The organism is Paraburkholderia sp. BR10937 (assembly GCF_040965695.1).
In the GTDB taxonomy this organism is placed as follows: Bacteria; Pseudomonadota; Gammaproteobacteria; order Burkholderiales; family Burkholderiaceae; genus Paraburkholderia.
In genome coordinates this window covers 1-54,191 of sequence record NZ_JBFRCL010000024.1, presented here as the reverse complement: position 1 = coordinate 54,191, position 54,191 = coordinate 1, and the positions used below count along the sequence as shown (strand labels likewise).

The window sequence follows — 54,191 nt, the reverse complement described above, 5'->3', positions numbered from 1 at the left end:
GACATCACCGTGGTGGGCGGCTACAAGGCCGAAGCCATCGACACGGCGGGCATCAAACTCGTGCGCAACGAGCGCTTCGCGCAGACGAACGAACTCGCTTCGCTCGCGTGCGCGGTCGGCGCGCTCGACAACGACACGGTGATCTCGTACGGCGACCTCGTGTTCCGCAGCTACATCCTGCGCGATCTCGTGGAAAGCGAAGCGGACTTCAGCGTGGTGGTGGATTCGTCGCCCGAGTCGGAGAACAGCAGCACGCGCGACTTCGCATGGTGCTCGGCCGCCGACGAGCGCGATCTGTTCGGCAGCAAGGTGTTGCTCGAGCGTGTGGCGAGCGACCCGGCCGCGAACGGCACGCCCCCGCACGGCCGCTGGATCGGCCTCGTGAACGTGCGAGGCGCGGGCCGCGCGAAGCTTGCGAAGAAGCTCGCGCAACTGCAGACGCACGCCGACTTCGACACGCTCGACATGCCGGCTCTGCTCAATGCGCTGATCGCAGACGGCGAGAAAATCGAAGTGCAATACGTGCACGGCCACTGGCGCGGCGTGAACGACCTCGACGACTTCCGCCGCGCGGGAGACTTTGCCCACGCACAAACGCCGCTGGGCGCGGAGGGCCAGGCATGATCGAAGCCGCACAGTTCGTCGAAGCGGCGCGCTCGCGCGGCTTCGAGTGGTACGCCGGCGTGCCGTGCTCGTACCTCACGCCGTTCATCAACTACGTGCTGCAGGACGACTCGCTGCACTACGTGAGCGCGGCCAACGAAGGCGACGCGGTCGCGGTCATCGCGGGCGTGGCGCTCGCGGGCAAGCGCGGCATCACGATGATGCAGAATTCGGGCCTCGGCAACGCCGTGAGCCCGCTCACGTCGCTGACGTGGACGTTCCGCCTGCCGCAACTGCTGATCGTGACGTGGCGCGGCCAGCCGGGCGTGCCCGACGAGCCGCAGCACGCGCTGATGGGCCCGGTCACGCCGCAGATGCTGGAAGCGATGGAAATTCCGTGGGAGACGTTCCCCACGGAAGCCGACCAGATTGCGGCGGCGCTCGATCGTGCCATCAGGCACATGAACGAAACGGGCCGCCCGTACGCGCTCGTCATGCAGAAGGGCAGCGTGGCGCCGTACGAACTCGAGGGCGGCGGCGCGATGCCGGCAAAGCACGCACTGCCGGTCGCGCAGGCCAAATGGACCGGGCGGACGCCTGAGCAACTGCCCACGCGCCAGCAGGCGCTCGAGCGCGTGATCGCCGCGACGCCTGCCGAATCGACGGTGGTCGTCGCCTCGACGGGTTTCTGCGGCCGCGAACTCTACGCGCTCGACGACCGTTCGAACCAGCTCTACATGGTGGGCTCGATGGGCTGTGTCACGCCGTTCGCGCTCGGTCTCGCGCTTGCGCGGCCCGACCTGAACGTGGTCGCGCTCGACGGTGACGGCGCCGCGCTCATGCGCATGGGCGTGTTCGCCACGCTCGGCGCCTATGGCCCCGCGAACCTCACGCACGTGCTGCTCGACAACGGGGCGCACGATTCGACGGGTGGCCAGGCCACCGTGTCGGGGCAAGTGTCGTTCGCGAACGTCGCCGCCGCGTGCGGTTACGCCGATGCCGCGGAAGGCGACGATCTCGCCGTGCTCGACAGCGTGCTCGCCGCCGCGCGCGAACGCGCGAAGGGCGCTTCGGGTGTCGCAGGCACGCGCTTCGTACGTCTGACGATTCGCCGCGGCACACCCGACGGCCTGCCGCGCCCCACGATCACGCCGCCCGATGTCAAGACGCGCCTCATGCGCCACATCGGCGCCGCTGCCGACACGTCCGCCAAATAAGGAACTACCGATGCTGCTGCTCAATCCCGGCCCGGTCACGCTCACGGAACGCGTGCGCCTAAGCCTCCTCCAGGAAGACCTGTGCCATCGCGAAAGCGAGTTCTTCGACGTGCAGGAAGAGGCGCGCACGCGTCTCGTGGGCGTCTACGATCTCGACCCCGCGCAATGGCAGGCCGTGCTCATGACGGGCTCCGGCACGGCCGCGGTCGAAAGCATGATCTCGACGCTCGTGCCTGCGAACGGCAAGCTGCTGATCGTCGAGAACGGCGTGTATGGCGAGCGCATCACTGCGATCGCGAAGCAGTATGGCATCGCGCATGAGGTCGTGAAGCACGACTGGATGCAGGCGCCGGACCTCGCGCGCATCACGGCCGCGCTCGATGCCGACAAGTCGGTCACGCATGTCGCGATCATTCATCACGAAACGACCACGGGTCGCCTGAACGATCTGCGCGCACTGGGCGAAGCGTGCCGCGCGCGCGGCGTGCAAATGCTCGTGGACGGTGTGAGCAGCTTCGGTTCCGAAGCGATCGATTTCGGCGACGCGAGCATCGCGGCGGTGGCGGCGACGGCGAACAAGTGCCTGCACGGCGTACCGGGCGCGGCGTTCGTGGTGGTGCGCCGCGCGGCGCTCGCGCAAGCGCATAGCCGCACGTACTACCTCGACCTCAAGCGTCTTGCCACGCTGCAGGATCAGCGCAATACACCGTTCACGCCTTCCGTGCACGCGTACTACGCGCTCGTCGAGGCGCTGCGCGAACTCGCCGACGAAGGCGGCTGGCAGGCGCGTCACGCGCACTATGCGGCGCTTTCCGAGCAGGTGCGCGCAGGACTCGCCGCGCGCGGCATGGAGAGCGTGCTGCCGAAGGACGAATCGTCGGTGGTGCTGCGCGCGTTCCGCTTGCCCGCGGGCGTCGACTATCCCGCGCTGCATGACGCGCTCAAGGCGCGCGGCTTCGTGATCTATGCGGGGCAGGGCGGGTTGTCGGCGGAACTGTTCCGCATTTCGACGATGGGCGACATTCACGCCGCCGATGTCGAGCGCTTGCTGGCGGCGTTCGATGAAGTGACGCGTTAAGGGAGTATTTCGCAAGCGATTGAGGGGCGGCTTCGGCCGCCCGTTTGCTTTTGTGGCTGCGCTTCAATATCCCGTGAGCACCGCAAGCGCCAGAGTTGCCGAAGACAGCACGAGCAGCACGAGAAAGAGCGGCAGGATGAAGCGTAGCCACTCGCCAAAGCCCACGCGCGCCGTGGCGAGATACGCGAGCAGCATGCCGGAGGTGGGCGTGACCATGTTCGTCAGGCCGCCGCCCAGCACGAATGCGAGCACCGAGGTCTGGCCGCTCACGCCGGAAAGCTGGGCGATAGGCCCGATGATCGGCATGCTCACCGCGGCCTTGCCCGACACCGAAGGAATGAACACGTCGAGCAGCATCTGCACGGCCATGAGTCCGTTGGCGACCCACACGCTCGAGCGGCCGTGCGCGAGGCGCGTGAAAGAGTCGATCAGCGTGTCGAGCACGAAGCTGTTCTGGAGGATCAATTCGACGGATGCCGCAAGCCCGATCAGGAGACCCGCGAGCACCATGCCCTTCATCCCGTCGACGAAGGCCTCCGACGCGCTGCGCGAATCGAGCCGCCCGACGAGCGTTGCCACGATGCTGATCGCCACGTAGAACGCGGAAAGCTCGACGTTCCCCCACTTCAGTTCGCGCGTGCCGAACACGAGTGCGGCGGCCGCAAAGGCGAGGATGACGAGCGTCGCCTTGTGGCGGCGCGAGAGCGGCGTGGGCGCATGCAGCGCCTCGACGGCGGCCTCGCGCCGATAGCCGCTGCGACGCACATAGAGCAGCAGATACGCGACGCCGATTGTCAAAAACACCACGAACACGCCAAGCCGCAACGCCAGGCCGCTGAAGAGCGGCACGCCGACGATGGGCTGCGCCACCGCGAGCGACAGCGGATTCGTGACCGAGGCGATATAGCCGATCTTCGCGGCAATCGCGACGAGCGCCACCGCGAACAGGTTCGAGAGGCCGAGCCGTTTCGCGAGCAGCATCACCATTGGAATGATGACCAGGTACTCCGAAATAAATCCGAGCATGGTGCTGCCAAGCCCGATCAGGATCATGAGCAGCGGCGCGAGCACGTAGACATTGCCGGCGGTGAGCTGGAGCAGGCGGTCGATGCCGGCGTCCACTACGCCGGTGCGCTTCATGACGCCGAACATGCCGCCCACGAACATCACCATGACGATGAGCGGCGCGTTCTTGATGAGCCCGTTCGGTATGGCGACGAACACCGAGACGAGGCTCGCGGGCGCCGCATGGTCCGGCGTACTCTTCGTCACGGCCGGAGCGACGAGCGTGGCGAGATCGCTGCTTTTCGGCACCACGTGATAGGTGCCCGGAATCACGAGCTTGTCGTGGCGCTCGAAGCGGCCCGCGTCGACGAACCAGGTCATCGCCAATGCGGCGGCGAGCACCCAGAGCATCATGACGACAGGGTGCAGCATCTTGCCGTGTGGCCTGGTTTCCTGTTTTGCGCCTTCTGCGGGTGGCCTGTCTTCACGCGGGGAGGAGGGCGGAGCAACGATCATGATCAGGAATCCTCCATGCGTGCTCAGGCGGAAAGCGCCGCGGCGCGTGCACCCGTATAGCCGAGTTCGGCGGAGATCGCGTCGGCGCAGGCCTGCAGGCGTTCGAGATAGTCGGGGATCTCGGCGCGGCCGATGCGCATTTCCGGCCCCGAAATGGCGACGGCCGCCACCGTCGCGCCCGACATATCGCGCACCGGCGCGGAGATCGCCACCGCGCCGGCCGTCACTTCGCCGAGACTCACGGCGTAGCCCTTGCGCGCGATCGCATCGAGTTCCTCGACGAGCGCGATCAGGTCGGGCGCCTCGGGCATCTTCTTCATGCGCGCGAGATAGTCGGTGCGTACTGCGCCGGGTGCGAACGCGAGCAACACCTTGCCCGAAGCGCCGTGATTGATCGACCGGCGGTTGCCCACCGCGCCCACGGCGCGCACCTGATGCGTGGTCTCGCAGCGCGCGACGCAAACCGTCTCGAGACCCTCGCGCACGCGCAGCACGATCGTCTCGTTGATCGCCTGGTTGAGCGCGAGCATGTGGCGTGAGGCCGAGCGCACGAGCGTGTTCTGCTGCGTGGCCGCCACGCCGAGCACAAAGGCTTGCGGACCGAGCGCGTAGGTGGAGGTTTGCGCGTCCTGCACGACATAGCGGTGCAGTTCCAGCGTGCAGAGCATGCGATAGGTGCGCGATTTGTTGATGCCCAGCTGCGTGGACAGCTCCGTTACGCCAAGGCCTGGATGCTCGGCCACATAGCTGAGCAGTTTGAGCGCGTTGTCGACGGCATCGACGATATAGGTCATGGCTATGCTCACTGTGCGTTGAGTTGCGCGCGCACCCAGCTGGCGAGGGCGTCGGCGAAGGCGTCGAGGTCGCGCTTGAGCGTGTCGAAACCCGCGTGCTTCGAACACGCGGCCTCGTCCATGTAGAGCGCGCGGTTCAGTTCGATCTGGATGCTGTGGCGGTTGCGCGCCGGATCGCTCACGGCGCGCAGCAGGTCGCCGCCCTGGTAAGGCTCGTTGATCTGCACGCGATAGCCGGCGCCCACAAAGTGATCGGCGACCCATTGCGTGAAGGCCGGATCCGACGTCGTGCCGCGCCGGTCGCTGATGACGAAATCGGGACGCGCCTCGCCCGAGTCGACGTTCATTTCGTTGCCGCGCGATTTCATGGAGTGACAGTCCACATGCCACAGCGCGCCGTGCTGCGTGTAGGCCGCCTCGGCCGCCTGCGCGAGCGCCGCGCGATAGGGGCGGTAGTACGCGTCGATGCGGTGCCGAACTTCATCGACGGAAAGCTTGCGATCGTAGAGCGGCACGCCGGGCAGCGCGTAGCGGCGGATCAGGCCCATGCCACGACGCGTGTACGGCTCGGGCGCGAGCGGCTCGGGCCAGGGCTCGGCGAGCAGTTCGGCGTCGATGTCGGTCATGGCGCGGTTCGGGTCGATATAGGCGCGCGGAAAGCGTGCGCCGATCAGCACGCCGCCGCGCGCGGGCACGCCGCCCCACAGTTCGTCGACGAACGCGTCCCACGACGTGAGGATCGCCTCGCGCGGCGCGACGGTGCCGAAGTCGTCGGGCAGCGTGATACCGCTGTGCGGGGAGTCGAACACGATCGGCAGCGGCTCGGCCTGTGCCGCAACGGTGAAGCAGGGCGCGTGTTCGTCTGCCTGGGAGGAAAGTGGGCTGGTGTTCGTCATCGCTAATCAGTTACTTGTCGCGTGTTTTAATGATTAAAACAGCGTTTTAATTTCAAGAGATAGCGTAGCGCGTGGTAAAAATTGGGCCGATTGGGGTTTCCCCTGGAATGGCTCGGTAAAAATAGCGAATTGAACCGGCTGTAAAGGATTACAGCGATTTTGGCGGACGCCGCGACGCCCCACTTCGTGTCGCGGGTTTTTGACAGCTTCTTGACGGGATGGAAAGCAGACCCGAATAATAAATAATACGATGTTTTAAACAATAAAACAAGCGGGTGATGAGGCAAGCCACCGCCAACGGGGAGCGCAAGCGGGTAGCCGTTGCTCCGCGCCGCGCAGCGATGCCATTTCATCAGGATTGCAAAAGATAGATCGCACCTCCCGGCGCGCATCTGGAGATCAACACCAATACACGGCACATCGAATGCCAGAAGGAGAAAAACGCATGTTTCAAGCATCCCGGCGCACCCTCGCATTCGTCATCGGCGGTCTCGGTCTCGCGGCCTCGCACGCCAACGCGCAGTCGAGCGTCACGCTTTACGGCATCGCCGACGGCGGCTTCACCTACACGAGCAACCAGGGCGGCAAGTCGAACTTTCAGGCGACGGCCGGCAGCGAGCAGGGCTCGCGCTGGGGCCTGCTCGGCAGCGAGGATCTGGGCGGCGGCAATCGCGCGATCTTCCGCCTCGAGAACGGCTTCAACCTGCAGACCGGCACCGCGAGCGCGAACGGCCGCATCTTCGGCCGCCAGGCGTGGGTGGGGCTCGCGAGCGACCGTTGGGGCTCGCTCACGTTCGGCCGCCAGTACAACGCGGCGCAGGACTCGCTCGAACCGCTGCAGATGGCCGTGGAGACGTCGCAGTACGGTACGCACCCGTTCGACACCGACGACCTGAACAACACGTTCCGCACCGACAACTCCGTCAAGTACGTCACGCCCAAATTCCACGGTCTGACGATCAACTCGATGTACGGCTTCAGCAACAACGCGGGCAACTTCGGGACGAACCGTTCATGGAGCGTCGGCGCGAGCTATGCGGGCGGGCCGCTGCAGTTCGGCGCAGCGTATGTGCAGCTCGATCATCCGGCCACCGACACGACCGGCGCGATTCCTTCGGACAACTACTTCACGTTCCTGAAGGGTATTACGCAGCAGCGCATCTGGGGCGCGGGCGGTGTCTACACCTTCGGCAATCTCGGCGTGGGCGCGATGTACACGAACGTCGCGTTCGAGTTGACGCCGCAGAGCCAGTACCAGCACTATCAGAACGCGGAAGTCAGCCTGCGCTATGCGATCTCGCCGTCCATTCATGCCGCCATCGGCGAAACCTGGACGGGCGTGAATGCGAACGGCCAGAAGGATAGCTGGCACTACTGGCAAACGACCAGCGCGCTGCAGTACTTCCTCTCGAAGCGCACGGACGTCTATCTCGACCTCATCTATCAGCGCGCGACGAACGCCGTGGCGCAGATCGAAGGGACGTCGGGCGCGTCGAGCAACGGTAACCAGTTCCTCGCGGTGACGGGCATCCGCCACAAGTTCTGATCGGCTGACCCGGGCGGTCAGTTCGCGGCCCGTTCGCGCGTGCCGATCATGCTGGCCGCCTTTGCCTGCTTCGCGGGCTTGCGCCGCGCACGCGCTTTCTTGAGCCAGATGAGCACGCCGGTCACGCTGAGCATCGCGACGACAACACCGGTAAAGCTGATGGCGATGCGTCCCGGCAGCCCGGCGATGCGGCCCGAGTGCAGCGGAAACTGCGCCTGCATGAAGATATCGCCTGCGCTGCCGCGGCCCGGAATCTGCCTGCCGAGCACCTGGCCCGTCCGCGCGTTCATGATGAGCCAGGCATTGCCGAGACCCGCGTCGCCGTGATCGTTGCCCGCCTCGAAGTAGCCCACGCCATACACGCCGGAGGTGGGCAGCCCGAACAGTCCGCCCGGCGGCGCCGTGATGCCTTCGCGGCGGCCCATCCCGGCGGCTTCGGTCACGATGCGTTCGCGCGCAGCCGTTGCTTCGGCGGGCGTGAGCGCGGGGCCCGGTGCGACGATGCGGAACGGGTCCGGCGCGAGCGTCGAGAACACCGACACGACGGGGCGCACGACCTGCGCGCCGAGGTTCATCGAAATCGATGTCACGGCCACGACGATCAGGAGTCCCCAGAGCCACACGCCGCCCGAGCGGTGCAGGTCGAACGTGAGCGCATAACCACCGCGCTTCACGCGAAAGGCGAGCGACTTGCGCCAGCCTTTCGGGCTCGGGAAGGCGAGCACGATCGCGATGAAGCCGTCGAGCAGCCATATCATCCCGACCACGCCCATCGTCCAGACACCGAAGTCAATGCCCATCTTCGTCGGCATGAACAGCGTGTAGTGGAGCTGATAGAGGAAGGGGATCAGGTTCTGGCGCGCAAGCGAAGCCTTGCCCCACATGCGGCGGCCTTGCTCCTCGCCCGTGACGGGGTCGAGCGCGATCTGGTTGAAGTCGAGCGCATAGGGCGCCTGACTCGCGGGGTTCAGGCGCGGCGCCACCTGCGCGATCCAGGTATGGCCGGGCTCGACGGTAAGCGGCATGAAGGTCACGACCGCGTGCGGTTCTGCGGCCTCGAGACGCTTCGCGAGTTCGAGCGCGGGCAGCGGCGTGCCCGGCGTCGCGCTACGGAAGAACGACGGGTTGAGCAGTGCGTCGAGTTCGTGATCCCACGCGATCACCGCGCCGGTCACTCCGGCGAGGAACAGGAAGGCCGCGGTGCCAAGACCGAACCAGCGGTGCAGACGGACCAGCAGCGGTCTCATGCGAAACCTCGACGCGCCGGCCGGCGCGCGGGGGCGAACGCGATCACGATTGGGCTCACGGCAACCTTGAAAATACTGCAAATAGGAATCGTTTGCATTCTACGGATCGGCCGTCGAAGGCGCAAGGTTTGCGAAAGGCGGGGATATGGGGGCGGAAGAAGCGCGGAACGCGCAGAAGCGGCCGCGGCACTCGCGAGACGTCGTCGCGAGCACCGCTACGGCCATCAGACGCGATGCCCGGCCGTGGCGACCGGGCATGCGGTCACACCGGGTCCTTGTCCGGCGGCCCCTCGGGCTGCTGCGGTTCGTCCTTGTGATGGCCCGGTGCCGGCGGGGTGAGCGGGTCGCGTTCGGGGTCCCGGGTCGGATCGGCGAGTGGATCGGGAAGCGGATTCGTGTGCGAGCAGATCATCGCGAGGTCCTCTTGCGCTAAAGCGTGCGGCCGTGTGGTGCGCGTCACCCTATAGCGTAGGCGATCGATTGCATGCCTGGCACTCGCAATTGAACAATCGCCGCGGGCGAGTCGCGAGTGCGCGCGAATCAGAGCCCGTTGAGGTCGGCGGGCGTGTCGACGTCGCGCAGAATGCCCGGGTCGTCGACTTCGACGCGCGTCAGCGGGTGGGTGCTGAGCAGGGCGCGGGCGCCCGCGTCGCCGTCGAGCGCGACGAGCGCCGCGCGATGGGCGTAGCCGAAGCCAACCGGATGTCCGCGCTGCCCGCGATAGAACGGCGCGACGAGCGATGCGCCGCCATCCAGCGTGCGCGCCACGGCTTCGATCGATTCGACGGCAATGCAGGGCATGTCGGCCAGCGCGACGATCCAGCTTTCCGCTTCATGGTCGGTTTCCACCCCGGCGGCGAGGCTCGCGCCCATGCCGCGCGCGGCGTCGGGCGCGAACACCACGTCGCAGCCCGCGTCGTTGAGCACATGCGCGAGTGTTTCCGCCCCGGGACGTACGACGGCGATCACTTTGGGTACGACGCGCAGCAGCCGTTGCGCGGACTCGCGCGCGACGCATGTGCCTTCAGGGAGGGGAGCGAGGAGCTTGTTGCGCAGTCCGTTGGGATCGAAGCGCGAACCGGTGCCGGCGGCGAGCAACACGCCGGTGGCGAACGAAGCATAGGCCATGGGTGTGGTACGCCCGCGAAGAGGGTGAGCAGTGATTGTGCGGCGCAAGCGCGCGTGAGGCAAGCCCCGCGCGCGGCACATGCCTTGCTTCGTCTTGCATTTGCCGCCCGCTCATGCACTGTGCCGGTGCAGGGCCTGCATGGCATGCCCTCCGTCACATGAGCGAATTCGTCTGCGGGAAGACCTTGTCGAGCGTGATCGGCAAATCGCGCACGCGCACGCCGGTGGCGTGATACACGGCGTTCGCAATGGCCGCCGGCACGCCGGTAATACCGATCTCGCCGATGCCGCGCACGCCGAGCGGATTGAAGCGCAAATCGGGTTCGCCGACGAACAGCACATCCAGCTCGCCGATGTCGGCGTTCACGGGCACGTGGTATTCGGCGAGATTGTTGTTCGCAATGCGGCCCATGCGCGTGTCGAAGAGGCCCTCTTCGTGCAGGGCCGTGCCCACGCCCCATACCATGCCGCCCATCAACTGGCTGCGCGCCGTTTTTTCGTTGAGCACGCGTCCCACGTCGTACGCGCCGACGATGTGCGCCACGCGTATCGTGCCGGTATCGGCATCGACGTGCACTTCGGCGAACACGGCGCCAAATGAGTGAAACGCATACTGCTGCTTCTCCGCGCCTGGCTTCGTCGCGACCTGCGCCTCGAGCGGCTGGCCGCCCGCGCGGGCGATGACGGCGGCGGCCGGATCGCGTCGCGAGCTGTCGCTGCGGCTTACGACCCAGCCGTCCTGCACGGTCACGTCGTCGGCGGCGAGTCCGTAGACGGGCGAGCCGCGGTCGGCGCGCGCGAGCGCGATGAGCTTGTCGCGCACGGCCGTGCACGCGGCCTGCACGGCGGGCGAGACACTCGCCGCCGACTGCGAGCCGCCCGAAACCGGCGCGACCGGCAAGGTCGAATCGCCCAGCGCAAAGCGGATGCGGTTGGGCGGAAAGCCGAGCGCGTCGGCGGCCACCTGGGTCATCACCGTGTAGGTGCCGGTGCCGATGTCCTGCGTGCCCGACGCGACCATCGCGTTGCCGTCGGGCAGGATGCGCGCCACGGCGGCGGCTTCGCTGCGATTCGCGGGATAGGTCGCGCTCGCCATGCCGAGGCCGATGAGCGTGTTGCCGTTGCGCATGGCGCGCGGCGTGGCGATGCGCCGCGACCAGTTGAAGCGTTGCGCGCCCGCCTCATAGCACTGGCGCAGCGCTTTCGACGACCACGGCTTGCTGTCCTGCGGCTCGCTTTCCGCGTAGTTCTTCAGGCGCAGCGCAACCGGGTCCATTTTCAGTTGCCACGCCAGCTCGTCCATGGCCGATTCGAGCGCGAACGAGCCCGTGGTTTCACCGGGCGCGCGCATGAAGGTCGGTGTGCCGACATTCAGGGGTACGACACGATGGCTCGTGCTGCAATTGGGCACCGCGTACATCATGCGTGTGACGAGGCCGCACATTTCGAGCCAGTCTTCGAAGGTGGACGTGTGGGCCAGCGTGTCGTGGCGCAGGCCCGTGAGCGTGCCGTCCGGGCGCGCCGCGAGCGACAGATGCTGCTCCGTGTGCGGGCGCGAGCCGACCGGCCCGAACATCTGCGGCCGCGCGAGCGCAAGTCGCACGGGGCGTCCCGTCTGCTTCGCGGCCATCGCGCACAGGCTCACGTGCGACCACGACGAACCCTTGCAGCCGAAGCCGCCGCCGAGGAATGGCGAGATCACACGCACGTTGTCGGGCGCGATGCCGAACACGGCCGCCACTGCGTTGCGCGTGCCGCTCACGCCCTGTGTGGCGTCGTAGAGCGTGAGGTCCGGGCCGTCCCAGTGCGCCATCGTCGCATGCGGTTCCATCGGGTTGTGGAACTGCGTGGGCGTGGTGTAGACCGCCTCGAAGCGCACCGCGCCTTCGTGCAGCCCGGCTTCGACGTTGCCGCGCGTCGATTCGACCGGGCGGCCCATCGGGCTGGGCGGCGCGTGCGCGTCGCCTTTTGCGCGGTTGAAGTCGAGCGTGGCCTGGGTCGGCGCGTAGACGATCTCGATGTGACACGCGGCATCCGTGGCGTGTTCGAATGTGTCGGCCACCACGACCGCGACGGGCTCGTTGCTGTAGCGCACGACGTTGTCCTGCAGCAGCGTGAGGTGCCGTCCCGCTGGTGGCTTGAGCGGCGAGCGCCCGCCGTTGGGCAGGCGCATCGCGGTCTGGTACGTCATGACGAGCAGCACGCCGGGCATGGACCGCGCGCGGCTCGTGTCGATCGACGTGATCGTGCCGCTCGCAATCGTGCTGGTGACGAGCACGGCATGGGCGAGCCGCGTTTCGGGGAAATCGCTCGCGTAGAGGGCGCCGCCCGTGACCTTGAGCATGCCGTCGATGCGGTCCATCGGTTGTCCGGTTAGCGTGCTCATGCGAAATCTCCGGTGTTGTTGCCTTGCGTGCCGGCGGCGGCGAGCATCGTCGAGCGGACGATCGCGCGTTGCGCGAGCCCGACCTTGAACGCATTGCCGCTCAGCGGCTTTGCCTGCGCGAGTTCCGCTGCGGCGGCCTCGCGTAGCGTCGACGCGTTGAGCGTTTTTCCGGCGAGATGCTGCTCCGCCACGCTCGCGCGCCAGGGCCGATGCGCGACGCCGCCCAGCGCGATGCGTGCCGTGCGGATGCGGTGGCCGTCGAGTTGCAGCGCGCTCGCGATCGAGACGAGCGCGAAGGCATAGCTCGCGCGGTCGCGGATCTTGAGGTAGTGCGCGTGCTCGCTGAACAACGGTGGCGGCAGGTCGATCGAGGTAATCAGTTCACCTGACTGAAGCGTCGTATCGAGATCGGGCCGCTCGCCGGGCAGCCGATGAAACGACGCGAACGGGATCGTGCGCGCGCCGCCCGGTCCGCTTACCTGCACCGTGGCATCAAGCGCCGCGAGCGCAACGCTCATGTCGGACGGATTAACGGCCACGCATTGTGCGCTTGCGCCGAGGATCGCATGCATGCGGTTGAAGCCGCCGATCGCCGCACAGCCGCTGCCGGGCGCGCGCTTGTTGCATTGGGTGAACGCGGTGTCGTAGAAGTACGGACAGCGCGTGCGTTGCATGAGATTGCCGCCCACGGTGGCCATGTTGCGCAGTTGCGGCGAGGCGCCGGCGAGCAGCGCCTGCGAGAGCAGCGGGTAGTGCGTGCGCACGAGCGTGTGATTGGCCGCGTCGCTGTTGCGCACGAGCGCGCCGATGCGCAGGCCGCCGTTGGGCAGCGTTTGAACCTGATCGAGCGCATCGATGCGCGTGATGTCGATGAGCATGACCGGATGCGCGGCGCCGCCTTTCATGAGATCGAGCAGATTCGTGCCGCCGCCGATGAATACGGCACCGGGACGCTGCGCGGCGGCAATCGCGCCGTTCACGTCGGCGGCACGCTGGTACGAGATGGCATCCATTTGTGTGTCTCCGTGCTCAGGCGCCGGCCGTATGCGCGTCGCGCACGGCGGCCACGATGTTGACATAGGCGCCGCAGCGGCAGATGTTGCCGCTCATGCGCTCTCGTATTTCGGCATCGCTCAGTTGCGCGGGGCGTGTGCGCACGTCGGGTGTGGCGGCGCTCGCTGCGCCTGCCGCGAATTCGCTCAGGCATGCCGTGGCCGAACACAACTGGCCCGGCGTACAGAAGCCGCACTGGAAGGCGTCGTGCTCGATAAAGGCGCGCTGCACGGGACTCAACGTGGCCACGCCCGCGAGCCCTTCGACGGTGGTGATGCGCTGGCCTTCGTGCATCACGGCGAGCGTGAGGCAACTGTTGATGCGCCGCCCTTCGACGAGCACCGTGCAGGCGCCGCACTGGCCGCGATCACAACCCTTCTTCGTGCCGGTGAGGCCCGCATAGTCGCGCAGCGCATCGAGCAGCGTGACGCGCGGTTCGATATGCAGCGTGTAAGCGCGGCCGTTGATGTCGAGCCTGACCGGTTGCGCGGGCGCGGGCGGCGGCGCTTCGGTGGGGGCGGTGGCAGGCGGCGCATTCTGTGCATGCAGATGAGGCGTCGCGCTCAACGCGGCAGCGGCGGCCGCCGATTGCAGGAAGCGGCGGCGGGTGACGTCGGCGGGCGCGCGGGAGGGGGAAGATTGGGAGGCGTCGTCGCAATCGCACGGCGCATCGAGGGGACGTTCGTTGGACATGGCGATCTGCGGACTCCAGGATGACGACGGAACATAATCCGGGACTTCAGGCGCTGGCCGCGCGGGTTTGCGCAGGGCTTCGTCGCGCAGCGGCGCGCCTCTTTCGTGAAGCAATTCCGATGCCGCGGTTGCTCGGCCGGGCACTGCTGCAGATCTGCAAATTGCACTTCTCGAACACGAAAGTAAAGCGCTTACGTGTGAATTTTTCGCTGCATATTGCTTGATGGCGCAACGCTGTCGCATGGCTGGCGCCATCCCGACGCGAAGCTGGCGCCGTGGACAGAAATGCAATGCAGCAAGAGGGAAAAGCGTGTTGAAAGACGGTTGCGCGACGAGTCGTTCCGCGCAACGCATACGCTACGCGCGATCTTCCTGTAGGTAGCGATGCACGAAGGCGATCGCCATGCTGCCTTCGCCGACGGCCGAGGCGACACGCTTGACCGGGCTCAGCCGCACATCGCCGCAGGCAAAGATGCCGGGTACGCTCGATTCGAGCAGGTAGGGATCGCGCCGGTGCGACCAGCGCCCGGCTTTCACGGCATCGTCGCCGGTCAGCACGTAGCCGCGCTTGTCGCAGGCGATCTCCGGCGGCAGCCAGCCCGTTTCCGCGTCCGCGCCAATGAATACGAACAGGCCGCCGCATGCGCGGCGGCTCACGCTTGCGCTGGCCGTATTGAGCACGTCGATGGCGTCGAGATGCGTCTCTCCATACACGCCGACGACTTCCGAATTCAGTTCGACGTGAACGTTCTCCTTTCCCACCAACTGCTCGACGAGATAGCGCGACATCTTGTTCTCGAGCGACTCGCCGCGCACGATGAGCGTCACGGCGCGCGCATGATTGGCGAAGTACAGCGCGGCCTGTCCCGAAGAATTGCCACCGCCGATCAGATACACGTCGAGTCCGTGCGTGCCGCTCGCCTCGCTGCGCGCCGCGCCGTAGTAGATGCCTTTGCCGATGAAGCGGTCGAAGCCTTCGATCGCCAGCCGCCGCCAGGTGACGCCCGTCGCGAGAATGAGCGTGTGCGCGCGCACCACGTCGCCGCCGTCGAGGTGGACTTCGCGCGCGGCGGTATCGACGCGAGCAACCGCGCGCGTGACGAGGATTTCGGCGCCGAGGCGCCTTGCCTGCTGCAGCGCGCGACTCGCCAGTTCGTCGCCGGAAATGCCGCCAGGAAAGCCCAGATAATTTTCGATGCGCGAAGAGGTGCCGGCCTGGCCGCCCGGTGCTTCACGCTCGACCACAATGGTACGGAGTCCTTCCGAGGCGCCATAGACCGCGGCGGCAAGGCCAGCCGGTCCGCCGCCGATGATCAGCGTGTCGTATTCCGCGAGACGCGGTTGGGTTTGCAGCCCCAGCCGCTCCGCCAGGTCGCGCGTCGCCGGGCGGCTCAGCAGGGTGCCATCGGCGAGGCGCAAGGTCGGGCAGTGCTGCTCTTCGGGGCAGGGACCGCTCCAGCGTGTTTTGAGTTCAGGCGCGTCTGGCGTCAACCACTCGCAGCTGATCTGGTTGCGCGCGAGGAACTGGCGCAGGTTCGCGCAGGCCGGGTCCCAGCGCGCGCCAACGAGCGTGACGCGCGTTTTCGGCGGCTCCGCGGAAAGACCCTGCAAGCCGCCGATGCGTTCGCGGGCGAGTGCACCCATGCGCGTGGCGACGTCCGACGAGGCGGCAGCGAGCGCGTAGTAATGCTGCGCGTCCACGCGCATGACGCGCGAGGGAAGGGCTGCGCGATACGCGCCGGGAAATGGCGAACTGAGCGCGAGCGGCACCTCGCCGAAGATCGTGCCGGGCAGGCGCCATCCAAGCGTGCGCTCGATGCCGTCGAACACCTTGACGACCTCCATCTTGCCGGACAGCACGGCATACAGCGCGCGCTCGCCGCCTTCGTGCACGGCGTATTCACCGGGACTCAGGTGCAGGTCCGCGGAAGTGTGGGCGAGACGTTCGAGTTCGGCTTCGGGGAGCGTGGAGAAAAGCGGGATCGCGCGGATTTCGTCTGTGGTCAGCATGGCTTCGCAAGTCGCGGGCAAGCAGGAAACGACGATGGGACAGCGGCGCGGGGACTGCGCTTTCGTATTGCGGCGCGGCCGCTTTTTTGACGTCTCATGCAGTATAGGCGGCGCGCACGCAGACATTCACCGAATTAATCGACTGACGAATTGCACACGAGTGTCATTCGAGAGGATCGCTAACCATGTTGCCAGTGCTCAGCGCAGCCACGGCCTCGCGCAGCCACACGAGCGCCGGATCGGCGTGATTGCGTGGATGCCATGCCGCATGCATCGAAAAGCCGCGTGCCTCGAACGGCAGTTCGAACAGGTCCACGCGGTCCTGGTAGCGTGCGACGAGCCGGTAAGGCAGCGTCGCCACGTAGTTCGTGCGAGTGAGCACCTCGGGCACGAGGGTGAAGTGCTGTACCGAGTGCACCACGCGGCGGCGGCGGCCAAGCGCTTCGAGATGTTCGTCCATGAAGCCGAAGAAGCTCGCGCCGCTGGTCGAAACGAGCACGTGCTCGAGCGCGCAATAGCTGTCCAGATCGAATGGGGCCGCGCCGCGCGGGTGCCCTTTGCGTTGCGCCACGACGAAGCGTTCGTCGTAGAGCTTTCTGGCCTTGAGCGTTGGGGGCACCTGCTGCGCGGAGCCGAGCAGCAAATCGATTTCGCCGCGCTCGAAGCGCTCCGCGAGCGAGCCGGATTCAATGGCGATGAACGCCAGCTGCAGCCCCGGCCCCGCCAGACGCGGCCATTCGATCATCAGCGGCAGGCCGAGCACGGCCACGCACTGGTCGCTCGCGGCGACCACGAAGCGCCGCGTGCCCGTGAACGGATCGAAGGCGCTCTCGCGGCGCACCACGGTTTCTAGCGTCTTGAGCGCCGCATTCAGCGGCTCCATCAGTTCGAGCGCGCGTGCCGTGGGCGTCATGCCGCGGCCATTGGCGGCGGGAAGGAGCAGCGGGTCGTCGAAGAGTTGGCGCAGTCGCGCGAGTTGCGCCGAAACGGCCGGCTGCGTGAGATTCAGACGCGCGGCGGCGCGCGTCACGTTCGACTCGGCGAGCAGGGCGTCGAGCGATACGAGCAGGTTCAGGTCGATACCGGAGAGATCAATCACGGTGATAGGTGGAATGTCGGCAATTGATTTCAAGAATACGTCTCGCTCGCCTAGAGTTCAATCCGTCAGATGAACACCTTTCCTCTAGGAGAAGCCATGAAAGCCTGGATGCTCGATCAACCCGGTCAACCGCTCGCACTGCGCGACGTGCCGCAACCCGAACCGCGCCGCGGCGCGCTGCTGGTGCGCGTGGAGGCCGTGCCGCTCCTGAGCTATACGCGCCAGTACGTGCAGGGCAAGCTGCCCTACGGCTACCCGCAGGGGCCGTTTTCGCCGGGGACCAATGGCATCGGCCGGGTGCTCGCGGTCGGGGAAGGCGTGTACGGCTATCGCGTCGGCCAGCGCGTTGCGCTGAGCCCCTACTGGATCGCCGACGAAGCGCTGCGCGAGCCCGCCCAGGCCTTGCTCGGGCTCACGGCGATCAGCCCCGACAGCGGGCCGATGCTCGGCGATTTTCCGCACGGCACGCTGCGCGAGGCCGTCGAGTTTCCGGCCTCGACGGTATTTCCGCTCGACGGCCTCGATCATGTTCCTTCGGCGCAGCTCGCGGTGCTCGGCAAGCTCGTGGTGCCGTTCGGCGGCCTGCGCCGTGGCCGGCTCGCGGCAGGCGAAACCGTGGTGGTGAACGGCGCGGCCGGCGCGTTCGGCTCGGCGGCCGTGCTCGATGCGCTCGCACTCGGCGCGGGCCGTGTGGTGGCGCTCGGGCGGCGCGCGGCGGCGCTTGCGCCGCTCGCGAAGCTCGGCGGCGGACGTGTGGTCACCGTCGCGCTCAGCGGCGAGATGGCGCGCGACGTGGAGGCGATCCGCGCGGCCGCGAACGGAGGCGCCGATCTCGCCTTCGACATGGTGGGCCACGCCACCGACCCGGCCGCCACGCTCGCTGCGCTGCGCAGCCTGCGCCGCAACGGCCGCATGGTGCTGATGGGCAGCATGGAGGTGGAATTGCCGATCAAGTATGGCGAGATGCTCATCAACAACTGGGAGCTGATGGGCCACTTCATGTACAGCGGCGCGGACTACCGCGCGTTGATCGCGCTCGTGCAGTCCGGGCAATTGCCGCTAGACGCGATCGAAGTGCAGCGCCACGCGTTCGATGCGCTGGAGAGCGCGATCGACGCGGCGGAAAAGGCGCAAGGGCTGACCTGCGTGACGGTATGCACGTCGTCAGGCGCTTGAGCGCGCCATAAACAAATCGGCCCGCAAGCGCGATTGATGCTTGCGGGCCGATGATGTCGCGAGTGCAACGAGGCTCAGTCGATGCCGTGGAACACGGCGTCGTCCGGGCCGAGATATGCAGGCGGACGCCACACGGCGTCGCGCATCGAATGCTGCACGAGATTCTCGACGCCCAGCAGCACCGCGAAAATCGCCATGCGCACCGGAATGCCGTTGTCGGTCTGGCGGAAGATCGCGAGGCGCGGATCGTGGTTCAGATCGGTCGAGAGATCGTTGGCGCCCGGTCGGCTATCGCGCGGCAGCGGGTGCATCACGAGCGTTTCAGCGCTGCAGCACTCGTCCATCGTTGCCTGGTTGATCTGGAATTCGGGCGTGTAGCCTTCGAACGACTCGTCGGCGAAGCGCTCCTTCTGGATGCGCGTGGCGTACACCACATCCGCGCCGCGCAGGCCCGCGCGCAGGTCGTGCGTCTGCTCGACCACATGGCCGTTGGTCGAGATCTTGTCGACGATGTATGCCGGCATTTCGAGCTGCGGCGGCGAAATGAGCGTGAACTTGATGCCGCGATAGAGCGCGAGCAGCTTCACGAGCGAGTGCACCGTGCGGCCGTACTTGAGGTCGCCCACGAGCGCGATATGCGCGCCGTCGACGATCTTGCCCAGACGCGAGAACTCGCGCTGAATCGTGTAGAGGTCGAGCAGCGCCTGGCTCGGGTGCTCGCCGGGACCGTCGCCGCCATTGATCACGGGGATGTTCACGGCACGCGCGAATTCGGCCACCGAGCCTTGATCAGGATGGCGAATCACCATCGCATCCACGTAGCCGGCCATCACGCGGCTGGTGTCGTAGATCGATTCGCCCTTGGCCATCGAGGAGAACGTGAAGCCGGTCGTGTCGCACACCGAACCGCCCAGGCGGCAGAACGCGGCGCCGAAGCTCACACGCGTACGCGTGCTGGCCTCGAAGAACAGGTTGCCGAGCACCGCGCCTTCGAGCACGCGCGAGATCTTCCGGCGGCGCGCGATGGGCTGCATGATGTCGGCCACGCGGAACAGGGCTTCGACGGAGTCGCGCGAGAACTGGTCCACGGAAAGCAGTTGCGGCTTGCCCTCGAACTGCATCTGGCTCGCGAGCGAACGCACTGAGTCTACGCTTTGCGTATAGTCTTCGCGCGGCTCGCCGTTGCCGACGATTTCCGAAACGAAGCGCTCGACGATCTCCGGCATGGCGCGCGATTCCTGCGACTCCTCGGGCAGCAGCCACGTGTCGAGCGCACGACGCGACACGCCGATGCGGCTCGCAAATGCGTCGCGGGTCATGTTCAGACGCCGCATGGCGTCACGGAGGAAGGCTTGTTGCGGAACGCTCATGCTGGCACCCGTGATTTCTGGTTAATGTACGCGGTGCGTATATTAGTTCGGTGGCGCGAGAAGTCAAGTTCTTTTGTCGGAGGAGCGCTCGAGAAGGCGTTCTGCGTACGTGAGGACGTACCGCGCGCGCAGCACGCCGCTTGCTGGCGCCCGCCCGCATCTGGGCGATCTCGGTTACACTGCGCGACATGCTACGTAACCCGCTCCGCCACGACCTGCCGAATCTCACCGCCGCCATGCGCGCGGTGTCGTCGCTCGCGCAGGCCACTTCGGTGTGGGTGAAAGCCAAAGCCAAAAAACAGCCGCTCATCTGACCGGAGTCTGCTGTTCCGTCAGATGTGCGACGGAACAGCCAGCCGAAGGCGCCCTGCCTTCCGCCTCACTCCCGGCTTGCTTCCCTCCTGCGCACCGCTGAACGGACCTTCCATACGGTCGAGTTCAAGGGAAAGTCATGTCAGAGTTTTCGGGTATCTGGATTCCGCTCATCACGCCGTTCAACGCCGGTGCAGTCGATCATGCTGCGCTCGACGCGCTCGTGCGCCACTACGTCGAGGCCGGCGTGGCCGGCTTCGTCGCGCTCGGCACGACCGGCGAACCCGCCGCGCTGAGCGACGCGGAAGCGGACGAGGTGCTCGCCACCGTGCTGGCGTCGGCGGGCGGGCTGCCGGTCGTGGCGGGCGTGAGCGGCAATCACACGGCGGCCGTCTGCGAGCGGATCGCGGCGCTCAACGAGCGGCCCGTCGCGGGCGTGCTGGCGGCCGCGCCTTACTACATCCGCCCATCGCAGGCGGGCGTGATCGGCCACTTCGCCGCGCTCGCCGATGCGAGCCGCAAGCCTCTGATCGTCTACGACATCCCCGCGCGCACGGGCGTGCGCATCGAGTTGCCGAGCCTGCTCGAACTCGCCGCACACGAGCGCATCGTCGCGGTGAAGGACTGCGGCGGCTCGCTCGACAAGACGCTCGCGCTGATTCTCGACGGCCGTTTGCAGGTGCTCTGCGGCGAGGACATCGACATGTTCGGCGCGATGTGCGCGGGCGCGAGCGGGGCGATTGCGGCGTCGGCGCATTGGCGGCCGGAGCGCTTCGTGGGGATGGCGCGTGCGTTGCAGGAAGGGCGTCTCGCCGATGCGCGCGCGATCTGGCACACGCTGGTGCCGCTCGTGCGCGCCGCGTTCGCGGAGCCGAATCCGGGACCGGTGAAGGCGGGGCTGGCTTCGTGCGGGCGGATCCGCAATGAACTGCGCGCGCCGATGACGCGTGTGAGCGGTGAACTGGAGGCGTCGCTGGCGCGCCTCGTGATTTGACGCTGCCCGTGCGGGAAGGGCACGCGGCGGATTGAGAGGCTGGGGGAGGACGTGCGGCGTGAACCGCCGCGTGCGGCGCGTCTAGCGCGCCGCGCGTGCGTTCGCGGTGCTGGACGCGCGGCGGCGGCGCGTGCGGGGGGGTTCGACAGCGGCGGGTTCGCCGTTCAGCAGAATGCGGCGGCCGGGCACGTGCTGCGCAACGAGGCGGGCGATGTCGAGCGCCGTGCTTTCGGCGGGCACGACCTGGCGACGGGCGCTGTCGTCGAGCGGCGTCGTCCATTCGACGAGGCGGTAAGCGCGGCCCCACGGATGCTGGAGCGGCGTGGAGACCCGGCACGACGCGACCGTCGAAGCGGCACCGTCGCGCAGCAGGGACTGCAGGTGCACTAGCACATCGTCTTCAACCATGACCTCGCTCCTCCTACGCTTGCCGCGCAAAAAAACGCCGCCGATGTTCCGGCGGCTCAACAGGGGTTGAGCCTATGGTTGCAGCAAAGAATTAAACCAACCTTAAGGGAGGGGCTGGGGCGATGGGTGCCCGGGTGTGACCGGCGCGGCCAACGGATGCAGCGGTGCGAGCCCTATGCGGGCGTGCACCATGCAGGAAAATGCGGCGGGATCGAGCGGCCGGCCTGCGTATGGCCGGCACAAAGACAAGCAGACGGACGGCGATTAGCGCGGCTTCGTGCCATTTTGCCGCAGTGTCGCACGCGTCTTGCGGGCGGCGAAAAGCGGCAGATAGTCCTGGATGCGCGCTTGCGCTCGATATTCATTGAGCGTGTCGGCGTAGATGCGCGCGACCGTTTCCTCCGGCGTGTTGGTTTCTTCGGCGATGGTATGGACGATCTCGGAAGCATCGGCGGTCTTCGGCATGACTTGGCTCCGGTCAGCGAGGAGGGGTTGGCGGGGAGGGTTTTCATTCAAGGACATCCGGGCGCGGGATACCAATTGAATCCACCTATCGGGCAAAAAACGCCACAAGCGGGTCGCAGGTGTGATCTGTCTGAGCTTTGGCGTCTGCTCGCGCGAGCTCTGTATTTTCAGGGCTTCCAGCGCAAAACGGCCACGGCGAGACAGAATGTCTGCGCCGTGGCCGCCTGATGGCATGCGGCCATGGGCCGCACGCGTTCCGCTTATGTCAGCTTTACGCCGCCGTTTCGAGCGACGGGTAGTCCGTGTAGCCCGTTTCGCCGCGCGCGTAATACGTCGACGGATTCGGCGCGTTGAGCGGCGCGTTCAGTTCGAAACGGCGCGGCAGGTCGGGGTTCGCGATGAAGAGCTGACCCCACGCGACCGCGTCGGCTTCGCCTGCCGCGAGCACGGCCTGCGCCGATTCCAGCGAGAACTTTTCGTTCGCGATGAACGGACCGCCGAATTCGGCCTTCAGCTGCGGCCCGAGACGGTTGTCGCCAAGCGATTCGCGCGCAAAGAGGAACGCGATTTTGCGCTTGCCGAGCTCGCGTGCCACATAACCGAACGTCGCCGCCGGATTCGAATCGCCCATCGTGTGAGCGTCGCCGCGCGGCGCAATATGCACGCCCACACGATCCGCGCCCCACACATCGATACACGCGTCGGTGATTTCGAGCAGCAGGCGCGCGCGATTTTCGATCGAGCCGCCATAGGCGTCCGTGCGCCGGTTGGTGCTGTCCTGCAGGAACTGGTCGAGCAGATAGCCGTTCGCGCCGTGAATTTCCACGCCGTCGAAACCGGCCGCCTTCGCGTTGACCGCGCCCTGGCGGAATGCGGCGATCACGCCCGCGATCTCTTCGGTTTCGAGCGCGCGCGGCGTGACGAAGCCGCGCTGCGGACGCACGAGGCTCACGTTGCCTTGCGGCGCAATGGCGCTGGGCGCCACCGGCAGCTCGCCGTTCAGGAACACAGGGTCGGACACACGGCCGACGTGCCACAGTTGCAGGAAGATGCGGCCGCCCGCGGCATGCACCGCATCGGTCACGATCTTCCAGCCTGCCACCTGTTCCTGCGACCAGATGCCAGGCGTTTCGGCATAGCCGACGCCTTGCGGCGTCACGGAGGTCGCCTCGCTGATGATGAGGCCGGCCGTGGCGCGCTCGGCATAGTACTTCGCCATGAGTTCGTTGGGCACGCGCACTTCACCTGCGCGTTGACGCGTGAGCGGGGCCATGATGATGCGGTTCGGCAGCGTGAGGTCGCCGATCTGGATGGGGTCGAAAAGCGTTGCCATGTGTAGTGTCACCTTGTCTGCGGGCGCGGCCCGCGGGCTGAAAAGCGATACGGGAATCGAAATGGACGATGCCTGTTCAGCAGATGTTTCGCCGCTGAAGAATCACAACTGCGCGTTCATATGGGCGATAAACGCCTCGATGACCGGTTCGTTGCGCTTGAAGAACACCCACTGCCCCACGCGTTTGGACGTGACGAGTCCGGCCTTCTGCAACACGGCCAGATGCGCGGACACCGTGGATTGCGAAAGCTCGCAATGCGCGTCGATCTTGCCCGCGCAAACGCCGTTTTCGAGCGGCAGCTCCTGGTCGCCGAAATGCACCTGCGGCTCGCGCAGGCACGCAAGAATCTCGCGGCGCACGGGATTGGAGAGCGCCTTGCAGATCGCGTCGACGTCTAGAGCTGGAGTGGTAGGGGGATTCTTCATCGCGGCTGCATCGTAACTGTCCGAATCATATATCGTTATTCTACGATATGGGCGATGACACTGATTTCAATAGGGTTGTCGTCACATTTCGCTCTCCCTCCCCGCTTTTGCGTGGTCTCGCGCTATGCAAAACACCGGGAAGCAATGCTTGGGAGTCGGTTAATTCGCGGGCCAGAGCCCGCTGCATCGTGGGGGGCGCTGCTGCGTTGGCGGCGCGCTGCTGCGTTGGCTGCGCACCCCTTCGCTCGATCTACGCCGTCGCCTGCTGCGCAACCGTGGCCGCAACTCGCACGCGGCTCACATACGCCAGCGCGGACAAACTGATCATGGCGGTCGCGATCAGCCAGTAGCTCGGCGCGCTCTTGTCGCCGGTGGCGCTCAGCATCCACGTGACGATGGCCGGGGTGAAACCGCCGAATACGGTCACGCCGATGTTGTAGCCGATCGACATGCCGGTGGCGCGCGTCGCGGCCGGAAAGATCTCGGCCATGAGCGCGGGCAGGGCGCCGAAATAGATCGACTTGAGGAGCGCGAGCCACGCGATCAGCGCGAAGAGCGGCAGCGCACTCGCATGGCTGGTCGCCCATGCGAAGCCGGGGTAGGCGCTCGCGAGAAAGAGCAGCGCCACACAGGTCATCTGCGTGCGCCGCCCGATGCGGTCGGACAGATGTCCCGCGAACGGCGTGACGACGGTGAGAATCACGCCGCCCGCCATCGTCGCCGCGAAGCCGGTAGCCGCCGGCAGATGCAGCTGGCGGATCGCGAACGTGGGAATGTACTGCAGCAGATAGTTGACCGCCGTCGAGACGGTCAGCAGGCCGATCGCCGTGAGCACGAGCCGCTTTTGCTGGCGCAGCACTTCGCGCACGGGCGTTTCGGTGCGCGCGGCGCGCTTGAAGTCCTCGGCGTCTTCAATGAAGCGGCGCAGATAGAGGCCCACCGGACCAATCAGCAATCCGAAGAAAAACGGTAGACGCCAGCCCCAGGCCGCGAGGTCCGCGGGCGCCATGAGGCGGGCGAGACCATAACCGAACGAGGCCGCGAGCAGCGTGGCGAGGCCCTGCGTGGCGAACTGCCAGCTCGCGAGAAAACCGCGCCGGTGCGGCGCATGCTCGATCAGCATGGCCGTGGACGCACCGAACTCGCCGCCCGCCGAAAAGCCCTGGATGAGCCGCGCGGCGAACACCGCGAGCGGCGCGGCGAGTCCTATTGTCGCGTAGTCGGGAACCAGCGCGATGATCGCCGTGCCGACCATCATGAGGCTGACCGAGAGCATCAGGGCGGCCTTGCGTCCGCTGCGGTCGGCATAGGCGCCGAGCACCGCGCCGCCGAGCGGCCGCACGAGATACGACGCGCCGAAGGTGCCGAACGTGAGCAGCATCGAAACGGTTTCGTTGACCGCCGGAAAGAAGTGCTTGCCGATGTACACCGCGAAGAACCCATAAATGGCGATGTCGAACCATTCGAGAGCGTTGCCGGCGGAGGTGGCGATGACGAGCCTGACAAGGCTCACGGGTTGTTTGGCGGACATGGCGGCAGGCACCTTTATCGGGGTCGTCAGGCGAGGGCGTCGGTGGGTTGCGTCGCGCGTGCTTGCGCTTGCGCCGACGCGCAAGTTGCGGCGAGACGCGCGGCGTCGTCGCCGAGGTCCCACCAGAGTCCGGCCATCACGGCGAGCGCCTCGCGCGCGACGGAGCCGAGCAGGTGTTCGTTCGGCGCGTGCTGCGCGCAGGCCGGATACGAGTGCGGGACCCAGAGCGTCGGCAGCCCGAGCGTGTATGCGAATACGTCGTTCGGCACCGTGCCGCCGAGGTTCGGCAACAGCGCCGGCTTCTTGCCAGTCGATGCGCGCAGCGAATCGAGCGCCCAGTGCACCCAGGCATCGTCGGGGTCGAGCCGCGTCGCGGCGGACGTCTGCGTGACACGTACCTGCACGTCGTCAAAGCCAAGCCGCGCGAAGTGCGCTTCGAGATGCTCGCCTACACGCGCGGCGTCGGTGCCCACCACGAAGCGCAGCTGGCAGGTGGCCTTGGCCGTGGGCGGGATCGCATTGACGGGCGCGTCGGGGTTGCCGGTCTTGAAGGCGAGCACTTCGAGCGTGTTCCAGGCGATCACGCGCTCGGTGGGCGTGAGCCCGGGCTCGCCCCAGTCGGGATCGATCGCGGGGGCGTCTTCGTCCCCGCCGAGCACGATGTCGGCAAGCGCCTCGCGCACGCTCGCGGGCACGGGCGGCGGACGCAGCCCGTCCACTGCGATGGCGCCGCGCCGGTCGACGAGGCTCGCGATCGCGTGCGACAGCACGATGGCCGGATTGCGCAGCGCGCCGCCCCAGTTGCCCGAATGATGCGCGCCACGGCGCAGATCGACGAGCAGTTCGAACGTCACGCCGCCGCGCGAGCCGAGGAACAGCGTGGGGCGTTCGGCCAGCACGCGCGGGCCGTCTGAGGCGATGAACACGTCCGCCGCGAGCGCGTCGCGATGGGCGGCGCACACGGCGTCGAGGCCCGGCGAGCCGATCTCCTCGCCGGTTTCGAAGATCAGCTTCACGTTGTAGCCGAGCTTGCCGCCGCGCGCGTCCAGCACCGCGGCGAGCGCGGCGAAGTTCACGGAGTGCTGGCCCTTGTTGTCGGCGGTCCCGCGGCCATACCAGCGGTCGCCTTCCACGGTGACGTTCCAGGGCGCGAGACCCTCGCGCCACTGGTCGTCGTAGCCTCGCACGACGTCGCCGTGGCCATAGGTCAGCACATTCGGAAGCGCGGGGTCTTCGATACGCTCGGCGATCAGAAACGGTGCACGGGAGCCCGTGGGATTCTCGACCACGCGGCACGTGAAGCCGAGCGGCGTGAGGGAGGGCATCACCTCGTCGGCGAGATAGGCGACCAGCGCGCGGGCCTGCTCGGGATTCTGGCTTTCGGTGCGAAAACCCACGCGGCGCTGGAGGTCGGCGAAGAAAGCGCCGGAATCATAGACGCGCACGGCGCGGTCGATGGCGGTTTGTCGGGTCTCGTTCAAAAGGGCTCCTCTCATGCCTGGGTGCAGGGAATGAAAGCAGTCTAGGAACGTCAAAAATTCGCAACAATTTCAAAATTTGCGGATAGCATTGCCGAAATGGCAACGCAATGAATGCCCACTGAACGGATAAGCCGATGCTTCATGGAATCGCCTTGCGCTACTTCGTCGAGGTCGCGCGTACGGGGTCGCTGGCCGCGGCCTCGGAGAACCTGCACGTCGCCGTCTCGGCGATCAGCCGGCAGATCAGCAAGCTGGAGGAGGACGTGGGCACGGCGCTCTTCGAGCGCATGCCGCGTGGGATGGTGCTGACCGAATCGGGCGAGCGGCTGGCCGAGCACGCGCGGCGCGCGCTGCTGGAGGGCGACGCAGTGCTCGCCGAGATCGCCACGGCCAAGGCGCTCGGGCACGGCATCGTCCGAATCGGCTGCACGGAGGGCTTTACGCGCTCGTTCCTGCCCCACGTGCTCGCGCAGCATCACGCCGCCGCGCCGCACGTGCATTTCAATCTGCGCTCGGGCACGCCTTCGCAGGTCGAGCAGTGGGTGGCCACGGGCGAGGCGGACCTGGGGCTGGCGTTTTCGAGCGGAGACCCCGCGAAGGTCTACGTGCAGTACAGCGCACAGGCGCCGGTCTGCGCGCTGCTCGATCCGGGGCATCCGCTGGCGCAGCGCGACTCGCTCACGCTCGCGGACCTGCGCGACTATCCCGTCGCGCTGCTCGAACGCGGCAACACGGCGCGCCAGCTATTCGACGAATGCTGCGCGCGGCACGGCATCAAGTTCGAGCCCATTCTCACGAGCAACAATTCGAGCGCCTTGCATGCGTTCGCCGCGCTGGCGGGTGCGATCACGCTCGGCAGCCGGCTGTCGCTTTCGGGCCTCGCGGACGATCTTTCGCTGGTCGCGAAACGCTTCGACGAACCGACGCTCAACCAGCGCAACCTGTGTGTGATGACGATGCGAGACCGGCGGCTTTCGCGCCCCATCGAGGGGGTGCTGGGGGCGCTGATCGTGGCGATCGAACGCGCGTTGTGATGTGACGGCGCGTCAGCGTTTGCCCGCGCGCCCCGTCATGCGCCCCAGGATGTCCACGCGCTGCACCAGTTGATGGTAAATCACCGCAAGCACGTGCCCGGCGATCAGTGCGTACGTAAGGTACGCCAGCCAATAGTGGATCTTCGAGCCGAGATGGCCGAGCGCCTTGTCGACCGGCACGACGGCGGGCACCTGATACAGCCAGAACCAGTTCACCGGATGGCCGCCGCCATACGAGTTGATATATCCACTGATCGGCATGGCGAAGAGAATCAGATACAGCAAGCCATGATCGATATGCGCGAGCTTCTGCTCGAACGCCGGAATGCGTTGCGGCAGCGGCGGCGCATTGCCCGCAAGCCGTGTCACCACGCGGATCAGCGTGAGCAACAGGACGGTCAGGCCAATCGATTTGTGAAAATTCACCCAACTGCCGTGCGACGGGTCATGACGGTCCATCGTCGTCATGTACCACGCCACCGGGATCACCACGAACATGCATAGCGCGGTCAGCCAATGCAGCACGCGTAGCGTTAAACCGTAGGTGGGACGTGCGAACGACAACGCAGAAATGGAGTGTGGGCTTCGGGACATGGTAAAGGCCTTTTCGCGGTCGAATGAACCAAGCCTGCCACAAAAACAACGCTGCGGAACATCCTCGGCCGATGCCGTTTTGTTAGGTCCGGTTACAACGGCTGTCACCAAAATGACATTGGATGATAAGTCAACAATAATTCTTCAATGGATTTCCCTTATCTAGCTGTCGGTTGATCAGCCGATAACTGCAGAATGTGATTCGGCCCGTCTGCTTCGCCCTGGCCGTAAGTTGCATTGTCAATCAGGAGTCGGGAATTCCATGTCCAGCAATTTCGCAGAAGCCCCGTTTGGCGGGGCGTACGCCCCAGCCAATGCCGCTCGCCGGGGAGCGGCCGTCGAAAGCCCGCTCGTGAACGCGCGCAAACGAGCCGACAGGGCTTGCGCGCTGGTCAACTGGATTCTGCTGGCGGCCGCCTTGGGGATAGGCTGGCACTTCGACGCGCTCACGCCCGTGCTCGTCGTCGGATTGCCGCTCGCGCTCGTGTCCACGCTGCTCGCACTTGCCCTGCCTGGGCACAAGTTCACCAGGATGGGTTCCGCGCTCACCTTCATGGGCGGCGCAGCCCTATTGATCGACGTGGGCGGCGGGCAGGACGAGTTTCACTTCGTCGTATTCATCCTGCTCTCGCTGCTGCTCGCCTATCGCGACGTGCGGGTCGTGCTGCTCGCTACCGGCTTCATCTCCGTCCAGCAACTCGCGTTCAACTATTTGCAGGCGTGGGGCTGGCCGGTCCGGGTCTTTTCGCAAACGGGCTTGGACGTCGTGGCGCAGCACTGGGCGTTTCTCTGGTTGCAAACCTTGTTCATCGCGGCGATTTCGGCGCGCCAGGAGCGCGACGCGAACGCTGCGGGCGAACTCGCGGCCATGTCGGAGGGGATCGGCCAGGCTTCGGGCTACATCACGCTGAGCGAGCAGGCGAGCCGGCCCGCGAGCGATGTGGCCGGCGCCTTCCACGCCACACTCGCGGCCGTGCGCAAGACGCTGCTGCAGGTACGTGACAGCGTGAGTGAAGTTTCGGAATCCGTAGCCGGCACCAGCGCGCGTAACGCCGTCCTTTCGGAGCGGACCGGGCAGCAGCGCCGTTCGCTCGAAAGCATGGTCGCGGCGATGGAGCAGCTCAAGCAAAGCGTGCACGAGAGCGTCGATCACGCGATGGCGGCCAGCGCGCTGGCGGGCTCGGCGAGCGAGGTCGCGACCCAGGGGCGCGGGGCGATCAAGGCGGTGATCGAGACGATGGGCGACATTTATCGCTCGTGCGAACGCATTACCGACATCATCGGCGTGATCGACGGCATCGCGTTCCAGACCAACATTCTCGCGCTCAACGCGTCGGTCGAGGCCGCGCGCGCGGGCGATCACGGGCGAGGGTTCGGGGTGGTGGCGGAGGAGGTCCGCACGCTGGCCCAGCGCAGCGCCTCGGCGGCGAAGGAGATCCGGGCGCTGATCGGCGAGTCGGTCGAGCGCGCCCGCACGGGCAATGGTCTCGTCGAAAGCGCGGGCAACACGGTGGGCGAGGTGCTCGAAAGCGTCACGCGCCTGTCGGCCATCGTTCACGAAATGGCGACGGCTACCGGCGCTCAGCGCGCGGGCATCGACCAGATGGGCGAGAACATCGCCGGCATCGACGCGGCGATACGCGAGAACGCGGCGCATGTCGCCGACACGGTCGAGCAGGTCAGGCAGCAGCATCGCCAGACGGAACTGCTCGCCAGCGCGGTCAAGGTGTTCAGGCTGGATTGAGCGGCGTCGCGACGCGTTTTCGGGGCGCGACCCCGAGGCAGACCATTTTGTTACACCTCTTACGGGGCTTGGCCTGTGGCGTTACAAAGCCCTTTCGCGTTGGCCGCTATACTCGGTTCCGTCTCAAAAACGTAAGAGAACAACTATGTCGAAGAAAATCATCCAGATGGTTGCCGTTGCCGCGCTGACTGCTGCGGCCTCGCTGCCGGCGCTCGCCGGCGATATGAACAACGCACTGGGTGGCGCGCTCGGCGGCGTCGCCGGCGCGGCTTTGGGCGGCGCCGTGGGCGGCAGCACCGGCGCGGTGATCGGCGGCGCGGTGGGCGGCGGCGCGGGTGGCGCGGTCACCTCGAACCGTCGCGAGCGCACGGGCGCCATCATCGGCGGCGCGCTCGGCGGCGGCGCTGGCACGGCGGCGGGCAACGCCATGGGCGGCCGTACGGGCGGCCTGATCGGCGCGGCCGTGGGCGGCGGCGCAGGCTCGGCGCTCGGCGGCAATGTCTCGCGTTCGAACTCGTACGCCGACGACTATTCGCGCGGCTATCACGGCAAGCACCACAAGCACCGTCACTACGACTAAGCACGGCTTGCCGGGCGCAACGGCAGCGCGCCGCTGCGCCTCGTCATTTCGCGCCGCCGCATCCGGCGGCGCTCGCCGGGCCGTTCTGGCCCGTCCGTAACTGCCTCCCTGCTTGAGTTAGACCTCGTCCGAATGCCGAGGTCGCGACGGCTTCGTGCTGTTTGATTCGGTATGCCAGGTGATTTCTCCGGTATCGGTGAACCTCAATCCTGCCGCGCTTTGCGTCGCCATGAGCCGTGTGGCAGCTCCTTGTCGCGTTCGGCCGCGGCGAGTGCGGCGCGCAGCTGGGTGTGGTTCAGCGGAATGCAATAGGCCGGTTTCGCGCGCTCGAAGCGCCAGCTATCGGCAAGCGAACCCGCGTCGAGCACGTCGAAACCGAGCTGTGCGTGCAACGCGGCAACAAGTGCCTTTGCGGCTTCGTCGTCTCCCGCCACGGGTAGCGCACGCCGTCCGCCTTCGACAGCCGGACGCTCTTCGCGCGGCAGGTCGTACGCAAGAATCGCGCTGAAGGCCTTGACCACCCGTGCGCCATCCAGTTGCCGCGCAACGCGCTCGCTCGTCGCCTCGCGGTGTTCGTCGAACGCCGCAATGGCGCCGTCGCGCGCCGGGTAGTAGTTCATGGTGTCGATGACGACTTTGCCGGCGAGCGTTTTGACCGGTATCTCACCGAGCGCGGCCAGCGGCAGCGCCGCGATCACGATCTCGCCGAAGGCCGCGGCTTGCTCCAGCGAGCCGATCCTGCAGCCCAGCGCCGCCGCCTCTGCCGCGCGCGCCTTCGGATCGCGCGACGAGAGCATCACTTCGTGCCCCGCCTGCGCGAGCAGTTTGCCCAGCGTCGAGCCGATCTCGCCCGCGCCGAGAATGCCGACAGCCAATCGATGTTCGTTCATGAGAAGCCCCGTGGTTTGCAATGGAGACCCTAGCGTAGCGCCGAAACTCCCATGCGATAATCAGCCAACTGGGTGAAACACTTGAAACGGCAGATTTCCAATCGTGGACAAATTGACCAGCATGACCGTGTTCGTGAAGACCGCCGAATCCGGTTCGTTCACGGCGGCGGCACGCATGCTCGCGATGACGCCGCAGATGGCGGGCAAGCATGTCGACGCGCTGGAAAAGACGCTAGGCGTGCGCCTGCTGCAGCGCTCGACGCGCAAGCACGCGCTTACCGAGGCCGGCCGCGCTTACTTCGAAGCCTGCCGCCGCGTGCTCGAAGAGGCCGCCGCCGCCGAGGCCGTCGCACTCGCGCAGACCGCCCACCCGCAAGGCACGCTGCGCGTGACGGCGCCCGTCTCGTTCGGCGCTTTCCGGCTCGCACATGAAATCAAGGCGTTTCTCGCGGATTGCCCCGACGTGAAGGTCGATCTCGTGCTGAGCGACCGGCAGTTCGACCTCTTGCAGGACGGCTTCGATGTCGCGTTTCGCATCGGCGCGCTGCCCGACTCGCAACTGGTCGCGCGGCCGCTCGCGCCCTATCGGCTCGTGCCGTGCGCCGCGCCGGCCTATCTCGCCGCACACGGAATGCCGGCGCACCCGCGCGAACTCGCGCAGCACGTGTGCCTCGATTACGCGTTCGACAGCTTCCCGGCGCCCCAGACGTGGATCTTCAAGGACGGCGACACGCAGATCGAAGTCGAGCCGCGCGGCCAGCTGCGCAGCAACGACACCCGCGCGCTGATCGCGGCGGCGGAGGCTGGAGTGGGAATCGTGCTGGCGGGCGAGCCGAACCTCGCGCCGTCGGTGGCGGCGGGGCGGCTCGTGCCGCTGCTCGAGGCGTATGCCGCACCGGTGCGGCCCATGCATCTGCTTTACGCGGATCGCCGCGCGCAGGCCCCCAAGCAGCGCGCGTTCGTGGCGTGGGCGCTGGCGTGCTTTGGCGAGGCCGGTAGCGTCACCGGCGCGCGGGCGCCGACGTCGCCGCGTGTTCGTCGTTCGGCGCGCAAGCCGCGCGCGCCACGCACCATCATGCCCGTAGCGTAATCAGCTCTCGCTACGGAAGGCGGCGTTGAGCGTCGCGCCGGGGGCCGCGCCTTCGAAGCCGTCGAAACGCCCTTCAGTGAGCCGTTGCGCCGCGTGCATGAAAGCGCCCCATGCGGTGCGGGCGAGCGCGCCGCCCACGCTCACGCGGCGCACGCCGAGCGCGGCGAGATCGTCGAGCGTGAAGGCCGACTTCGCGCCGATTAGCACGTTCACGGGCTTCGGCGCGACAGCGGTGACGACGGCCACGATCTGCTCGCGCGTCTGGATGCCGGGCGCATAGAGGCAATCCGCGCCCGCCTGCGCGTACGCCTGCAAGCGCGCGATGGCGTCGTCGAGGTTGGGCACGCCCGCCACGAAGTTCTCCGCGCGGCCAACTAGCACGGTATCGCCGCCGCGCGCGTCGATGGCGCGCCGCGCCGCGCGCATGCGCTCGACGGCGACCTCGATCGGCAGCAGCGGCGCGGCGTCGTCGCCGGTCGAGTCTTCCACGGAAAGCCCGGCGACGCCGGTCTCGACGGCTAGGCCCACGCTTGCTTCGACGCCTGCGGGGTCGGCGCCGAAGCCGCTTTCGAAATCGGCGTTCACGGGCAGGTCGGTGGCCGCGACGATCTCGCGCAGGTGCGCGAGGATCGCGTCGCGCGGCAGGCTGTTGTCGGCGTGGCCGCGCGACCAGGCGAACCCGGAACTGGTGGTCGCGAGCGCCTTGAAGCCGAGGCTCTGGAGATAGCGCGCGCTGCCCACGTCCCACGGGTTCGGCAGCACGAAGCAACCGGCGGCGTGCAGCGCGCGAAACTCGGCGCGTTTCTCGGCAATGGTGCGGGCGGGTCCTGACATGGCAAGTTTCCTCATGGCTCGTGGATGGGCGGCGGGGCGTCTGCGCGGGCGTGCGCATCCTCTGGCGCCGGTCATCGATTGTGACCGAATTCCTGGATTCCCGAATCGAACGGCGCTCGCTTGCACAGCGATTTCGCACGAAGATAAGGATGGCGAATTAAATGAGTGCCTACGACGGCGATGACATGCAACCGCGCGAAACGAGGAAAAGAAGGGCGCAGCCGTTATGATATGCGTTCTTTTTATTTTGCCGCCCAGCCGCGATGTCCAAAACCAGCGCTCCGAAAACCACGCCGCCCCGTATGTCCGATGTCGCCCGTCTCGCGGGCGTTTCGAAGATGACGGTGTCCCGCGTGATGGCGGGGCGCAGCGCGTCGGAGGCGACCCGTGAGCGCGTGCAGCGCGCCATCGACGAGCTGGGCTACGTGGCCGACGCGGCGGCCGGCGCGCTTTCCTCGGGGCGCTCGTCGTTCGTCGCGGTGCTCGTGCCGTCGCTTTCCAGCTCCAACTTCTCGGACACCGTGAGCGGCCTGACCGCGGTGCTCGAACCGCAAGGGCTCGAACTGCTGATCGGCGACACCGACTACTTCCTCGATCGCGAGGAGCGTCTCGTGCGCCAGATGCTGCGCCATCAGCCGCGCTGCATCGCGCTCACGGGCGCGCAGCATACGGACGCCACGCGCACGCTGCTGCAGCGCTCGGGCGTACCGGTCGTCGAGATGTGGGACCTGCCCACGGAGCCGATCGACATGGCCGTGGGCTTTTCCAACGTGAGCGCCGCGCGCGAGATGGTGCGCTATCTCGCGGACAAGGGCCATCGCCGCATCGGCTTTCTCGGCGGCGCGGGCGACCTGGACCGGCGCGGTCTCGACCGCCTCAAGGGCTTTCAGATGGAGATGAAGGCGCTCGGGCTCGAAAGGCACCGCGTCGTGCAGCTCGGCGACTCGCCGGTCACGATGAGCCACGGCGCGCCCGCCATGGCGGAACTGCTCGAGCGCTGGCCCGACACCCAGGCCGTGATGTGCGTGAGCGACATGTCGGCGTTCGGCGCGATCATGGAGTGCCAGCGGCGCGGCCTCAGCGTGCCCCGCGATATGGCGGTTGCCGGCTTCGGCAACTTCGAGATCGCCGCGTGCTGCCATCCGGCGATCACCACGATCTCGGTCGATGCCTACGGCATTGGCCAGCGCACCGGCGAGGCGATCGTCGCCGCCCTCGCGGCAGCGGACAGTTCGAGCGCGTCGCATCCCTTGAAGATACGCATTCAATACGCCGTCATGCCGCGCGAAAGCGCTTGAGCACGCGACGCGAGCGTGCTCAAGCGCTCGCGTCGTTAAAGTCCCTTGGCGATGCGCTGCGCCATCTCGACCACCGCGATGGCGAGGCGCTTTTCGCGGCGCGCGTCCAGCCGCTCGAGCGGCAGGCTCGCGCTGACCGCCACACGCTTGCCAAGCGCCGTCACGCCGACGAACGCCGCGAAGCACGCGATGCCCGCCGTTACTTCTTCCCGTTCGTGCGCGAGGCCGGAGCGGCGTATCGCCGCGAGCGCCGCAATGAGGTCCTGCTTGCGCGTGATGGTGTTGGCCGTCACGGCGGGCAGTTGGCGCGGCAGGATGGCGTTGACCTCATCATCGGAAAGGCTGGCGAGCAGCGCCTTGCCCAGCGCGCTGCAGTGCGCGGGCAGCCGCGAGCCGAGATCGGAGACGAGACGCACGGGTCGCGCGGGGTCCTCGCGTGCGAGATACACGACTTCCGCGCCGTCCAGCACTGCGAGCTGAACCACTTCGTTATGCGTCGCGACAAAAACGGTCGCTTCCTGGCGGAACACTTCCTGGAGCCGATCGTGCCGCACGTAGGCGCTGCCTAGCTCGAACAACGTGAGGCCGACGATATAGCCGTCGGCGCGCTTTTCGATCCAGCGCCGGCGCTCGAGCGAGTCGAGCATCAGATAGAGCGTGCTGCGCGAGAGGCCGGTGGCCTGTGCGATTGCTGCCGCGCGCATCGGGCCTTGAGCGTGCGCGAGCACGTCGAGAATGTCGTGTATGCGCCGTAGCGCCGGGACTTCGTAGGGTGAGGACATGGAGCTGCGCACCGGGTTTGCCGGCAAAAGATCATCCAACAGGCTGGAAATACTAACACCATGTTGGATACGCGCTGGAGCGCATCGACATTTCTCAGCGGCATCGTTCCTTGGTATCGTTGCACACACGCATCAACGGGAACGGTTTGAACGCCACGGCGCGCAGCGCGCCGTATGTTCGGGAGAGTCGCGAAAGATGAAGTATTCGAATCTGGTCGAGCGGTTGCAGGGCCGTCGCACGACGGCGTGGGAGATCCATCACGCAGCGGTGCAGGCTGCGGCGCGTGGCGAGGACGTGATCGTGCTGAGCGTGGGCGACCCCGACTTCGGCACGCCTGCGCCCATCGTCGAGCGCGCCGTGGCCGCGCTGCGTGAAGGCGATACGCACTACTCGGCCATCATGGGTCGCGAGCCGCTGCGCGAGGCGATTGCACGCGAGCATGCGCAGCAAAGCGGGCGCGCGGTCGGCGCGCAGAACGTGATTCTCTGCGCGGGCGCGCAGAACGGCTTGTTCGCATCGTCGCTCTGTTTGCTGGAGGCCGGCGACGAAGTGCTCGTGCCCGAGCCGATGTACCTGACTTACGAGGCCGCGATCCGCGCGTCGGGCGCAACGCTCGTGCCGGTGTCCGTCGATCCCGGGAACGGCTTTCATCTCGACTGCGACGCACTCGATGCTGCCGTCACGCCGCGCACGCGCGCGATCTTCTTCGCGACGCCGTGCAACCCCACCGGCGCGGTGATGCCGCGCGCGCACCTCGAACGCGTCGCTCGGCTGGCGAAGCGGCACGACCTGTGGGTGCTCTCCGACGAGGTCTATGCCGACCTCACGTTCGAGCGCGAGCACGTGAGCATCGCCGCGCTCGACGGCATGGCGGAGCGCACGGTCACGCTCGGCAGCCTCTCGAAGTCGCATGCCATGCCGGGCTGGCGCCTCGGCTGGGTGATCGCGCCGGAAACGATGATCGCGCATCTGGCGCGGCTCGCGCTCTGCATGCTCTACGGGTTGCCCGGTTTCATCCAGGAGGCGGCGATCACGGCGCTCGACAACCGCGCGCAGATCGTCGCTGAAATGCGCGAGATCTATCGCCGCCGGCGCGACATCGTCTACGAGCGGTTGGCGGGCGTGCCGGGGCTCAAGTGCCTGTTGCCGGAAGCGGGCATGTTCATGATGATCGACATCCGCGGCACGGGCCTCGACACGCAGGCGTTCACCTGGCAGCTGTTCGAGGCGCAGAAGGTTTCCGTGCTCGACGCAAGCGCGTTCGGCGAGACCGCAAACGGCTATGTGCGGCTGGGTTTCGTCGTGGACGAAGCGAGGCTCGTCGAGGCCTGCGAGCGGATCGCGGCGTTTGTCCGGGAGCGCGCCGCAGCCGCGACGCGCTAGCGGGTCTCGAAGTAGAGGCGCGTGGGCTCGAACAGATCGGCGGGCAACGCATCCCGTGCGAACCACGCCCACCGCGCACACTTGTCGGGCTCCGCGACGACGGGCGTGCCCGGCGCGGCGGCCTCGACGAACAGCGTCACATGACGCACGCGGCCGGCTTCGAGCCAGCCGCTGGCCCAGCCGGCGGCTTGCGCCTCGATCATTTCCAGGCCGGTTTCCTCGCGCAGCTCGCGCGCGGCCGCGGCGAGCGGAGCATCACCGGAGTCGACCTTGCCGCCAGGAAACGCCCACGTGCCGCGTCCCCATGCGCTTTTGCGCAGGCCGAGCAGCCATGCATCGCCGTTGCGGACGACGACGCCCACGCCGAGCACGGTGACGGGCGCGTTCATGTCATCAGTCATGCTGTGTTGATTTTGATCTGGAATCCGAATCATTGGTGAAGCCGGTCGCGTGCTGCACGCCGTTCTGCTCTTGCGGGGCGCGCAGCAAACGCGGGCAGGCTCAGCGTTCGCCGTCGAAGAGATCGTTGAGCATCTCGTCGAAGGCGGCCTGGGCGTCTTCCAGTTCCTGGAGCGCCATGTCGAAGGTCTGCAGCGCGAACTGCGACGGCTTGCCGTCGCCTTCCGGCGGAAACTGCGATTGCAGCGACGTGAACGCCGACTTGACGCGCTGGGTTGCGGTCAGGACGCGGTCCATGGCGGCGGCTTCTTCGGCTCGTGCCTGTTCTGGGGTCATCGAAAGCTCCGTTATTGCGTGAATAGGGTTGGGTGCGTTCAGGGCAGGGGCAGTCCGCCCTCGGCCTTCACTTCGCGCAGCGACAGCGCCGATTCGACCGAGGTGACACCGGGCAAGCTGCGCAACTGGTCGCGCATGAAGGTGCCGTAGTCGTCGAGATCGCGGGCCACCACCTGCAAAATATAGTCCGCCGTGCCGGCTACGTTATGGCACGACAGAATGCGCTCGATCGCCAGCACCTCGCGCTCGAAGCGGTCGGCGAGCGCGCGGTCGTGCACGGCGAAGCGCACCGAGACGAATCCCACTACGCCATAGCCGAGCGCGCGGCGCGAGAGCACGGCCCGGTAACGCTCGATATAGCCCTCCTGCTCGAGGCGCTTGAGGCGCCGCGCACACGGCGTTTCACTCAGGCCCACCGTTTCGGCGAGCCGTGCGTTCGGCATGCGCCCGTCGGTTTGCAGCGCGCCGAGGATCGCGCGGTCGAGTTTGTCGAGGTCGCTCATGGCGGTTAGGGGAGTTTTGGTGCGGATTCGTGAATCTTAGCGTATTCCGCCAATTTATGGCTGAAGTGGTATGAAAATCGCCAGAAATCGCTCTGCGTGTAGCGGCAAGATAGAGCCTCTTTCACGCGAGGCCAACATGATTTCCGCCCACCTGCTGTTGATGTTCATTGTCGCCCTGGTTATCGTCTGCGCGCTGCCCGGCGCCGACATGGCGCTCGTGATGCAGACCAGCATGAGCCGCGGCACGCGCAGCGGCTTCGCGGCGGCCTGCGGCCTGGGGCTCGCGCGCGCGACCCACGTGACGCTGTCCGCCTGCGGGCTCGCAGCCTTGCTGCGCAACGCGCCGTGGCTGTATGAAGTCGTACGCTACGTGGGGGCGGCGTATCTCACGTGGATCGCCGTGCAGATCTTCCGTGCGCCGGCGTTCGCGATGCCCGAGCAGGAGGGCGTGGCCGTAGCGCGGCCGCGCCGTGCCGATTTCGCCAAGGGCCTGCTCACGAACCTGCTGAACCCGAAGGCGCTGCTGTTCTGCTCGGTGCTGCTGCCGCAGTTCATCCGGCCCGAGGCGGGCTCGGTCTGGCTGCAGGTATCCGTGCTGGGCGTGCTGCTGGTTGCCGTCTGCGCGCTCTTCGACGTGATCTACGTGCTGGGCGCGGCGCGCATCGCCGCGTGGCTGCGCGGCAATCCGCTCGCGCAGACGGTCCAGAAGTGGGCGTTTTCGTCCGCGCTGATTGGCTTCGCGCTGCGGCTTTCGCTCGATTGACGCCGCCGCCGGGAAAGACGGTTGCGAGCTGGCGTGCGGCGCGCAGGGCGCCGCACGCTTTCTTATTGCTCGCGTTAGCGCCCGCCAAGATAGTCGAGCTTGCCGAGTTCCACGCCGTTGTGACGCAGGATGTCGTAAGCCGTGGTGACATGGAAGAAGAAGTTGGGCAGCACGAAGCCCAGCAGATAGCTCTGGCCCGTGAACTCGATCGGGCCGCTGCGCATCTTGAGCGTAATGCTGCGCGCTTCCGTGCCGTCGATCTGCTCCGGCTTGAACCCGTTCAGATAGTCGATGGTCTTCTGGATACGGGCGTGCAATTCGTCGAAGGTGACTTCGACGTCGTCGAATTTCGGGGCTTCCACACCCGCGAGGCGCGCCGCGCAGCCCTTTGCGGTGTCGGTGGCGATGTGGATCTGACGCATGAGCGGCAGCATGTCGGGGAAGAGCCGCGCGCCCGTCAGCACGGAGGGGTCGATCTGCTTTTCCGCCGCATGCGCCTGCGCCTTGCCGATGATGTTTTGCAGATTGGTGAGGCCGCGCACGAGCACGGGCACCGATGCTTGATACATGGAAATGGACATGGGGTTTCCTCGTTTCTTCGAATGCGCGCGATGCACTCCGCTTTGGAGCTGACCGGGCGGCCCATTATGCGCTATCGCGTCGCGCGCTGCCATCGGCCAAATGGCCAGCATCGGCGCGACGATCAGGCCTCTCCCCTGGCGTATCAATTACCTGGGATTACAGAGCAAAAATTCCTTGTGAAACCTTGAGGTTGCGAGCGCTTGCGGCGAGCGGGTGACGCGCGGCGCGCGATACGCGCGACTGCATGCCTGCAGCCCGATGTGCGCAATTGCCCTGACAATATTTGATTGTGGTTTAATAGCCCGGCACCAACCATCCATTCCGCATCGTGCTGCACGATGCGCTCAACCATGAACGCAGAAAGGGCAGCACTACGCCGCATCGCGCGCCGCATGGCAGAAGGCATTGTTTGTCGCACTGGCGCGCCGCGGTGGCGCGCGCGAGTGGTGCGCGTTTCGCTGCTGGCGCTCGCTGCAGGCAGCGCGGCGCAGGCCGCATCCGCGCAAGATCCACGGCTACTCGATACACGCGTCACGCAGGAGTCGGTGACGGACACGATCTGCCGACCGGGCTACGCCGACACCGTGGCGCCGCCGTTCGACGAAACCATGGCGCTGAAGAACCGCATGCTCGCGGCGCGCGGCATCGACGCCGACGACGGCGTGGGCTACGCGCTCGACCGGCACGTGCCGATCGTCCTCGGCGGGTCGCCGGACGCCACGGCCAACTTCGACCTCATCCCATGGGGCGGCCACGCCGGCGAGCGCCGCAAGTCGCTGCTCACGGTGCGTCTGAAGCGCTGCGTGTGCGCGGGGCGCATGACGCTGGCCCAGGCGCAGGCCGCGATCAGCGGCAACTGGGTGCACCAGTACGATCGCCTCACCCGCATGGATTGCGGCGGGTCGGCCGACGAGACGACCTCGGCAAGCCGCGACGACGGGTCCTGACGCGCCGTTTCGCGCGCACCTTTGCTGCCTCGGGCACGCCGATTGCGGACCGGATCACATATGCGCGGCAGGCAATCGGGCGGCCATCGGTTAGCCATCTGCCGCCAGACAATATGCCGCAGCGCACTGCTCAGCAAATGCGACTATGCTGACATTCATCAACAACAGGGAGTCACAACAATGCTTACGTCCAGCCTTTTGTTGCTTGGCGTCGCTGCCGTGCTCGGCCAGGTGGCGTGGACCCGTGCTCGCGCTCGTGCGAGCCTGCAGCCCGTGCGTGTACGCGCGACGCAACCCCGCCGGTTCCGCTAAACGCAGCACGCCGGGTCCGAATATCCCGCGAGGTAGGCCGTCATGCACCTGACTGTCTGGAATGTTCCCGAAACCTGCAGCGAGCAGGATGTGCGCAGTTTTTTCGAGCGCGAACTCGGCAAGTACGCCAAGGGCATTACCGTTTATGACGCGGGCACGCCCAACGCGCACGCAGATCTCGAACTCGATTCCGAAGTGCCCTATGTGGCCGACGCCGTGGCGCGCGAGCTTCAATCCCGTCGCCTCGCAGGCGTTGCGCTGAGGGTGAGCGCGCCGCCGTTCGAAGACGAAGAGCCGCCGCAACGCAGCTGAGCCGTTCGCGCCGCGCTTCAGCGGCCGTCGTCGGCAGTGTCGTACGGGGTATAGGGCAGCGCCCGCTTGTGGCGCGTCGACTCGTAAAAGCGAAAGATCGCCTCGTACGCGCGTTCGCTCACCGGTTTGCCTTCCAGAAAGTCGTCGATCTCGTCGTAGCCGATCCCGTAGGCGTCTTCGTCAGGATGCAGCGGGCGCAACGTTTCCAGATCCGCAGTGGGCGTTTTCTCCACCAGCGTGGCCGGAGCGCCCAGCGCCCGCGCGAGCGCGCGCACGCGCCGCTTGTTCAGGCCCGCGAGCGGCAGCACGTCGGCGCCGCCGTCGCCGAACTTCGTGAAAAAGCCCATTAGCGATTCCGCCGCGTGATCCGTGCCGATCACCAGCCCCGCTCGCGCGCCGGCCACCGCGTACTGCGCGATCATCCGCTCGCGCGCCTTGATGTTGCCGTGAATCTTGTCCTGCACGCTCTCGTCGGCGAAGGCGAAACCGCTCGCCGTGAGCGAGGCGAGCATCGCGTCGGCGGCGGGGCGGATGTCGACGGTCAGGATTTCGTCCGCGGCGATGAAGGCGAGCGCGGCGGCGGCGTCCGCTTCGTCGCGCTGACTGCCGTAGGGCAGACGCATCGCGATGAAACGTGCCGCCGTCTGGCCCTGCGCGCGCAGGCGTTCCACGCTCAGTTGCGCGAGGCGCCCTGCCGTCGCGGAGTCGATGCCGCCGCTGATGCCCAGCACGAGCGTATGCAGCCCGCTCGCCTGGAGGCGCTGCCCGAGAAAGCGCACGCGCCACTCGATTTCGGCGTGTGCGTCGAAGTGCCCGGCGACGTTCAGTTCCGCGATGATGCGGTGCTGGCGGGCGAGGCGGTTGGTTTCGGGGTTGGCGTCCGATCGGGTGGGCATGGGCGGTTCCTCAAATTGGCTGCGCACGCGACATATGCGCGCAGTCTGCATTGTCTGGTCTAATGTCGGGTGGTCGTGGCGCTGTCAGCGACGCCGCACGGCACGGCGCCCGACGTATCCGACTTCAGACAAGACGCACAATCGGCCGGACTCACGATGAATGACAATTTTTCGCGGCGCATGGGCGCTCGCGTACGCGGTGGCGTCCGGGGCGACGCCCCGAAACTTCCCCATCATAGAACGCGGTGGCCGGGCGCGCCGGCGCGCCGCGCAATAGTGACTGCACTCTGCAGCTGGTTTTGCGCTTCGTGGGCGGCAAGCGCCGCTTACGCTTCAGACGCCGCGACGGCTTCCGGCGCGCACGTTGCCTCGGGTGCCGTGCGCAACGCGCCGGCGCAGGCGGCGTCGAAGCCGGCCGCTTCGGGCGCATCCGCTGCGTCGGCTGCTTCGGGCGCCTCGGCTGCTCGGCCGGTTGCCAAAGCGGCCTCGGCAGCTTCAGTGGCATCCGCTGCTTCCGTGCCCGCTCCTGCTTCAGCGGCTTCGGGCGCTTCCAGCGCGTCTGCCGCTTCGTCGGCTCAGCCGGCTTCCGCGGCCTCGGCCGCGGAAGCCGCCTCCGCGCCTCCCGCGCTCGTGCTGCCGATTCACCGGATGCTCACGCCGGAGGAGGCCGCCGAAGAAACCCGCGGCGCGCTCGAGATGCGCAAGCGCTTCGCGCGCGACGTCAACCGGCGCCTGCATGTGCCGCTGGCCGAGCAGCGCGCCTACGGCCAGCGCCTGCAGGCTGCGCTCGATGAGAAGAACCTCGGCGCGCTGGCGGGCGAGTTCGTCATCCTCGTCGATCGCAGCGCGAACGTGCAGGCGCTCTTCATCTACTTCCGCGCGATGCCCGACGAGCCATGGCTCATGATCGGCGCGTCGCCGGTCGCGACGGGGCGCCCAGGCGAGTTCGATCACTTCCTCACGCCGCTCGGCGTGTTCGAGCACACGCCGCTGAACATGGACTTCCGCGCGGAAGGCACCATGAACCAGAACAACATCCGCGGCTATGGCCGGCGCGACATGCGCATCTACGACTTCGGCTGGGTGGACGGCGAACGCGGCTGGGGCAAGGGCGGCTATTCGCAGATGCGCTTCCAGATGCACGCCACCGACCCCGACCGCCTCGAGCCGCTGCTCGGCATCCGCCATTCGAAGGGCTGCGTGCGGATTCCCGCGACGCTCAATGCGTTCATCGACCACTACGGCATCATCGACGCCGAATACCAGGCGCTGGTCGATGCGGGCAAGTCGCTCTGGGTGCTCCATTCGGACCGCGAGATCACGCCGTGGGCGGGCCGTTTCGTCGTCGTGGTCGATTCTGAGCGCAAGACGCGTCCGGCGTGGTCGCCCGCACCCGGCGGCAAGGCGCGCGCGAAGGTGCCGGCCGGCGCAGACACCGCGGACTGAGCGCGCAAACCGGCGAGGGCGCGCCGGCGGATGCGCTGGCGCTAGGCCCGCCGCGCGAGCAGCACGCCCGCGAGCGCGACGCCGAAGCCCGCCATCTGCACGGGCGTGAGCGTTTCGCCGAACAGCAGCCAGCTTTCGAGCGCCGCGAGCGGCGGCGCGAGAAAGAGCAGCGCCGTGGCGCGGGCGGCGTCGCCGTGGCGCACCATCCAGACGAGCTGCGTCACGCCCGCGCCCGAGAGCATCGCGATGCCCCACGCCAGCGAGAACCACAGGGTCGGCGCGGCGATCCAGCGCGTCTCGCCGAGCACGAGCGCGAGCACGGCGGCGACGATGGCCGCACCCAGGTTCTGCACGGCGCTCGCGCTGCGAATGTCGGCTTGCGCGAGCGAAGTCTTCTGGTAAAGCGTGCCCGCCGTGATCGATCCGACCGATACCACCGCAACCACCACCACGAGCAGCGGGCTCGCGTGAGCGTGCGTGACTGTAGTAGCGGCAGCGGCGTCGGCGATCGCGCCGCCGGCGGCGTGCATGGCGGCGGACAACAGCACGAGCACGACGCCGGCAAGGCCGAGCGACATGCCCGACCAGCGCCGCGGCGGCAGGCGCTCGCCGAACATGCGTGCCGCGACGGCAGCCGTCAGGAGCGGCTGGAGCGCGCCGAGGAGCGCCATCACGCCCGCGCTCAAGCCTTGCGCGACCGCCCAGTAGCCCGCGCCCAGATAGACGCCCTGCAGGAGCGCGCCGGCGAAGAGGTGCTTGCCGATTTCACGTCCGCGCGGCCAGGGTGCGCGCATTACCAGCGCGACGATCGTGAACAGCGCTGCAGTGCCTGCGAAGCGCGCAAGCAGGAACAGGTTGGGATCGGCGTAGGGCGCAATGGCGCGCGCGACGACGAAACCCGTCGACCACAGGAAGACGAAAAGGGTGGGGGCGAAGGTGGCGAGCATCGGTGTCGAAGTAGGCGCGCACTGACGCAGCGCGCGGAGAAACACGAAAGGCTCGGAGTATCGCGCGACGTGCGGGTGGCGGTCTTGTTCAGGACTGCACTGGCCCTGACGTGCGCCGCTCGATGATCGGAACGCAACTAACCGCCCAGTCCGCGCCGCACCAGCCAATGCAAGCATCGCCAGACCGAAAACGCTAGCGGCCGCTAGCTTCCAAACAACACCGCCGTCACGCCGATCAAGCCGCCGCAGACCGCACAGGCGAGCAGCAGCGCGCGCGTGCGCCGATGCTCGCGGCGCCAGGCATCGAGCAAGGCGGCCTGCTGCGCGGCCTGTCCCGCGGCGGGACCGTGTCCGCCCTTCGCGTGATGCTCGAGGAAGCGGAACACCATCTGCGGCACGCGCGGGGCGATTTGCGCGAGGTGAGGCAACTCCTGCGAGAGGCGCCGGATCCAGCCGTGGTGGCCGAGATCTTGCCGCGCGATGTCGGCGAGCGTGTGCCGGGCGATACCCCATGCGTCGACGCCCGGATGAATCGTGCGGGCCAGTTGCTCGGCCTGGCCGAACGCGCGCTGCGCCGCCACGAGGCGCGGTGAGACTTCGCCCCCGAACGGCTGCACCGAGTGCAGGAGATGATGGAATAGCGCCCCCGCGCTGCGCTCGTCGGTGTCGCTCGCGAAATGCGCTTCGCTGCGCGTGCGCAACTCGGCCTCGATCTGCTCGGTGCGTGCATGCGTGGGCACATGACCCGCCACGTGATGGAGCGTGGCGAGCCGGCCGTAGTCCTGTTCGAACAACGCGGTCGCGCCGTGCACGAAGAATTCGCGTTCAGGCGAAGAAAGGCTCGTCATCAGCGCCGCGCCCGCGAGCACGAGGCGGCCGCGCGTCTCGGGCTCGACGCTCACCGCGACCCGGCTGGCGTCGAGGGCCGCATGGAAGAACCCGTGCTCGAACGCCTGGCGCGTGACCACCTCGATCAGATGGGCCGCCACCTGCGTGACGTTGATGTGGTGCTCGGCAAGCCCGGCGATATCGGTCGCGCGCACGGTGTCGATGTGCTGCACCGCGATCGTCTGAGGGGTGCAGAGATCCCAGATCACGTCGGGCACGACGATGCGCGGGTCATCGCCGAGCTGATGGCCGCTCTGGCTCAGGTTCGCGGCCTGGGCGCGCAGGTCGAAGCGGCGGTTCAGATCGTCGCGCAGCGCCTGCGCGAGCGCGTGCAACTGCAGCTTGCGAGCGGCGCGCGAAAAGCGCTCTATCCAGCGAGCCACGGCGCACAGGAGCGCGGCGTCGTCGTCGACTTCCTGGACCTGTCTGGCGCGCAGCACGCGCAGTGTGATCGTCTGGTGGCCGTTCACCGGCAGCGCGAGCCGCGCGATGTGCGTCTGCTCGCACCAGCCGTTGTGGGCCGGCTTGGGGTCGATCCACGTGAACACCGTTTCGGGCGGCTTGCCGAGCGCGGTCCGCAGCGTGGTGTCGAGCGCCTCGTCCGCGAGGGGTTCTTCGAAATGCTCGATGGCGTCGATCGCGTCGTGCAAGGTCGTGCCCGCGAGTTCGGGGCGTGTGGCGAGCGTTTGCGCGAAGGCCGCGGCGAGCGGCGCGAGACGCGGCAGCGAACCGTGCAGGCGCGAGGCGAGCCGCGGGTCGCCATGCAGGTTCGAGGCGAGCGTGAGGAACCAGTGCAGCTTGTGATGCTCGGGCGCGGCGAGCCAGATCAGCCTGAAGCCATAACGCAGTGCACAAAACAGCAGGCGCAATTGACGAAGTCGTGAACGCATGAATTCCAATGTTCGGCGAAGCGAGCGTCGCGTGAGCGCGCGGTCTCCATGAGATTAGCAGGGATGCGCACGCGATGGCAGGGCAGGCTCGTTCTGCGCATGCGTACTACAATACGGCGGCTTTTCCGGATTCACGTCGGATTCACTTCATTACCCGCGTTCTTTCCACGCACGACCCGCACCCATCGAGATGCTCGCAGAACAACGTCACCAATACATCCTCTCGCAAGTGAACCGGACGGGCGCGCTTTCCGTGGCGGATCTCGTGCGCGAACTGCGCGTCTCGCGCGAGACGATCCGGCGCGACCTCAATACGCTCGCGGAGCGCGGGCTGCTCGTCACGACCCACGGCGGCGCGCTCTCGAGCGACCGCCGCGAGCCCGATCTCGACGTGCGCGAAGCCGCCAACGCGAGCGCCAAGCGCGCGATCGGCGAACGCGCGGCGGAGTTCGTGCCCGACGGCGCCTCGGTTATCATCGATTCGGGCAGCACCACGCATGCGCTCGCGCGCGCGCTCACGGACCGCCATCGGCTCACGGTCTATACCAACGACTGGCGCATCGCGCTGTTGCTCGGCCGCCGCAACGAAAACCGCGTCACGCTGCTGGGCGGCGAGCTGTCCGACCACGAGGAGGCGACCTTCGGCCTCGACACCGTGCAGCAACTCGCCCAGTACCACGCCGATTTCGCGTTCGTCGGCGCGGGCGGCATCACCACCGACGGCTGGCTCACCGACTACTCGCGCATGGTCGCCGAGGTGCGCAGCCGCATGCTCGCGGCCACGGCCTGCGCGATCGTCGTCGCCGACCATTCGAAGTTCGGGCGCGTCACGCCCGTGCGCATCAACGGCTTCGAGCAGGCGCGCTACGTCATCACCGAGCTTGCGCCCGAAAAAAGCATCGCGCGCGCGATTACGGCGCGCGGGCCCGAACTCGTCATCGCCTGAGTCTTCCTGCGGCGCTGCGCGCGCTGCGCATGCCCGTCTACACATTTGCATGGCTGCCGTCAGCATCTTCCCGGCAAAATCAGCACGCATATGTGGCTTGTCGAATATTGGCGAATTGTGGAATTTTTTGACAAACGCCACAATCGTCATGCGCGTGTCATCAAAACCTGTGATTCTTGCGGGGCCCGTCCAGATGGGCCGGCAAGCGAGGCGAGCGGCAATTCCGCGGCTTCGCCGGGCCGGCCGGTTCAGGTGGAAAGTGGCGGATTGTAGACAATCTGCAATCCGCGATACGAGACCACCGCGAGGCGGGCAATGACAGGCGGCGCAGTCCGCCGAAGTTCGGATTGTTCAGCTCAGTTCGATCCATTCAATCACAAACGCATCGGGTATCCCGAGCACCTGGTTTTGCCTTCGGAGAGTGACATGAACCACACGAATTCCCATCGCGCGGGTTTTGCACGCAAGCTGCTGCCGATCGCGGCCGCCGCGGCGCTGCTGGGCGCAGCAGCGAGCGCTCACGCCGCCGACGCCGTCGTGCTGTACACGGCCGACGGCCTCGAAAATCTCTACAAGGACGTGCTGCCGGCCTTCGAGAAGAAGGAAGGCGTCAAGGTCAACATCGTGACGGCGGGCAGCGGCGAAGTGGTGAACCGCGCGAACGTCGAGAAGGACTCGCCGAAGGCCGACGTGATCGTCACGCTGCCGCCGTTCATCCAGACGGCGCAGCAAAGCGGCCTGCTCCAGCCGTACCAGAGCGTGAACTACAAGAACGTGCCGGCCATCGCGAAGGCGACCGACGGTTCGTGGGCGACGTTCGTGAACAACTACTTCTCGTTCGCGATCAATCCCGATGTCGTGAAGAACGAGCCGAAGACGTTTGCTGACCTGCTGCACCCGGACTACTCGGGCAAGGTCGCGTATTCGAACCCGGCCACGGCTGGCGACGGCATGGCCGTGATCATCCTCACGACCTCGCTGATGGGCGAAGACAAGGCGTTCGACTACCTCAAGAAGCTCGAGCAGAGCGCGAAGTTCCACACGAAGGGCACGGGCTACCTCGACGTGCTGCTCTCGCGTAACGAAATCGCGGTGGCCAACGGCGACCTGCAGATGGATCTCGACGACGCAGCCAACGGCGGCCTTTCGCTCAAGCCGATCTTCCTCGCGGCCGACGCCGGCGGTCATCCCACGACGTTCCAGCTGCCGTACGCAATCGGCCTGATCAAGAACGGCCCGAACCAGGCTGAAGGCAAGAAGCTGATCGACTACCTGATGTCGACGGAAGTGCAGTCGAAGGTGCCGGATATCTTCGGTATTCCGGGCCGCACGGACGTGGCGCTCACGGGCAAGAACGGCGAAGCCGTCAAGCAGGCCATCCAGGGCGTGAAGCTGATTCCGGTGGACTGGAACCAGGTGATGGCGAAGAAGGCCGACTGGACGACGCGCTGGAAGAACGAAGTGATCGGCTCGTCGGGCAAGCAGCTCGAAGTCGTGAAGCCGAAGTAAGCAGCCGCAATTTGTAATTGAGTATGGGATGGGACCTGGTGCTTCAGCGCCAGGTCCCATCGACAGCTTTGCACAGGACCAGAGTCAGGCGTCAAAGCGCCCACTCTGGTCGACAGGAGATGAAACCGGTGAATACCGCAAGCCTCGCGCCGGCCGGCATGGCCCGCGCGCTGCCGGATGTGTCCGGTCTGACTGGCGCCACGGACGCCTCCGGCGCCGCGGGCGTGCAGATCGACCACCTGAGCGTGCGCTTCGGCGCGCGTACTGTCCTCAACGATCTGTCGCTCACGATCCGACGCGGTGAACTGTTGACCGTGCTGGGCCGCAGCGGCTGCGGCAAGACCACTTTGCTGCGCTTCATCGCCGGGTTCATCGAAGCCGATGGACTCGCCGGCACGCTCACCGTGGCGGGCCGCGACCTGACCCATGTGCCGCCGCATCAGCGCAACCTGGGTCTGCTGTTCCAGAGCTATGCGCTCTTTCCGCATCTCTCGGTGTTCGAGAACGTCGCCTTCGGGTTGAAGGCGCGCCGCGTGCCGTCGCGCGACATCGCGCGGCGTGTGGCCGACGCGCTCAAGCTCGTGCAACTCGGCGACGCGGGACACATCATGCCCGCGCAGCTCTCGGGCGGCATGCAGCAGCGCGTGGCGCTCGCGCGCGCGCTCGTGATCGAGCCGGACGTGCTTCTGCTCGACGAGCCGCTCTCGGCACTCGACGCCAATCTGCGCGCTTCGGTGCGCTCCGAATTGAAGGCGCTGCACGAGCGCCTGCCCGATCTGACGATCGTTTGCGTGACTCACGATCAGGACGACGCGCTCGTGCTCTCCGACCGCACGCTGCTGATGCGCGATGGCCACATCGCGCAGCTCGGCACGCCGCAGGAACTCTACGACGCGCCCAACGACGCCTACGTGGCCCGTTATCTCGGCGCGGCGAACCTGCTGCCGCCGAACGTCGCGTTCCCGGTGGGCGACGCGCGCCACGACGTGCGCGACAAGCTCGCGTGCCTGCGCCCCGAAAGCCTGCGCATCGTGCCGCTCGGCGAAGGCTCGCTGCACGGCACGATCGAATCGGTCGAGTGGTATGGCTCGGTGCTCTCGGTGCCGGTGCTGCTCGACGCGATGCCGAACGAACCGGTGCTCGTCACCATGCAGCGCGGCCACGGCATGACGCCGGCGAAAGGCATGCGCGTGTCCCTGCGTTACGAGGCTGACGATGTCGTCCTTATCAACCCCTGATCCCGCCCTCGCTCTGCCCGGCGCCGACGCGCACGCGGCCGCCGTGCGCCGCCGCGAACGGCGCGCGCAATGGCATATCGCGTTTCTGCTCGTGTTCGTACTCGGGCCGCTCGTGGTCTATCCGCTCGTGCGGCTCGTGCTGCTGAGCCTTTCTGGCGCGCATGGCTTGAGCTTCCACGCGTACGAGACCTTCTTCGGCAATCCCGATTCGCGCGGCGTGATCGCCACGACATTGTGGATCCTGTTCCTGAGCGCGGGTCTGGCTTCCGTGCTCGGCGTCGCGCTCGCCGCGCTGCTGTTCTTCAAACCGTTTCCGGGCGCACAGCTCGTCACGCGTTTTCTGGAACTGTTCGTGGCGTTCCCGTCGTTTCTCGTCGCGTTCACGCTGATCTTTCTGTACGGCTCGCAGGGCTCCGTGAGCATCGGGCTGCAACGGCTCTTTCATTTGCAGGCGCCGCCGCTCGATTTCCTGTTCGGCATCGGCGGGGTAGTGCTCGCGGAAGTGGTGTTCTACGCGCCGTTCGTCGTGCGCCCGACGCTCGCTGCGTTCGCGCTGCTCGACATGCGCCTGATCGAAGCCGCACGCAGTCTCGGTGCGAACAGCCGCATGGTCGCCCTGCGCGTGATCCTGCCGCTCGCGTGGCCGGGTATCGCGGCGGGCACGATCCTGTGCTTTCTGCTGACGTTCAACGAGTTCGGCATTCTGCTCGTGCTCGGCAGCGCGCACCTCATCACGCTGCCGGTGGCGATCTACAGTTCGGCCACGGTCGACCTCGATCTGCCGACGGCCGCCGCAGGCGCCGTGGTCATGCTCGCGATGTCGCTTTCCCTGTATGCGCTGTATCGGCGCGTGAATCGCCGCAGTCATGGAGGCGCGCGCAATGTCAACTAATCCTGCCGCCGGTTCCGACCGTATCGCGCTGCCGCCCAAGCATCTCCGTGCGCGGCCTGTCGAGCGCAGCCTCTTCTCGCGCATTGCCAGTGCGACACTGCTTGGCTTCGCGGCGCTACTGTGCTTCTGGCTCTTCGTGTTGCCGGTGATCGTCGTCGCGTTGTCGAGCGTTGCGTCGCACTGGTCGGGCACGATCTTGCCCGACGGTTTCAGCACGCGCTGGTTCGAGCGCCTCGGCTCGACCGACTTCGATGCGCTCGCAACGAGTCTCGAAGTCGGCTTCGGCGTTGCGGTGCTCGGCACTGCGCTGGGTTTGTGGCTCGCACTCGCGCTCGAAGGGCGCGACCGGCGCGGTCTGGGCGCAGTTGTCGACACGCTCGCGATGGTGCCCAACGGCGTGCCGAGCGTGGTGCTCGGCCTCGCGGTGTTGATCGCCTATCACAAGGCGCCCGTGGATCTGTCGAGTTCGGCCGCGATCGTCGTGTTCGTGCAGCTCGCTCTGGTACTGCCGTTTTGCTATCGATGTGCTTCGGCGGCGCTGCGTCCCGAGCTGACCGTGCTGCGCGAAGCGGCAGCGAGTCTCGGTGCGCCGCCTTCGATGGTGCTGCGCCGCGTGGTGCTGCCGCAGCTCGTGCCGGCCATCCGCGCGAGTCTCGCGCTGGGCTTCGCGCTGTCGCTGGGCGAACTGGGCGCGACGCTCACGGTGTATCCGCCGGGGTTTGCGACGGTGCCGATCGTCGTGGTGGGCGCAGTCGAGCGCGGTTATTACCTGCCGGCTTCGGCGCTCTCGCTGGTCCTGTTGCTCGTCTCGCTGGCGGCGCTGCTGCTGATCGCGGCGCGTGTGCCGCGCCGGCGGGCGGACTGAGCGGATGGATGCCATGCGGTTCGATGCGCCGCAGGCGCGCAACAGACGGCCAGGGCGAGACGTGCAAGATTCGATGAGCGATGAGCGTGCGAGTAGCGGCAACGCGGGCGATCCTGATCGCGATGCGCAGGGGTTGTCCGACACGACGCCGCTTGCCATGGTGCGCCAGCATTCGCTGACTGCGCTGGTGCGCGACGAGATCGAGCGGCGCATCGCGGCGGGCGTGCTCGCCCCCGGCGACAAGCTCAACGAAGCCGACTGGGCGGCACGCCTCGCCGTCTCGCGCGGACCGGTGCGCGAAGCGTTTCGCGCGCTGGAGCAGGCAGGCCTCGTGCGTAACGAGAAACATCGTGGTGTATTCGTGCGCAGTGTCGGCGCGGCTGAGGCTCAGGAACTGGGCGTAGTGTGCGCGGCGTTGCGCGAAGCGGCGTGCCGGATGCTGGCGCCGCGCATCGACGCGGCGCAGGTCGCGGAGTTGCGCGAGCACCTCAACGCGATGCGCGACGCGGTGGTCGCCGAGAAGGGCGAGGCGTTTCTGCACGCGCGCGACGCGTTTCGCGCGTCGCTCTTCGCAGCGGCGGGCAACGCCAGGCTGCGCGAGACCTATGAGCGGACCGTGAGCGAATTGCGGCTCTCTTCGCAGCGTGCAGCACCGACGCACAGCGCAATGGATGCATCGTATGCAGGGCATCGCGCGCTGTTGAGCGCGCTCGCATCGCGCGACGCCGACGAATCGGCCACCCGCATGCGCGAGTCCTGCGGCGACTGAGAGCGGAAGGAACGATGGACGGCGCTCAGGTGTGGGCCGTCGCCGAATTCACGTCATAGAGGAGTTGAAGAAGATGGCACTGAGCCTCGTGGATATTCGTGGGCTGTTCGAGACGTATGGCGCGTTGGCCTATAGCGGCGAACCGGTCACGCAACTCGAACACGCGCTGCAAAGCGGTGCGCTGGCAGAAGAAGATGGCGCGACCGAGGAGTTGACCGCCGCGGCGTTCCTGCACGATCTGGGTCACCTGCTCAATCGTCAGGGCGAAACGCCGACCGAACGCGGCATCGACGATCTGCACCAGTACTATGCGCTGCCGTTCCTGCGCCCCGTGTTGCCCGATAGCGTGCTGGAACCGATCCGCCTGCATGTCGATGCGAAGCGCTACCTCTGTGCCGTCGATGAAGCGTATTTCGGCTGTCTCTCCGCAGACTCGGTGCGCAGCCTCGAATTGCAGGGTGGCATCTTCAATGAAGATGAGGCGCGCGATTTCGCTGCACGCCCCCACGCCGAAGACGCGGTGCGCCTGCGCCGCTGGGACGATCTCGCGAAGGTGGCGGGCAAACCGACGCCGGATCTCGACCACTATCTACAGCTCGTCGAACGCGTCATGCAACGCCACGTTTGAGGCGATTGCGCCTACGCGTTTCTCCGATTTTTACGCGAGTCAAAAAACCGCTTGCAAGATGTCATCTGCGTGACTAGAATTCCGGTCTTTCGCGCTTTCGATGAAGGCGCGGGGGAGACGGGAAGTCCGGGCGAAAGCCTTGTGGCGACTGGGTCTGCGGGTGACTGGAAGTTGAGCGGCAGGTTGAACGAAGTAAAAAAACCTGTTGACAGATCGCCGGGCAGTCTTCATAATTTCGTTTCTCTGCTGCTGACGCAGCAACGCAGAAAACGCCGGGTGGTTCGATGGTTTAACGGCGCTTTCGCGATCGATCTTTAAAAATTTACAGCCGATAAGTGTGGGCGCTTGATGCGGTGGCGACCCGATCATTCTCCGGAATGACCGGGAGCAGCAAAAGTATCAAGAGTCTCACACTAAAGTAAGTCAGGTTTTTGAATTTATTCAGAAACCTGTCAGCTTTGAGTGAGCGACCGGTCTCGAGAGAGACCGAAAACAGTAACAGGTATTGAACTGAAGAGTTTGATCCTGGCTCAGATTGAACGCTGGCGGCATGCCTTACACATGCAAGTCGAACGGCAGCACGGGTGCTTGCACCTGGTGGCGAGTGGCGAACGGGTGAGTAATACATCGGAACATGTCCAGTAGTGGGGGATAGCCCGGCGAAAGCCGGATTAATACCGCATACGATCTTTGGATGAAAGCGGGGGACCTTCGGGCCTCGCGCTATTGGGGTGGCCGATGGCGGATTAGCTGGTTGGTGGGGTAAAGGCCTACCAAGGCGACGATCCGTAGCTGGTCTGAGAGGACGACCAGCCACACTGGGACTGAGACACGGCCCAGACTCCTACGGGAGGCAGCAGTGGGGAATTTTGGACAATGGGCGAAAGCCTGATCCAGCAATGCCGCGTGTGTGAAGAAGGCCTTCGGGTTGTAAAGCACTTTTGTCCGGAAAGAAATCCTGGTGGCTAATATCCGCCGGGGATGACGGTACCGGAAGAATAAGCACCGGCTAACTACGTGCCAGCAGCCGCGGTAATACGTAGGGTGCGAGCGTTAATCGGAATTACTGGGCGTAAAGCGTGCGCAGGCGGTGATGTAAGACCGATGTGAAATCCCCGGGCTTAAC

General features: G+C 66.7%; 53 protein-coding genes, 1 rRNA gene and 2 pseudogenes (1 of these 56 running past the window's edge). 26 read left to right on the top strand and 30 right to left on the bottom strand.

Annotated elements, in window-relative coordinates:
- The 3 genes in view from aepX to AB4Y44_RS20660 are tightly spaced (at most 10 nt apart) and all read left to right on the top strand, a layout consistent with a single transcriptional unit that may run on beyond the window.
- A protein-coding gene (gene aepX, locus AB4Y44_RS20670; protein ID WP_368700738.1) for a phosphoenolpyruvate mutase crosses the window boundary here: on the top strand, positions 1-624 show its 3' end. The gene continues 1,068 nt to the left of window position 1, outside the view; the window shows 624 of its 1,692 coding nt (coding positions 1,069-1,692); the start codon falls outside the window, past its left edge; it ends in the stop codon at positions 622-624.
- Complete coding sequence (gene aepY / locus AB4Y44_RS20665; protein ID WP_368700737.1) at positions 621-1,820, top strand: phosphonopyruvate decarboxylase; 1,200 nt, start codon at positions 621-623, stop codon at positions 1,818-1,820. Before aepX ends, aepY begins: the two co-directional genes overlap by 4 nt.
- 10 nt (positions 1,821-1,830) lie before the next feature.
- Positions 1,831-2,898, top strand: a complete 1,068-nt coding sequence (locus tag AB4Y44_RS20660; RefSeq protein WP_368700736.1) for a 2-aminoethylphosphonate aminotransferase — start codon at positions 1,831-1,833, stop codon at positions 2,896-2,898.
- Between the two features lie 63 nt (positions 2,899-2,961).
- Here AB4Y44_RS20660 and AB4Y44_RS20655 read toward each other — a convergent pair whose 3' ends face one another.
- From AB4Y44_RS20655 to AB4Y44_RS20640, 4 genes are read right to left on the bottom strand one after another with little or no spacing between them, the layout of a single operon-like run.
- Positions 2,962-4,419 carry a YfcC family protein gene (locus AB4Y44_RS20655; protein ID WP_368700735.1) on the bottom strand — a complete coding sequence of 486 codons (1,458 nt, stop codon included), beginning with the start codon at positions 4,417-4,419 and terminating at the stop codon, positions 2,962-2,964.
- Positions 4,420-4,442: 23 nt separating this feature from the next.
- Complete coding sequence (locus AB4Y44_RS20650) at positions 4,443-5,213, bottom strand: IclR family transcriptional regulator (protein WP_368688464.1); 771 nt, start codon at positions 5,211-5,213, stop codon at positions 4,443-4,445.
- 8 nt (positions 5,214-5,221) lie between these two features.
- Positions 5,222-6,109 (bottom strand): N-formylglutamate amidohydrolase, encoded by an 888-nt coding sequence (locus AB4Y44_RS20645; protein ID WP_368700734.1) that lies wholly within the window; start codon positions 6,107-6,109, stop codon positions 5,222-5,224.
- Positions 6,110-6,135: 26 nt separating this feature from the next.
- Complete coding sequence (locus AB4Y44_RS20640) at positions 6,136-6,567, bottom strand: hypothetical protein (RefSeq protein ID WP_368700733.1); 432 nt, start codon at positions 6,565-6,567, stop codon at positions 6,136-6,138.
- Here AB4Y44_RS20640 and AB4Y44_RS20635 point away from each other — a divergent pair.
- Positions 6,555-7,655 (top strand): porin, encoded by a 1,101-nt coding sequence (locus AB4Y44_RS20635; protein WP_342918914.1) that lies wholly within the window; start codon positions 6,555-6,557, stop codon positions 7,653-7,655. The two genes, AB4Y44_RS20640 and AB4Y44_RS20635, sit on opposite strands and share 13 nt — an antisense overlap.
- A gap of 17 nt (positions 7,656-7,672) precedes the next feature.
- Here AB4Y44_RS20635 and AB4Y44_RS20630 read toward each other — a convergent pair whose 3' ends face one another.
- The 6 genes from AB4Y44_RS20630 to AB4Y44_RS20605 all read right to left on the bottom strand — a co-directional run bounded on the left by AB4Y44_RS20630 (position 7,673) and on the right by AB4Y44_RS20605 (position 14,162).
- Complete coding sequence (locus tag AB4Y44_RS20630) at positions 7,673-8,902, bottom strand: PepSY-associated TM helix domain-containing protein (protein WP_368700732.1); 1,230 nt, start codon at positions 8,900-8,902, stop codon at positions 7,673-7,675.
- A 262-nt stretch (positions 8,903-9,164) separates the two neighbouring features.
- Entirely contained in the window at positions 9,165-9,314 is a 150-nt protein-coding gene (locus tag AB4Y44_RS20625; protein ID WP_176732810.1) for a hypothetical protein, read from the bottom strand.
- Positions 9,315-9,442: 128 nt separating this feature from the next.
- Positions 9,443-10,030 (bottom strand): nucleotidyltransferase family protein, encoded by a 588-nt coding sequence (locus AB4Y44_RS20620; RefSeq protein ID WP_342918912.1) that lies wholly within the window; start codon positions 10,028-10,030, stop codon positions 9,443-9,445.
- Positions 10,031-10,184: 154 nt separating this feature from the next.
- Complete coding sequence (locus AB4Y44_RS20615) at positions 10,185-12,416, bottom strand: xanthine dehydrogenase family protein molybdopterin-binding subunit (protein ID WP_368700731.1); 2,232 nt, start codon at positions 12,414-12,416, stop codon at positions 10,185-10,187.
- Positions 12,413-13,429 carry a xanthine dehydrogenase family protein subunit M gene (locus tag AB4Y44_RS20610; protein WP_342918910.1) on the bottom strand — a complete coding sequence of 339 codons (1,017 nt, stop codon included), beginning with the start codon at positions 13,427-13,429 and terminating at the stop codon, positions 12,413-12,415. Before AB4Y44_RS20610 ends, AB4Y44_RS20615 begins: the two co-directional genes overlap by 4 nt.
- A 16-nt stretch (positions 13,430-13,445) precedes the next feature.
- Positions 13,446-14,162 (bottom strand): 2Fe-2S iron-sulfur cluster-binding protein, encoded by a 717-nt coding sequence (locus AB4Y44_RS20605; RefSeq protein WP_342918909.1) that lies wholly within the window; start codon positions 14,160-14,162, stop codon positions 13,446-13,448.
- Positions 14,163-14,182: 20 nt separating this feature from the next.
- Between AB4Y44_RS20605 and AB4Y44_RS20600 the strand changes: the two genes are divergently transcribed.
- Positions 14,183-14,386, top strand: coding sequence for a hypothetical protein (locus AB4Y44_RS20600; RefSeq protein WP_342918908.1), 204 nt, complete (start codon positions 14,183-14,185; stop codon positions 14,384-14,386).
- 133 nt (positions 14,387-14,519) lie between these two features.
- On the opposite strand, the gene AB4Y44_RS20595 is transcribed toward AB4Y44_RS20600, so the two are convergent.
- Together AB4Y44_RS20595 and AB4Y44_RS20590 are read right to left on the bottom strand one after the other, a co-directional pair.
- Positions 14,520-16,172 carry an FAD-dependent oxidoreductase gene (locus AB4Y44_RS20595; protein ID WP_342918907.1) on the bottom strand — a complete coding sequence of 551 codons (1,653 nt, stop codon included), beginning with the start codon at positions 16,170-16,172 and terminating at the stop codon, positions 14,520-14,522.
- A gap of 163 nt (positions 16,173-16,335) precedes the next feature.
- Positions 16,336-17,304: a LysR family transcriptional regulator gene (locus AB4Y44_RS20590; RefSeq protein ID WP_368700730.1), complete on the bottom strand. Its 969-nt coding sequence runs from the start codon at positions 17,302-17,304 to the stop codon at positions 16,336-16,338.
- A 63-nt stretch (positions 17,305-17,367) separates the two neighbouring features.
- Between AB4Y44_RS20590 and AB4Y44_RS20585 the strand changes: the two genes are divergently transcribed.
- On the top strand, positions 17,368-18,447 hold the full coding sequence (locus AB4Y44_RS20585; RefSeq protein ID WP_368700729.1) for a zinc-binding dehydrogenase: 1,080 nt from the start codon (positions 17,368-17,370) through the stop codon (positions 18,445-18,447).
- A 74-nt stretch (positions 18,448-18,521) separates the two neighbouring features.
- On the opposite strand, the gene AB4Y44_RS20580 is transcribed toward AB4Y44_RS20585, so the two are convergent.
- On the bottom strand, positions 18,522-19,817 hold the full coding sequence (locus AB4Y44_RS20580) for an aspartate carbamoyltransferase (RefSeq protein WP_368700728.1): 1,296 nt from the start codon (positions 19,815-19,817) through the stop codon (positions 18,522-18,524).
- A gap of 140 nt (positions 19,818-19,957) precedes the next feature.
- Between AB4Y44_RS20580 and AB4Y44_RS20575 the strand changes: the two genes are divergently transcribed.
- Positions 19,958-20,131 (top strand): hypothetical protein, encoded by a 174-nt coding sequence (locus AB4Y44_RS20575; RefSeq protein WP_368700727.1) that lies wholly within the window; start codon positions 19,958-19,960, stop codon positions 20,129-20,131.
- A gap of 137 nt (positions 20,132-20,268) precedes the next feature.
- The gene (dapA, locus tag AB4Y44_RS20570) at positions 20,269-21,123 is read left to right on the top strand and encodes a 4-hydroxy-tetrahydrodipicolinate synthase (protein ID WP_368700726.1); all 855 of its coding nucleotides are present in this window, start codon (positions 20,269-20,271) and stop codon (positions 21,121-21,123) included.
- A 177-nt stretch (positions 21,124-21,300) separates the two neighbouring features.
- Here the strand turns inward: dapA and AB4Y44_RS20565 are convergent.
- The 6 genes and pseudogenes from AB4Y44_RS20565 to AB4Y44_RS20540 all read right to left on the bottom strand — a co-directional run.
- A pseudogene (locus AB4Y44_RS20565) lies at positions 21,301-21,531 on the bottom strand (DUF2866 domain-containing protein); the annotation flags it as partial.
- 264 nt (positions 21,532-21,795) lie between these two features.
- Positions 21,796-21,996, bottom strand: a complete 201-nt coding sequence (locus AB4Y44_RS20560) for a DUF3562 domain-containing protein (protein ID WP_368700779.1) — start codon at positions 21,994-21,996, stop codon at positions 21,796-21,798.
- Between the two features lie 271 nt (positions 21,997-22,267).
- The gene (locus AB4Y44_RS20555; RefSeq protein WP_342918901.1) at positions 22,268-23,329 is read right to left on the bottom strand and encodes an alkene reductase; all 1,062 of its coding nucleotides are present in this window, start codon (positions 23,327-23,329) and stop codon (positions 22,268-22,270) included.
- A 102-nt stretch (positions 23,330-23,431) separates the two neighbouring features.
- The gene (locus AB4Y44_RS20550; RefSeq protein ID WP_321929425.1) at positions 23,432-23,755 is read right to left on the bottom strand and encodes a metalloregulator ArsR/SmtB family transcription factor; all 324 of its coding nucleotides are present in this window, start codon (positions 23,753-23,755) and stop codon (positions 23,432-23,434) included.
- 250 nt (positions 23,756-24,005) lie between these two features.
- Positions 24,006-25,286, bottom strand: coding sequence for an MFS transporter (locus AB4Y44_RS20545; protein WP_342918900.1), 1,281 nt, complete (start codon positions 25,284-25,286; stop codon positions 24,006-24,008).
- 26 nt (positions 25,287-25,312) lie between these two features.
- Entirely contained in the window at positions 25,313-26,767 is a 1,455-nt protein-coding gene (locus AB4Y44_RS20540; protein ID WP_342918899.1) for a M20 family metallopeptidase, read from the bottom strand.
- A gap of 134 nt (positions 26,768-26,901) precedes the next feature.
- Here AB4Y44_RS20540 and AB4Y44_RS20535 point away from each other — a divergent pair, with 134 nt between their 5' ends.
- Entirely contained in the window at positions 26,902-27,801 is a 900-nt protein-coding gene (locus AB4Y44_RS20535; RefSeq protein WP_342918898.1) for a LysR family transcriptional regulator, read from the top strand.
- A 12-nt stretch (positions 27,802-27,813) separates the two neighbouring features.
- On the opposite strand, the gene AB4Y44_RS20530 is transcribed toward AB4Y44_RS20535, so the two are convergent.
- Positions 27,814-28,395 (bottom strand): cytochrome b, encoded by a 582-nt coding sequence (locus tag AB4Y44_RS20530; protein ID WP_368700725.1) that lies wholly within the window; start codon positions 28,393-28,395, stop codon positions 27,814-27,816.
- A 262-nt stretch (positions 28,396-28,657) separates the two neighbouring features.
- Between AB4Y44_RS20530 and AB4Y44_RS20525 the strand changes: the two genes are divergently transcribed.
- Both AB4Y44_RS20525 and AB4Y44_RS20520 read left to right on the top strand, forming a co-directional pair.
- Entirely contained in the window at positions 28,658-30,139 is a 1,482-nt protein-coding gene (locus AB4Y44_RS20525) for a methyl-accepting chemotaxis protein (protein WP_342918896.1), read from the top strand.
- A 145-nt stretch (positions 30,140-30,284) separates the two neighbouring features.
- Entirely contained in the window at positions 30,285-30,719 is a 435-nt protein-coding gene (locus AB4Y44_RS20520; protein ID WP_069261799.1) for a hypothetical protein, read from the top strand.
- Positions 30,720-30,922: 203 nt separating this feature from the next.
- On the opposite strand, the gene AB4Y44_RS20515 is transcribed toward AB4Y44_RS20520, so the two are convergent.
- Complete coding sequence (locus tag AB4Y44_RS20515) at positions 30,923-31,609, bottom strand: NADPH-dependent F420 reductase (RefSeq protein WP_368700724.1); 687 nt, start codon at positions 31,607-31,609, stop codon at positions 30,923-30,925.
- Positions 31,610-31,712: 103 nt separating this feature from the next.
- Between AB4Y44_RS20515 and AB4Y44_RS20510 the strand changes: the two genes are divergently transcribed.
- Positions 31,713-32,699: a LysR family transcriptional regulator gene (locus AB4Y44_RS20510; protein ID WP_368700723.1), complete on the top strand. Its 987-nt coding sequence runs from the start codon at positions 31,713-31,715 to the stop codon at positions 32,697-32,699.
- Here AB4Y44_RS20510 and AB4Y44_RS20505 read toward each other — a convergent pair whose 3' ends face one another.
- Entirely contained in the window at positions 32,700-33,533 is an 834-nt protein-coding gene (locus AB4Y44_RS20505) for an oxaloacetate decarboxylase (RefSeq protein WP_368700722.1), read from the bottom strand.
- 302 nt (positions 33,534-33,835) lie between these two features.
- Between AB4Y44_RS20505 and AB4Y44_RS20500 the strand changes: the two genes are divergently transcribed.
- Positions 33,836-34,831: a LacI family DNA-binding transcriptional regulator gene (locus AB4Y44_RS20500; RefSeq protein ID WP_342918892.1), complete on the top strand. Its 996-nt coding sequence runs from the start codon at positions 33,836-33,838 to the stop codon at positions 34,829-34,831.
- Positions 34,832-34,866: 35 nt separating this feature from the next.
- Here the strand turns inward: AB4Y44_RS20500 and AB4Y44_RS20495 are convergent, their stop codons facing one another.
- Positions 34,867-35,613: an IclR family transcriptional regulator gene (locus AB4Y44_RS20495; RefSeq protein ID WP_069261804.1), complete on the bottom strand. Its 747-nt coding sequence runs from the start codon at positions 35,611-35,613 to the stop codon at positions 34,867-34,869.
- A gap of 196 nt (positions 35,614-35,809) precedes the next feature.
- Here AB4Y44_RS20495 and AB4Y44_RS20490 point away from each other — a divergent pair, with 196 nt between their 5' ends.
- Positions 35,810-36,997, top strand: a complete 1,188-nt coding sequence (locus tag AB4Y44_RS20490; RefSeq protein WP_342918891.1) for an aminotransferase class I/II-fold pyridoxal phosphate-dependent enzyme — start codon at positions 35,810-35,812, stop codon at positions 36,995-36,997.
- Here the strand turns inward: AB4Y44_RS20490 and AB4Y44_RS20485 are convergent.
- The 3 genes from AB4Y44_RS20485 to AB4Y44_RS20475 form a co-directional block, all read right to left on the bottom strand.
- Positions 36,994-37,398 carry an NUDIX hydrolase gene (locus tag AB4Y44_RS20485; RefSeq protein WP_368700721.1) on the bottom strand — a complete coding sequence of 135 codons (405 nt, stop codon included), beginning with the start codon at positions 37,396-37,398 and terminating at the stop codon, positions 36,994-36,996. The genes AB4Y44_RS20490 and AB4Y44_RS20485 overlap by 4 nt on opposite strands.
- A 100-nt stretch (positions 37,399-37,498) precedes the next feature.
- Positions 37,499-37,732, bottom strand: coding sequence for a hypothetical protein (locus AB4Y44_RS20480; RefSeq protein WP_342918889.1), 234 nt, complete (start codon positions 37,730-37,732; stop codon positions 37,499-37,501).
- A 38-nt stretch (positions 37,733-37,770) separates the two neighbouring features.
- Positions 37,771-38,235 (bottom strand): Lrp/AsnC family transcriptional regulator, encoded by a 465-nt coding sequence (locus AB4Y44_RS20475; RefSeq protein WP_133185271.1) that lies wholly within the window; start codon positions 38,233-38,235, stop codon positions 37,771-37,773.
- 136 nt (positions 38,236-38,371) lie between these two features.
- On the opposite strand from AB4Y44_RS20475, the gene AB4Y44_RS20470 reads away from it, so the two are divergent.
- Positions 38,372-38,998, top strand: a complete 627-nt coding sequence (locus tag AB4Y44_RS20470) for a LysE family translocator (RefSeq protein ID WP_368700720.1) — start codon at positions 38,372-38,374, stop codon at positions 38,996-38,998.
- A 74-nt stretch (positions 38,999-39,072) separates the two neighbouring features.
- On the opposite strand, the gene AB4Y44_RS20465 is transcribed toward AB4Y44_RS20470, so the two are convergent.
- Positions 39,073-39,579: a DUF1993 domain-containing protein gene (locus AB4Y44_RS20465; protein ID WP_342918887.1), complete on the bottom strand. Its 507-nt coding sequence runs from the start codon at positions 39,577-39,579 to the stop codon at positions 39,073-39,075.
- A gap of 351 nt (positions 39,580-39,930) precedes the next feature.
- Here AB4Y44_RS20465 and AB4Y44_RS20460 point away from each other — a divergent pair, with 351 nt between their 5' ends.
- Positions 39,931-40,527, top strand: a complete 597-nt coding sequence (locus AB4Y44_RS20460; RefSeq protein ID WP_368700719.1) for a hypothetical protein — start codon at positions 39,931-39,933, stop codon at positions 40,525-40,527.
- 354 nt (positions 40,528-40,881) lie between these two features.
- Positions 40,882-41,151 carry an RNA-binding protein gene (locus tag AB4Y44_RS20455; RefSeq protein WP_342918885.1) on the top strand — a complete coding sequence of 90 codons (270 nt, stop codon included), beginning with the start codon at positions 40,882-40,884 and terminating at the stop codon, positions 41,149-41,151.
- A 17-nt stretch (positions 41,152-41,168) separates the two neighbouring features.
- Here AB4Y44_RS20455 and nadE read toward each other — a convergent pair whose 3' ends face one another.
- Positions 41,169-42,047: an ammonia-dependent NAD(+) synthetase gene (gene nadE / locus AB4Y44_RS20450; protein WP_368700718.1), complete on the bottom strand. Its 879-nt coding sequence runs from the start codon at positions 42,045-42,047 to the stop codon at positions 41,169-41,171.
- A 369-nt stretch (positions 42,048-42,416) separates the two neighbouring features.
- Here nadE and AB4Y44_RS20445 point away from each other — a divergent pair.
- Positions 42,417-43,493 (top strand): annotated as a pseudogene (locus tag AB4Y44_RS20445) (L,D-transpeptidase); the annotation flags it as partial.
- A gap of 41 nt (positions 43,494-43,534) precedes the next feature.
- Here the strand turns inward: AB4Y44_RS20445 and AB4Y44_RS20440 are convergent.
- Both AB4Y44_RS20440 and AB4Y44_RS20435 read right to left on the bottom strand, forming a co-directional pair.
- On the bottom strand, positions 43,535-44,440 hold the full coding sequence (locus AB4Y44_RS20440) for a DMT family transporter (RefSeq protein WP_368700778.1): 906 nt from the start codon (positions 44,438-44,440) through the stop codon (positions 43,535-43,537).
- 203 nt (positions 44,441-44,643) lie between these two features.
- Positions 44,644-46,218, bottom strand: coding sequence for an AarF/UbiB family protein (locus tag AB4Y44_RS20435; RefSeq protein WP_342918882.1), 1,575 nt, complete (start codon positions 46,216-46,218; stop codon positions 44,644-44,646).
- A 190-nt stretch (positions 46,219-46,408) separates the two neighbouring features.
- Between AB4Y44_RS20435 and AB4Y44_RS20430 the strand changes: the two genes are divergently transcribed.
- The 8 genes from AB4Y44_RS20430 to AB4Y44_RS20395 form a co-directional block, all read left to right on the top strand.
- Positions 46,409-47,164: a DeoR/GlpR family DNA-binding transcription regulator gene (locus AB4Y44_RS20430; RefSeq protein WP_342918881.1), complete on the top strand. Its 756-nt coding sequence runs from the start codon at positions 46,409-46,411 to the stop codon at positions 47,162-47,164.
- A 426-nt stretch (positions 47,165-47,590) separates the two neighbouring features.
- Complete coding sequence (phnS, locus tag AB4Y44_RS20425) at positions 47,591-48,673, top strand: 2-aminoethylphosphonate ABC transporter substrate-binding protein (RefSeq protein WP_342918880.1); 1,083 nt, start codon at positions 47,591-47,593, stop codon at positions 48,671-48,673.
- A gap of 119 nt (positions 48,674-48,792) precedes the next feature.
- Positions 48,793-49,911 carry a 2-aminoethylphosphonate ABC transport system ATP-binding subunit PhnT gene (phnT, locus tag AB4Y44_RS20420; RefSeq protein WP_342918879.1) on the top strand — a complete coding sequence of 373 codons (1,119 nt, stop codon included), beginning with the start codon at positions 48,793-48,795 and terminating at the stop codon, positions 49,909-49,911.
- A complete protein-coding gene (locus tag AB4Y44_RS20415; protein ID WP_342918878.1) occupies positions 49,889-50,803 on the top strand; it encodes a 2-aminoethylphosphonate ABC transporter permease subunit in 915 nt (304 codons plus the stop codon). The genes phnT and AB4Y44_RS20415 overlap by 23 nt, the downstream gene beginning before the upstream one ends.
- On the top strand, positions 50,793-51,668 hold the full coding sequence (gene phnV, locus AB4Y44_RS20410; RefSeq protein ID WP_368700717.1) for a 2-aminoethylphosphonate ABC transport system, membrane component PhnV: 876 nt from the start codon (positions 50,793-50,795) through the stop codon (positions 51,666-51,668). The genes AB4Y44_RS20415 and phnV overlap by 11 nt, the downstream gene beginning before the upstream one ends.
- A 157-nt stretch (positions 51,669-51,825) precedes the next feature.
- On the top strand, positions 51,826-52,437 hold the full coding sequence (locus AB4Y44_RS20405; protein ID WP_368700777.1) for a GntR family transcriptional regulator: 612 nt from the start codon (positions 51,826-51,828) through the stop codon (positions 52,435-52,437).
- Positions 52,438-52,510: 73 nt separating this feature from the next.
- The gene (locus AB4Y44_RS20400; RefSeq protein WP_342918876.1) at positions 52,511-53,065 is read left to right on the top strand and encodes a phosphonate degradation HD-domain oxygenase; all 555 of its coding nucleotides are present in this window, start codon (positions 52,511-52,513) and stop codon (positions 53,063-53,065) included.
- Positions 53,066-53,572: 507 nt separating this feature from the next.
- Positions 53,573-54,191 (top strand): 16S ribosomal RNA (locus tag AB4Y44_RS20395); the annotation flags it as partial.

Excerpts from the sequence above, each read along its gene's own strand:
- AB4Y44_RS20460 (WP_368700719.1), top strand. The coding sequence starts at position 39,931 with ATGAACGCAGAAAGGGCAGCACTACGCCGCATCGCGCGCCGCATGGCA.
- AB4Y44_RS20495 (WP_069261804.1), bottom strand. The coding sequence starts at position 35,613 with ATGTCCTCACCCTACGAAGTCCCGGCGCTACGGCGCATACACGACATT.
- AB4Y44_RS20545 (WP_342918900.1), bottom strand. The coding sequence starts at position 25,286 with ATGTCCGCCAAACAACCCGTGAGCCTTGTCAGGCTCGTCATCGCCACC.
- AB4Y44_RS20435 (WP_342918882.1), bottom strand. The coding sequence starts at position 46,218 with ATGCGTTCACGACTTCGTCAATTGCGCCTGCTGTTTTGTGCACTGCGT.
- AB4Y44_RS20620 (WP_342918912.1), bottom strand. The coding sequence starts at position 10,030 with ATGGCCTATGCTTCGTTCGCCACCGGCGTGTTGCTCGCCGCCGGCACC.
- phnS (WP_342918880.1), top strand. The coding sequence starts at position 47,591 with ATGAACCACACGAATTCCCATCGCGCGGGTTTTGCACGCAAGCTGCTG.
- AB4Y44_RS20500 (WP_342918892.1), top strand. The coding sequence starts at position 33,836 with ATGTCCGATGTCGCCCGTCTCGCGGGCGTTTCGAAGATGACGGTGTCC.
- AB4Y44_RS20640 (WP_368700733.1), bottom strand. The coding sequence starts at position 6,567 with ATGCTTGAAACATGCGTTTTTCTCCTTCTGGCATTCGATGTGCCGTGT.
- AB4Y44_RS20645 (WP_368700734.1), bottom strand. The coding sequence starts at position 6,109 with ATGACGAACACCAGCCCACTTTCCTCCCAGGCAGACGAACACGCGCCC.
- AB4Y44_RS20470 (WP_368700720.1), top strand. The coding sequence starts at position 38,372 with ATGATTTCCGCCCACCTGCTGTTGATGTTCATTGTCGCCCTGGTTATC.
- AB4Y44_RS20605 (WP_342918909.1), bottom strand. The coding sequence starts at position 14,162 with ATGTCCAACGAACGTCCCCTCGATGCGCCGTGCGATTGCGACGACGCC.
- AB4Y44_RS20530 (WP_368700725.1), bottom strand. The coding sequence starts at position 28,395 with ATGTCCCGAAGCCCACACTCCATTTCTGCGTTGTCGTTCGCACGTCCC.
- AB4Y44_RS20475 (WP_133185271.1), bottom strand. The coding sequence starts at position 38,235 with ATGAGCGACCTCGACAAACTCGACCGCGCGATCCTCGGCGCGCTGCAA.
- aepY (WP_368700737.1), top strand. The coding sequence starts at position 621 with ATGATCGAAGCCGCACAGTTCGTCGAAGCGGCGCGCTCGCGCGGCTTC.
- AB4Y44_RS20635 (WP_342918914.1), top strand. The coding sequence starts at position 6,555 with ATGTTTCAAGCATCCCGGCGCACCCTCGCATTCGTCATCGGCGGTCTC.
- nadE (WP_368700718.1), bottom strand. The coding sequence starts at position 42,047 with ATGCCCACCCGATCGGACGCCAACCCCGAAACCAACCGCCTCGCCCGC.
- AB4Y44_RS20625 (WP_176732810.1), bottom strand. The coding sequence starts at position 9,314 with ATGATCTGCTCGCACACGAATCCGCTTCCCGATCCACTCGCCGATCCG.
- AB4Y44_RS20555 (WP_342918901.1), bottom strand. The coding sequence starts at position 23,329 with ATGGCAACGCTTTTCGACCCCATCCAGATCGGCGACCTCACGCTGCCG.
- AB4Y44_RS20585 (WP_368700729.1), top strand. The coding sequence starts at position 17,368 with ATGAAAGCCTGGATGCTCGATCAACCCGGTCAACCGCTCGCACTGCGC.
- AB4Y44_RS20595 (WP_342918907.1), bottom strand. The coding sequence starts at position 16,172 with ATGCTGACCACAGACGAAATCCGCGCGATCCCGCTTTTCTCCACGCTC.
- AB4Y44_RS20440 (WP_368700778.1), bottom strand. The coding sequence starts at position 44,440 with ATGCTCGCCACCTTCGCCCCCACCCTTTTCGTCTTCCTGTGGTCGACG.
- AB4Y44_RS20455 (WP_342918885.1), top strand. The coding sequence starts at position 40,882 with ATGCACCTGACTGTCTGGAATGTTCCCGAAACCTGCAGCGAGCAGGAT.
- AB4Y44_RS20610 (WP_342918910.1), bottom strand. The coding sequence starts at position 13,429 with ATGGATGCCATCTCGTACCAGCGTGCCGCCGACGTGAACGGCGCGATT.
- AB4Y44_RS20415 (WP_342918878.1), top strand. The coding sequence starts at position 49,889 with ATGTCGTCCTTATCAACCCCTGATCCCGCCCTCGCTCTGCCCGGCGCC.
- AB4Y44_RS20525 (WP_342918896.1), top strand. The coding sequence starts at position 28,658 with ATGTCCAGCAATTTCGCAGAAGCCCCGTTTGGCGGGGCGTACGCCCCA.
- AB4Y44_RS20615 (WP_368700731.1), bottom strand. The coding sequence starts at position 12,416 with ATGAGCACGCTAACCGGACAACCGATGGACCGCATCGACGGCATGCTC.
- phnV (WP_368700717.1), top strand. The coding sequence starts at position 50,793 with ATGTCAACTAATCCTGCCGCCGGTTCCGACCGTATCGCGCTGCCGCCC.
- AB4Y44_RS20655 (WP_368700735.1), bottom strand. The coding sequence starts at position 4,419 with ATGATCGTTGCTCCGCCCTCCTCCCCGCGTGAAGACAGGCCACCCGCA.
- AB4Y44_RS20405 (WP_368700777.1), top strand. The coding sequence starts at position 51,826 with ATGGTGCGCCAGCATTCGCTGACTGCGCTGGTGCGCGACGAGATCGAG.
- AB4Y44_RS20535 (WP_342918898.1), top strand. The coding sequence starts at position 26,902 with ATGCTTCATGGAATCGCCTTGCGCTACTTCGTCGAGGTCGCGCGTACG.
- AB4Y44_RS20490 (WP_342918891.1), top strand. The coding sequence starts at position 35,810 with ATGAAGTATTCGAATCTGGTCGAGCGGTTGCAGGGCCGTCGCACGACG.
- AB4Y44_RS20520 (WP_069261799.1), top strand. The coding sequence starts at position 30,285 with ATGTCGAAGAAAATCATCCAGATGGTTGCCGTTGCCGCGCTGACTGCT.
- AB4Y44_RS20550 (WP_321929425.1), bottom strand. The coding sequence starts at position 23,755 with ATGAAGAATCCCCCTACCACTCCAGCTCTAGACGTCGACGCGATCTGC.
- AB4Y44_RS20600 (WP_342918908.1), top strand. The coding sequence starts at position 14,183 with ATGACGACGGAACATAATCCGGGACTTCAGGCGCTGGCCGCGCGGGTT.
- AB4Y44_RS20480 (WP_342918889.1), bottom strand. The coding sequence starts at position 37,732 with ATGACCCCAGAACAGGCACGAGCCGAAGAAGCCGCCGCCATGGACCGC.
- AB4Y44_RS20485 (WP_368700721.1), bottom strand. The coding sequence starts at position 37,398 with ATGACTGATGACATGAACGCGCCCGTCACCGTGCTCGGCGTGGGCGTC.
- AB4Y44_RS20650 (WP_368688464.1), bottom strand. The coding sequence starts at position 5,213 with ATGACCTATATCGTCGATGCCGTCGACAACGCGCTCAAACTGCTCAGC.
- AB4Y44_RS20465 (WP_342918887.1), bottom strand. The coding sequence starts at position 39,579 with ATGTCCATTTCCATGTATCAAGCATCGGTGCCCGTGCTCGTGCGCGGC.
- AB4Y44_RS20560 (WP_368700779.1), bottom strand. The coding sequence starts at position 21,996 with ATGCCGAAGACCGCCGATGCTTCCGAGATCGTCCATACCATCGCCGAA.
- dapA (WP_368700726.1), top strand. The coding sequence starts at position 20,269 with ATGTCAGAGTTTTCGGGTATCTGGATTCCGCTCATCACGCCGTTCAAC.
- AB4Y44_RS20505 (WP_368700722.1), bottom strand. The coding sequence starts at position 33,533 with ATGTCAGGACCCGCCCGCACCATTGCCGAGAAACGCGCCGAGTTTCGC.
- AB4Y44_RS20430 (WP_342918881.1), top strand. The coding sequence starts at position 46,409 with ATGCTCGCAGAACAACGTCACCAATACATCCTCTCGCAAGTGAACCGG.
- AB4Y44_RS20400 (WP_342918876.1), top strand. The coding sequence starts at position 52,511 with ATGGCACTGAGCCTCGTGGATATTCGTGGGCTGTTCGAGACGTATGGC.
- phnT (WP_342918879.1), top strand. The coding sequence starts at position 48,793 with ATGAAACCGGTGAATACCGCAAGCCTCGCGCCGGCCGGCATGGCCCGC.
- AB4Y44_RS20580 (WP_368700728.1), bottom strand. The coding sequence starts at position 19,817 with ATGAGCGTTCCGCAACAAGCCTTCCTCCGTGACGCCATGCGGCGTCTG.
- AB4Y44_RS20630 (WP_368700732.1), bottom strand. The coding sequence starts at position 8,902 with ATGAGACCGCTGCTGGTCCGTCTGCACCGCTGGTTCGGTCTTGGCACC.
- AB4Y44_RS20515 (WP_368700724.1), bottom strand. The coding sequence starts at position 31,609 with ATGAACGAACATCGATTGGCTGTCGGCATTCTCGGCGCGGGCGAGATC.
- AB4Y44_RS20660 (WP_368700736.1), top strand. The coding sequence starts at position 1,831 with ATGCTGCTGCTCAATCCCGGCCCGGTCACGCTCACGGAACGCGTGCGC.